We start from the raw sequence: 57,671 nt of genomic DNA, 5'->3' as shown, positions 1-57,671 counted from the left end.
TATCTCATTGCTTCCATCAGTATGTTCGTCAATCACTTATCACTGAAAAGGTACGCCTAAAGCCACGCCCAGTGCACTACAACACTTGGGAAGGGATTTACTTTGACCATGATGTTGCTGTTTTACAATCATTAGCGACTCAAGCGGCTGACATTGGCGCAGAACGATTTGTACTCGATGACGGCTGGTTTAAAGGTCGCCGTGGTGACTTTGCCGGTTTAGGTGACTGGACTGTTGATCGTGAAATTTACCCAGACGGACTGCAACCACTGATTGATCATGTTAATAACGTGGGCATGGAATTTGGTTTATGGTTTGAACCTGAAATGGTTAATCCAGACAGCGATTTATATCGCAACCACCCTGAATGGGCGCTGCAAACCCAAGGTAACGAGCAGCTACAATTTAGAAAACAGCTAGTGCTAGACATGACGAACCCAGACGTGACTGACTATCTGTTTAATGCGATTAACGATATCTTGGTTGAATACCCACAAATTCTCTACCTAAAATGGGACATGAACCGCGACCTCAATCATGCAGGTAATTTATTGGGTAAGCCGGCAGTACATCAACAAACTAAAGCCGCTTATGCTTTAATCAAGCGCCTTAAAGATAGTCATCCACACATTGAAATTGAAAGTTGTTCCTCTGGTGGTGCGCGAGTTGATTACGGGGTATTACAACACACTGATCGAGTATGGACTTCAGATTCAAATGACGCATTAGATCGACTCACCATTCAACGTGGTTGTTCGTTCTTTTTCCCAGCAGAAGTGATGGGGGCGCATGTTGGCCCGCGCGATTGCCACATTACCGGGCGACACATCAATATTGCCATGCGAGCCGCGGTCGCTTTCTTTGGCCACATGGGGATTGAAATGGATCCTCGAGAGTTAACCCATGATGAACGTGAGCAGTTACAGCAGATAATCAAACTGCACAAACAGCATCGTCAGTTAATTCACAGTGGCAAGTTGGTACGATTAAACAGCGATGGCGACTCAATCAACTTTGGTATTGTTAATACAAACCAAACCCAAGCTTTGTTTGCTTACAACAGCGTCAAAGAGACCCAACGAACTAATCCGCCAAAATATCATTTTGCAGGATTAGATGCCGACAGAGATTATCAACTATCACTAATTTGGCCGGCCGGATTTTCATTCTACTCACCGTCTGTATTAGCCATGACAGACAATCAAACCTTTAGTGGTGAAGCATTAATGACCTTTGGCATGCAGTTGCCGATTACCTTCCCACAAACGTCGTTGATTTTTGAGTTAAATGAAGTGAAATAATACTTTATCGCGCGCCTCTTTATAGCGCGCATTATTTATCCCCATTAAGCAAAAGAGCACCCTTTAGGTGCTCTTTTTATGATTGTTTCGACCGACTACAACTTCAACTCAATCAGCTCAAGTGCTTCATCTAAAATCATTGAAACAGCGGCTTTAGATAATTCAGGATTGCGCGCTTTAATCGCATTAAAAATTTCGGCATGCTTTTTCACATCCGCACCCGGCACGCCTTTTATCTTGTTGGTGTAACGAATGCTCACCCTGAGTGCGGTACCAATAAACTCGGTTAATTGCACAAAAAAACGGTTACCACTGGCGATTAGGATGCTGGTATGAAATGCAATATCAGCTTCTAACGGGTCATCTAAACCTTGTTCAGCTTCAACCATACGTTCGAGTGCCTTCTCGATAGACGCTAATTGCTCATCAGATGCGTTCATTGCTGCAAGTGCCGCCGCTTGCGGTTCTAGCGCAACCCTCACTTGAGTAAACTCTTTCAGTAAAGACAATGACGGTTTACTGCTTAAAATCCATTTTAATACGTCGGTATCAAACATATTCCAATTGCTTTCAGGCAACACCCGAATGCCTTGTTTAGGCCGAGATGAAATAAGGCCTTTTGCAGACAGCATTTTTACCGCTTCACGCGTTGAGCTACGGCTAACATCATATTCAATACACAAATCAGCTTCAGAGGGTAAACCTTCGCCAACAGGGTAAACCCCTTTTACAATGGCAATGCCCAAATCGTGAGTTAATTGATGTGTTAAATTTTGACGTGGAGAATTATTCATGCTTTTACTGTCCAATATTCAGTACATAAATCTGTTATATCATATTTAAACGCAATTACGATATAACTTTGTTTTCAGTGGTGTTAATGTTAGAAATAGACATAATAATCATCATTATTTTTCGGATTAATCATTAAATCCAACAAATACCGCTAGTTAACCATAATCATAAAAAGTAGGTTTGGAGCGTTATAAGTGAGTTTGTTAACCCAATATCAAGACTTGAAAGACAAAGTCATCTTTATTACCGGCGGCGCCAGTGGTATTGGCGCATCTATGGTCGAAGCCTTCATACATCAACAAGCTAAAGTGGCTTTTATTGATATCGATCATAAAACAGCAGCCAATCTACTTAGCAAAATGGCCAAAATTGATGCTTCATCAATTTGGTTTCGCGCTGTCGATGCCACCGATTCCGAATCATTACAACAAGCCATTAGAGATGTTGGTCAACACTTTGGCCGTTTTGACGTACTGATAAATAATGTCGCTAATGATGCGCGCCAAGATGTCGAAACTATTTCAGCCCATGATTGGCATAAGTGCATGCAAATTAATTTAGACCCTGCTTTTTTTGCATCTCAAGCTGCTTATATTTTAATGAAGCAACAGCATTCCGGTAGCATTATTAATTTCAGTTCAATCACCGCGTTATTAGGCTCACAACAAATGACTGGCTACGTGACAGCAAAAGCAGGCTTAATTGGTATGACACGCTCATTGTCGCGTGAGTTTGGAGAATCTGGTATTCGTGTCAATGCCATTTTGCCCGGTTGGGTCGCCACCGAAAAGCAACTGGCCAGCTGGCTAACAGAACAAGAAGAGCAAAAATGGACTGATGCGATGGCATTAAAACGCCGAATCACCCCTCAAGATGTTGCCAAACTCGCCCTGTTTTTAGCCTCAAACAATAGTGAATTGATCACCGGTCAGTGTATCAATATTGACGGTGGGAGAGCTTAGCTTGCTTGCTAAAAATCAACATTTTATTGCTGTCGATTGGGGCACAAGCCATTTACGTGCTTATCTATGTTTAGCCGAAGTCGGTAAACCATTAATAGTGCTTGAACAAGCCAATAATGTCGGCGTGAAGAAAATTCAAACTGATTTTGAAACCACACTAATGGACAGTATTGCGCCTTGGGCTAATCGTTTTGGAAAACTACCTATATTGATGATAGGTCAAATAGGTTCAAGCATTGGCTGGAAAGAAACCCAATATCTTGCTTGTCCTATTTCGCCCCAAGAGGTGATCTCTGCAGGGGCGCGCTTTGACAGTCAAGGTCATCAAGTCACCATATTCCCAGGATTAAGTTGCCAGCTTTATAACCAACTCCATGACTCGATGCGTGGAGAAGAATTTCATTTACTGGGCTGGCTTGCGATGGCTCCACAGCATCTAGTTGGTCGACATCTTGTATGCTTGCCTGGAACCCATACTAAATGGGTGCTCATTGAAGAAGGTAAAGTCATTTTATTCAAAACAGCGCTAACCGGTGAACTGTATGACCTATTGTCATCTAACAGCGTATTGATCCAAGAAAAAGTATCAGATTTAGAATTTGATTTTGGCGCATTTATTGACGGTGCTGATTTTATCTTGTCATCTACTAACGATAATTTTTATCACGGATTATATAGCGTCCGCAGTAAACAGCTTTTTGAGGATTTCTCAACTAAACAAGCACATGCGTATTTATCAGGACTATTGATTGGAAGTGATGTTCGCGCAGCGATGAGCGCGCAAGAGTGGCAATTAACAGAATTAGAATCAGTGGCGATTATTGGTCCACCTCACTTAAGCCAATGTTTTGTTGAAGTATTACATCACTGTAATATCAACACAACATTATGGGATGTTACAGACGCGACATTGGCAGGATTTAATGTTGTGTACCAACACGCACATCATTCGACAGATGAATAATACACTAACCCAGAGCATCGGTGAGCTTATACAGGTTATCCCATCAGAAAATGATTTGGGTGAAAATGCTTTATGGCACCCACAACAACAAGCCATTTATTGGATCGATATCATACAAGGAAAAATTCACAAATATAGTGTCGAGACTCAGCTGCACGATCAATACAGTTTACCCTATCGTATTGGCAGCTTTGCGTTTTTAGCAGAACAGCAAACATTTCAGTTAATTGTCGCCTTTGAGCAAGGTTTTGCACTGTATCATCTCGATACACATGCATTAACATGGCTTAGCCAACCTGAAGTTGCACAGAAAGGTAACCGTTTTAATGATGGCCGCACCGATCGCAGTGGACATTTTTGGGCGGGAACCATGGTTGAAACCCGTCATGATCAACATCAACAAGGCAACTTGTACCGGATAGATAACCACGGTGAATGCCATAAAACCATTGAAGATATTTTGATCTCTAATGGTTTGTGTTGGAGCCCTGACGGTAACATTATGTATCACGCAGACTCTGAAAAACATTGCATCCATCAATATCGCTATAACCCAACACACAAAACATTAACGAATAAAACCTTGTTTGCGACCACCGAAGATCATGTATTTCCTGATGGTTCAACTATTGATGCGCATGGCTTTATGTGGAATGCCCAATGGGGCGATCATAGCGTGGTACGTTATCATCCAGATGGTCATATCGTCGAAAAGTTAATCTTACCTGCTGTACAACCCTCTAGTGTCGCCATTGGTGGCCCAAATTTAGATTGGTTAATTGTGACAACATCACGCATTGAACTGACTCAACAGCAACTCGTTGATTATCCATTATCGGGTAACGTGTTTATTTATCAGTTACATCACGTTACTGGGATCGTCGACACACCTTGTCGTATCAATATCAACCAAGCATAAATCACAGCAATGGCAGATAAAACACACCCAAAAACTTTTTATCATTTTGGGTGCTAGTGTTAACACGTTAAGGTTAACTCACATCAGAAACAACTGCCGGTGCAACTTCCTGTTTACTGGCGACATAATCACTCAGTACTTGCTGTTGTTCCTCAGTAAAATGCAAACCTAGCTTAGTCCGTCGCCATAAAATATCTGCACTGCAACTGGCCCATTCATTGGCAATAACATAATCGACTTCCGCTTGATATAAACCATGACCAAAATCAATCCCCAATGCCTCGCTGCTCGCAGCATCATTTAAAATGGATTGGGTACGGGTTCCGTAAGTTCGTAATAAACGATTAATAGATCGTGTATTTATCCAAGGATATTGTTGCTGATAAATCCGGTTAAGATCGCCTAAATAAGTAAAATCACCACCAGGTAGCGTTTGAGTTGCTGTCCAAGGTTTACCCATTTGAGGATGGAAAGGTTTTAATCGATTGACTGCCGCTTCGGCCAGTTTTCGATATGTCGTAATTTTGCCGCCAAACACTGACAATAGCGGCGCCTTATCTTTAGGGGCGTCGACAATAAAGGTGTAATCACGGGTCACCGACTGCGCCGAATCTGACTCGTCATCCATTAATGGTCTCACCCCTGAGAACGTATGCACAATATCTTGTTCGCTAATGGTGCTTTTAAAATAGTGATTGGTAATGCTAATCAGATAATCAATTTCTTGCTGGTCGATACGCACATCTTTAGGGTCGCCGGTAAAATCAACATCAGTGGTACCAATCAGAGAAAAGTCATCTTCAAATGGGATCACAAACACAATCCGCTGATCGACATTTTGCAAAATATAAGCGTGTGGCTGTTGATGGATTTTAGGCACCACAATATGGCTACCTTTTACTAAACGAATTTTTTGTGGTGAAGGCTGCTTTAATACATTTGAAAATAAGCTCGACACCCAAGGTCCAGAAGCGTTAACAATACTTTTTGCATGCACCTGACGTAATGACTTGTCCCCTTGATGTTGTAAGGTGAGCTTCCAGATACCATTGTCGCGTTCGGCACTAATACAGCGGGTTTGAGTACAAATTTGTGCCCCTAGCTCTTTCGCTGCAAGGGCATTTAATACCACTAAACGAGAGTCATCGACCCAAGCATCAGAATATTCAAACCCTTGATTAATTTCAGGTTTTAATGGGCTATCTTGTGTGAAGTTAATTTTTTTAGACGCATTCAGAGTGACGCGTGATGCTAAATTGTCATATAAAAATAACCCAAGACGGATCATCCACGCTGGACGTAAATGAGACTGATGGGGAAGCCTAAATGTCAACGGAGTGATCAAATGAGGGGCTTTTTTAAGCAACACTTCACGCTCTGCTAATGCTTCTTTAACCAAACGGAACTCATAATGTTCTAAATACCGAAGTCCACCATGGATCAGTTTACTGCTATTTGATGAGGTTGCAGACGCTAAGTCATTCTGTTCACACAGCAAGACACGTAAACCACGCCCCACTGCATCGGCCGCTATTCCAACACCGTTTATGCCGCCACCAATCACGACAACATCAACAATTTCTCTATCGGCTTCCATTTACGTATCCCACCACTAAAATAAATATGATAAATAATATATATTAGCAACATCATAGAGTGACAGACGGTCAATTGACAAGCTGAATTAGAAAGATCTTGTCGAAATTGATTACATCTTGTTAAATAAAATACTTAATAGTAGTATTTATCATATAAATTAAATTTGCAGCATTTATCAACAGTACAATTGAGATAATAATATGCATTTTCTGGTTATTGCTCCAGACACATATAGATGAAAGGGATTGCCATGAGTCAGTTTGAATTTACCCACAGACGAAAAAATCCGTTAACAGGTAATTGGGTGCTAGTGTCGCCACATCGAAATAATCGTCCTTGGTTAGGTGCGACAGAAAAAAATGCCCCTTCGAATTTACCAGAGTACGATAACACATGCCCTTTATGCCCCGGCAATCATCGTGCAAACGACAGTATCAATCCTGCTTATGATAAAACCTTTGTGTTTACTAACGACTTTGGCGCGCTAACGTCACAAGTGACCGAACATTCCGCCACGCTCAATCATGACAATCCATTATTTGAAATAGAGCAGGCTACGGGTGAATGCCGAGTGATTTGTTTCTCACCTAAGCACAATAAAACCTTACCAGAATTATCCGTGGCTGAGATCAATGATGTAGTTAATACCTGGAAACTGAACTACATCGAATTATCTGCTCAGTATGCATGTGTACACATTTTTGAAAACAAAGGTGAAGTCATGGGGTGTTCACAACCTCATCCCCACGGACAAGTATGGGCCCACAATCATTTATCGACCGAAATACAATTAGAAGAAGACAACCAGCGTAACTACCAACAACATCATGGCGGCAATTTGCTCGGCGATTATGTTAAACATGAAATTGCCGACGGTGAGCGAGTTGTTTATCAAAATGACCACTGGCTTGTGGTTGTACCATTTTGGGCTGCATGGCCTTTTGAAACCTTACTCGTATGCAAAGATGATGTACGCCATTTTGGTGAGCTAACCGATGTGCAATCAACTGCTTTAGCCCAAGCGATTAAGATACTCACCACCCGATACGACAATGTGTTTAATTGTAGCTTCCCGTACTCAATGGGTTGGCACAGTGCACCAAGCAAACTTGACGACAATAGCCACTGGCGCTTACATGGCCATTTTTATCCACCACTATTACGCTCAGCCACCGTAAAAAAACACATGGTCGGCTACGAGATGCTCGCCGAAAGTCAACGCGATTTAAGCCCAGAAACAGCTGCAAAAATTTTACAAAATGCCAGCGACATCCATTACTCTCAAGGAAACAATAATGAATAACGACGCGCTACAGGCATTCTATCAGCAGCAGTTTTCATCATTACCACAAGGGGTAGTTAGTGCTCCTGGTAGGGTTAATTTAATTGGTGAATTCACCGACTACAATCAAGGTTTCGTATTACCTTGCGCACTCACTTTCCGCACTCAAGTTTTTTACCATATACGAAATGACAACACGGTTAATGTACTATCAACCATGTATCCGAATGAACAAGAAAGTTTTGACGTTAATCAACCAATTAGTGCTGGTCAGTCACAATGGGGCAACTACATCCGTGCGGTTGCATTTGTGCTTAACCGTGCTGGCCACCAGCTACAAGGTGTTGATTTATTAATTGAAAGTAATGTGCCACAAGGCAGTGGTTTGTCATCTTCGGCGGCACTAGAAGTGGCGATTGCAGGGATGTTTAATCATGTTTGCGGCCTAAATTTAACCGAAGAGCAAATCGCCTTATTCGGTCAACAAGCCGAGAATGATTTTATGGATTGCCAGTGCGGCATAATGGACCAGTTAATTTCAGCTAAAGGTCAACAAGACCAAGCGTTATTAATCGATTGCCAAAATTTACACACAAAATCGGTGACCATTCCAACAGACTTATCGATTGTTATTGTTAACTCTAACTACCCTAGAAAGTTAGTCGACAGCGAATACAACCAACGCCGTATCGACTGCGAGCAAGCCGCCAGTAAAATGGGCTTAACCACCCTGCGCGATGCTGACTTAGCGTTGTTAATGCAAACTAAGCCACAAATGAGCGCAAATGAATTCTCCCGAGCTCACCATGTGATCACCGAAAATGCCCGAGTCATTGCCGCAACCCAAGCCTTAGCCAGTAATAACATCGAACAACTGCGCATTTTAATGACCGCATCACATCAATCGTTAAAGCATGACTTTGAAGTGACCGTACCTGCCACCGATGGTTTAGTGCAAATTTGCCAACAAGCTTTAGCAGACAGAGGCGCCGTACGCATGACCGGTGGTGGATTTGGCGGCGCGATAGTGTGTTTATGCCGTAATGAAGACGTAGCCGCTATTCAGCAAGCGGTTGAGCAACACTATTTTGCGCAGTTTAATTTGCAAGCGGACATTTATGTTTGCACCGCAGGCAAAGGATTAACCGTAGAAACGTTTCCGCAGTAACTCTGTAAATGAGTCGATAACAAAAAATGATGTGGGTTGAGGACCCGCCCACATTACATAATAAAAATGACCAAGTACTACTGCCCATGCTGAAGAGCATGCATTACTGAAAAGGACAGCATTAATGATGACCAAATCACTTATTTCTATCGCGTTGTTATGTTTAGGCACCCACTCAAGCGCCATTGCCGCAAACGCAACAGACAGTGACACAAAAAATACCATTCTAGTCGCCGAACAGCTTTACCCCAACACACTGCCAAAGGAAGCGTTGCCAGAGCTAGCGCAAACAGGGCTTTATCAAGTCGGTGTTAAAACTGTTAACTTGATTCATAAAAATCAATTTAATCCCAAAACCCAAATAGCTGAAGACCGAAAACTCAACATTGAGGTGTGGTACCCAAGTAACAAAACTGCCGCGACCAAGCAAAACCAACCGGCAGTATTAAATGCCGTTTATAATGATGAAACCCGTTTAGGATTACCATTTTCACTGCAAGGCAATGCCACTCGTGACGCAGAAGTGGCCGCATTAACGGATCAGCCATTTCCACTCATCGTGTTATCCCATGGTTATACTGGCTATCGCACCATTATGTTTTACTTAGCTGAGCATCTAGCGTCACACGGATATATTGTTGCGGCACTGGATCACACCGACTCGACTAATGCTGATGTCGATATGGTTAATGCTCCGTTTAGCGGTTTTTTTAGCACATTATTAAACCGTTCGCGTGATCAACAATTTGCCCTTGATTATTTTACCGGCAGTGACAATTTTGTCAGTCGCATTATCGACACGAAACGATCAGGCTTGATTGGCTATTCAATGGGCGGCTATGGTGCGGTCAACACTGTGGGCGGCTGTTATCAATTTAACCCACAAACTGCCGCTACCTTTACCGGCAGCAAAGACCAAAATGTTATCAATGGCGCCATTACTTTACTCAACACCTGTGCTGGTGGCCAAACAGCCCCTGTAACAGTTGATCCTAAATGGAAAGCCATGATTGCTATGGCCCCCTGGGGAGGCAACCATCAACTATTTGACCCAGTAGCATTAGCAAAAATAACCGTCCCAACACTGTATGTTGCTGGCGATCTTGATGATATTTCTGGTTATAAAGGAATTCAATCGCTATACCAGCAAACTGGCGGTGAACATACCTATATGCTCACCTATCATAATGCTCGCCATAATATTGCCCCACATCCAGCACCTAAAGTGGCTTACCAAAATGAAATAGATTTAGGCCACTATTTTGAACCCGCCTGGAATACGACACAGCTTAATACCATCAATAAACACTTTGCATTAGCTATGATGGATTGCCATGTTAAAAATCAACAAGATAAGTGTTCATACCTACAATTAAGCGCTCAGTCTAATGAGCAAGATCAACAAGGCAATCCAACGACAGCCTGGAAAGGTTTTGCCCACCGCTATGCCACAGGCATGTCATGGGATATGAAATCCGCACCGCAATAAATAACCATTTTGAAATTGTTTTGATTGTTATCAGACTGTTTTTTTTTACAAGAAATGAACTATACCAAAGTGTAATAAACACAAAAAATACAGTCTGATTACTGTCTGAATAAACATTGAGCGATGACAGTAATATCTTTAAATTACAAAGACTAAATTCATTTACAATCTTAGGTTTTGGTACTATTTATTGCAATGTATATCACCATGATGTCAGTGATTAGTCTAAAAATTCATCATTAAATTACACCATACTTGTTAAGAAAAGGTTGATATTTAAGCTCAATTAATATATTTATAAGATAAATAAGCTTTAATTAAAAATAAAGATTTTATAAAAAAGCAACAACATCAACTGGGGGAAGAAAAATGTCGACAAAAGGAATCACAACTTTTGGTAAGAGGACAACGATAGCACTTGCCATTGCTGGGGCATTAGGAAGTGTTAACGGCGTCTCTGCAGCAGAAGCAGAAACTCAAGCTAATGAACAAACAATAGAAGTTATTGCTGTAAAGGGGATACGCAGCAGTTTAAAAAATTCAATGGCCGATAAGAAATCTGCTTCGGTTGTGTCGGATGGTATTTCAGCCGAAGATTTAGGTAAGTTTCCAGATTTAAACGTAGCCGAATCATTACAACGTATTACTGGTGTATCGATTGACCGAAGTGGTGGTGAAGGTCAGGCAGTAACGGTTCGTGGCTTTGGCCCACAATTCAATACAGTATTGGTTAACGGCCGTCAATTAGCGACAGATAGCGCTGGTCGTGAGTTTAATTTCGACATCTTAGCCGCTGACCAAATTACGGGTGCTAACGTCTATAAAACCAGCAGTGCCAGCATGCAAGAAGGTGGTATAGGCGGTACGGTCGACGTCACAACCGCGCGTCCGTTTGATTATTCAGGCTTCCAACTTGTCGGTTCTGTGAAAGGAATGTATGAAAGTCTTTCAGAAGAAGTTTCACCTTCTGTCTCAGGTTTGATCAGTAACACCTTCAATGATGAAACTATGGGTGTATTACTTGCCGTAAGCCATCAAGAGCGCCAAGTTCAAATTAACCAAATCAACACCGCCGGTTGGCGTGGCGGTCAAACTATTTCCAATTCACGTGATGGCGTGTTGTTTACCAATGCTTATATTCCACGTAACTGGGACCAAATCGTTGATCAACAGGACCGAACTCGTACTAACGGTAGCTTAGTATTCCAGTATGCTCCGTCTGACGACGTCAGCATTACCTTGGATGGTTTTATTTCAAAATTTGAAGTGGATTCTGAAGTTACCGATTTAGCATCATGGTTTGAGCCAGACCGCGTTGGCAATGCCACTATCGACCCAGCAACAGGCACCTTATTAACCTTTAGCCAAGATGTTGGTTTACATCAAGGCAGTGGCGACCCAGCAACTGACTTTGTGTCGCACACTCGCAACTCTCGCGACGTGACAAACAGCGGTGTCGGCTTAAATGTTAAATGGGATATTACAGACCAATTAAAAGCTAACTTTGATGTTTCAAACTCAAATGCTGAAAACGATCGTGCTGGCCGCGACCGTTTCAACGTTGTCGGTATGACCAACAGCTATGAATTTGATGGCACGGGTGGAACCCCTACCGTTATCCATGGTGGTTTTGAAAATGGCAACTTACCTGATGCCGGCCTTTCTCGTTTACATTATAACGAAAAAGGTAATCAATTTACTGACGAAGATGAAATTACTGAGTTTAAAGCTGATTTCGAATATTCACCTGATTCATTGGTGTTCACGAAAGCGAAATTTGGTGTTTACCGTCAAGAGCGTGAAAAATCCAGTTACCAGATTTTTGGTAGTCAGTGTCAATTCTGTGGTTATGGTACTCCTGCACCCAATGAAGCCATTAACTTCAGACCCTATACTCGAATAACTATTTCTCTGGTTTAATCGACACCTTCTACACCTATGATGGTGATGCTATGGTCGATTATTTAGCAGCTGAAGGTTATCCAATCACCCCAACACTGCAAAACAATCGCTATACCATTAATGAAGATGTCAGCAGCTTATACATGAACTTCACGTTTGTGTATGACGTAGGTGATATGCCATTAACGGTTGATTTAGGGGCTCGTTACTCAACGACTGATGTAGAAGTCAGTGCCGTACAGAGTTATATTTCTGACGTAGTACCTACCAGTGATGCGACATTGTTCCAAAACATATACGGTCCAGCGACAAATATTACTCAAGGCACAACTTACTCAAACTTGTTGCCAAGCGTAAACGTGAAGTTAGACCTACAAGACGACATGGTGCTACGTTTTGCCATGTATGACTCGTTAACCCGTCCAACCATGTCACAGCTATCTCCAGCGACTAACTTTAACGAGCCACGTCGTCAGAACTTAACAGCTAGCGGTGGTAATCCATCACTTGAACCGTTCCGTTCTGAAAACTGGGATATCTCTTACGAGTGGTATTACGATGACGCCAGCATCTTCAGCTTTGCATTTTTCAGTAAAGAAGTTGACGACTTTATCGTGACGTTAACGGGTGATGAAACTTACCAAATGACTGACCGAACTGGCCCAGACTTTAACTGTAGCACGGCTAACTCAGACTTATGTTCTGACCCAGTTGTTGGCACAACAGAAGAGTTAAATGGTCAGTCAGAACAGTACACTGTAACCCGCCCTCGTAACGGTGAATCAGCACGTATTACTGGTTATGAAGTTGCCTTAACTCATATCTTCGACAACGGCTTTGGTGTTACCGCCAACGCGACTGTGGTTGATAGCAATGTGACAGTAGATGCTAACAGCACTCAAAGTTTCGCACTTGAAGGTTTAGGTAATTCACAAAACTTAATCGTGTTCTATGAGCAAGATAACTTCCAAGCCCGTGTTGCATTTAACAACCGCGAAGGCTTCTTACGTCAGCTAGACAATGGTTTTAATGGTGAACCAATCAATACCGAAACGTTTGGCCAGTGGGATATTAGCGCCAGCTATGACATCACTGAACATGTATCGGTGTTTGTTGAAGGCATTAACATCACTGAAGAAGAGCTCGTTCAAACAGGTCGTTTCGCCAACCAAATTTATTCGGTTGAAGATAACGGATCGCGCTATTCTCTAGGCGTTAGAGGCAAGTTTTAAATTATAAGTAATAAAAGACAGGTGCTTAGCACCTGTCTTTTTTGTTTATGATATATAAAACACACCTTGTGATAGTGTTTAACTACGCCGGTAATTAAGCACATTTCATTGCAAATAGGATGTTAACCCAATGGCAAAAGCAGTTAAAAAAATAATCATTGTGGGTGGAGGTACAGCGGGTTGGTTAACCGCAGCTATCATTGCATCGCACCATAAAAGCCAGACAGGTAATGACTTAACAATTATTTTAGTGGAATCATCAGACATTCCCACGGTCGGTGTTGGTGAAGGTACTTGGCCAACCATGAAAAATACCTTACAACAAATAGGTTTAAGCGAAAGCGAAGTCTTTAAGGCTTGTCACGCAACGTTTAAACAAGGCGGCAAGTTTGTTAACTGGGTCCATGGAAATGGCGACTTTTACTACCATCCATTTACGGTTCCATTAGGTTATGGTCGTATCGACTTAGCACCTTATATCGACAACATCAAAGACTATGCCGAACACACCAACTTCCAACATGCTATTTGTGAGTCAGGCCTTGCTCCTCGCAGCATGGCAGAAGGCGAATATCAAGGCAGCTGCAATTATGCTTACCATCTTGATGCTGGCGCCTTTGCCGACTTATTAAAACAGCATTGTAAAGCCAAGCTAGCAGTAGAGCATGTCATCGGAACAGTAGAACAAGCCCATGTCGATAGCCAAGGTAACATCAGCCATATTTCACTTGCTGACCAAGGTTCAATTGACGGTGATTTATTTATCGATTGCAGCGGTTTTGCATCTTTATTACTGGGTAAAACACTTAATGTGCCGTTTGTTAAACTGGATCATGTGCTATTTAACGACCGCGCCATTGCAATGCAAGTGCCTTATACAGATCAGCATAGCCCAATTGCATCGCACACCATCGCCACAGCGCAGGACTCAGGTTGGATTTGGGATATTGGCTTAACACATCGCCGCGGTGTCGGTCATGTGTATTCAAGCCGTTATATGACCGACGAACAAGCTGAAGCCAATTTACGCCGTTATATTGGCCCCCAAGCCGAAGGTTTAAGCGTAAAAAAAATCAGCTATCAAAGTGGTCATCGTGAACGCTATTGGCAAAAAAATTGTGTTGCTGTTGGCATGGCAGCAGGATTTGTTGAGCCACTAGAAGCCACTGCGATTATGCTAGTCGAAATATCTGCACGCTACATTGCCGACAACCTACCGGTTAACGATACCATCATGGCATTAACGGCCAAACGGTTTAACCAACAAATGGAATATCGCTGGGGACGTATTGTTGATTTTTTAAAACTACATTACATGCTGACGAAAAGACCCGAACCCTATTGGCAAGCACATCGTCATCCCGACTCTATTCCACAGAGCTTACAAGAAGACTTAAGCATTTGGGCTTATCGAGGCCCCACCAGCAAAGACTTCAATGGCCCAAATGAGTTATTTCCAGCCGCTAGTTATCAATATGTACTTTATGGTATGGGTTTCAGCCCTGACTATTCTCAACATGCACACTTATACCAACAACAGGCCCAAGCCACTCAGATACTTAACCGTAATGTTCAGCTTACGCAGCAGATGCTCAATACATTGCCGCCTCATCGAGACTTCATTGAACAATGGTTAACTCATTCTCAACAATAGAATAAAAATATGAAAAAACTAACAGAATTAACGCCTCAACAGCACCAAAACTTACGATTAGCAAACGACAGCGCCATCCAATTTGCTCATCAACAAAACATCATGAACCTGCGGGTATCTGAAGTCAGCCAAACGGCTTGCAGTATGCCAATTGTTTATGTCCGTGATGGTAACAATGGTCAATGGGTATTAACGGCATTTACTAGCTTCGAGCAAGGTAGCAACCTATTTGTCGAACAAGGTAAGTGGACCGCGCTACACACGCCAACTAACATGCAAACCTTTCCATTTTTTTTGATGATGTCACCTGACGACCCACAACGTTACACCATTGGTATTGACGAACAACATGGGGTGTTTTCTGCCACAACAGGACAAGCCATTTTTGAAACCAACGGCAAAGCATCGCTGCATTTATCTAGAGTAAAAGCTTTGCTTGAATCTGACATTAACAATGATCTCCAGACCCAAGCATTTAATCAGCATATTAGCCAACTTGGCCTGCTACGCCCAATTAGTATTTTAATCCAGCATCAAGATGGCTCAACACCTAGTTTGTCGGGTTTATTCACTATTGATGAAGACAAACTACAAGCCCTCAGCCAAGAAGCACTCTTTGAGCTACACCAGAAAGGTTATCTTGCGCCATTACAAGCCATGCTAATGTCATTATTTCAACTCAATGCGCTGATCAAAAAGCACAATAAAACCCCAGGCTTGAACCCAATAAAAAGCATCAAATTAGAAGTCAGTAAAAATTCAGCTGCGGCATAACAATACCCAATAAAAACTTGGGAAAGGGAACAATAATGTCTGAAAATATTATTCAAATATCCGTATTTACCATTGTAACGGCAATGATTGGGTTATTAACGTACATAAAATGTCGTGGCAGCAACCGTCAACAAAGCACACAAAATAAAGAATATTTTCTCGCTGGGGGCGGCTTAAGTTGGGTGTTTGTGGCAGGGTCTATCACCCTAACAAATTTAAGTACTGATCAGCTGGTGGGCATGAACGGTAACCAAATGGCACTGCTAGCATGGTGGGAGTTCTCTGCTGTGATTGGCCTGATTATTCTGGCTAAATTATTCTTACCCGTTTATTACAAGTATAACTGTACCACCACAACTGAGTTGTTGGAAAAAAGATACAATAACAAGCATATACGAGCCGTTATTGGGTCTATATTCTTTTTAGGTAATGCTTTTATCTACATGCCAGCAGTGATTTATTCAGGCTCTCTGTTTATGCAGACCATGTTTAATGTCGACATTCCACTTATGTATATTGCTGTTGCATTTGCGACGCTAGGCGCAGTTTATGCTTTCTTCGGAGGGTTACGCGCGGTAGCCGTATCAGACACCTACTCTGGAGTATTATTACTGGGCATGGCCATTTTTGTGGTGTATCTAGCCCTAAATGCGATTAATTATGACTTATCTGATATTCCGGTAGAACGACTAACCTTCATTGGTGGTGATGATTCGCCTTTACCTTGGCACACCCTACTAACCGGAATGATTTTCATCCAAATGTTCTATTGGGGTACCAACCAAACCATTACTCAACGTGCCATGGCCGCACCCACACTAAAAGAAGCTCAAAAAGGCGTATTTGCTGCAGCAGGTATTCGTATTCTAATCGTACCGGCTATCGTGGTTATTCCTGGGATTGTGTCATACAAACTGTATGGTGATATTGGTGACGCTGCATACGGGCGAATTGTAGGTGACCTCATGCCAACGTGGTTAACGGGTGTATTTGCCGCCGCAATGGCTGCGGCAGTATTATCGACATACAACAGTTTACTAAACTCAGCGACGGCGCTGTATGTGTGTGACATTCACGAAGCCTATATTAAAAAAGACCCTAACGTGGTGCGCTTAAGCGGTTGGGTTACATTATTACTCAGTATTTTAACTCTTACATTAGTGCCTATTTATCAACAAGCCGAAAGTATCATCAACTTATTACAACAGTTAAATGGTTTACTCAGCATGCCTATTCTGTCGATATTTATTGTAGGCTTAGTGTTTAAAAATATAGATGCCAGAGCGGGGATCGGTGCGGTTATATTTGGAGTAATGCTATATGCCTCACTAACATTTGAATTTTCCCCATTCTATTCAAGCTGGCACTACATTCACTTAATGCCAGTCACATTAGCCGCCTGCATCACCTTTGCGTTAGTCTCAAACCGCTTTGTGTTTGGCAACACGATTCAATTTGCCAAAGGCGACGAGATAGAAACGGCTTAGTAGGTAACATCGATACCGGAGTGAACATTGACAAAATGTTCGCTCTTTTTTTTTACCCTAAAAATCTAAATTAATGATAATTTAGGCCTTACTAATCAAGAATGTTAGTACTGTGCCGATATGATTAGCATTAGAAAAAAATGAATATAACTTCTCTTGTCTCCGGTCTTAGTTACACTGAGATCAAAAAATGACCCGATTAAGGTATTAACCCATGTTTAACGCTTTTAATACTATCAAAGCTCGTATTCTACTAGGCTATGCAGCTATTTTATTAATGACCCTAGTGGCGGCTGTTTTACTCAATAACAGCAACCAAACCGTAAAACAAGAAGTTGGCGGGTTTGTCGATGGCACATTACCTGCGCTTAACAGCATTACACGGGTACAAAGTCTTGCCAAAGAACTGGTATTAATGGGTTATTCTTTATACGGTACAACCATCGACGTTACAGAGTTTAACCAGAATAAAGTTCAACTAGAAAAAAGTCTTAACGAGCAGTATCAACAATTAAATACCGTAACATCTACCCAATTAATGCCGCAAATTGACGCGCTTAACGCGGCGTTATCGGCACTTGAAAACACCATGAGTAAATCATCGGTAGATTGGGACAATGCCCGCAATCATTTAGGTACATTAAATGATAGTGCTAACGATCTCAAAGATCGTCTAGACATTCTCGCCGAAGAAATTTCGACTCAAGCCAACCAAAATGCAATGAACATTCAAAGCGAACTTGGCTACAATACTATGCTCATTTCTGTATTAGTTGGACTCATGTTGGTTGTTGCAGTTGGGGCCTACTTAGCAGCACAAAAACAAATAGCCACTCCTATACAGCAACTGTCAAACGACCTCACCCGCATTGCGCAAAATCGTAATTTAAAAGCCAAACTGTCTGATGAATGCATTGTTGAAATTAGTAATGTGGCCACCAGTGTTAATGGCTTAATTAACGTATTCCGTTTAGGAATGAATGAAGTACATGACGCCATCGCCAGTATTAGCCAAACCGTTGCCCAGTTAAGTAACACAACAGGTAAATCATCAGCCTCTGTGGATGAGCTTCAACACACTATTGTGAGTTTAGTAGATGTGATGTCGCAACTTGAGCAGCAAATGGAGCAAAGTGTCGAACATTCACAAAGTGCATCAGATTCTGCTCAACAGGGTGCGCAGAGCATGGTTGAAGGGCAAAAAGAAGTTAAACAAACAGCTGACAGCATTAGCGTATTAGCCCAAGACATTGAAACGACTGCCAGCATGCTACTCACACTGCAAAATTCAGGAAAACAAGTGGCTACCGTGGTAAAAACCATTGCCGATATCGCCTCACAAACTAATTTATTGTCATTGAACGCAGCTATTGAAGCGGCTAGAGCCGGTGAAACAGGAAGAGGTTTTGCGGTAGTTGCAGATGAGGTTAGAACGTTAGCCTTACGCACACATAATTCAACTGTAGAAATAAATAAAATGCTCGCCAATATCGTTGATTCAATTCAATCAGCGGTCGACAATATGGCATCCAACCAACAAAAAGCACAACACTCCGTATCATTAGCAAATCAGTTAGTAGTAACACTTGAACAGAGCCGCCAACTTATTTTGTCTCTTGCCACAGTAAGCCAAGAATCAGCCATGCTAGCACAAGCATCACAGCAGCAGGCTCATACCGTTAAGCTTAAAGTACAAGACTTTACGCTATTAGGTGAATCTGTATCTGAGGGGAATCATCAAATTAGCGAGGCAGGTAATAAGTTGAGTAATTTAGCCGATAAGCTAACCGACACAGTCGATCAGTTTGAACGCTAAAAATGGTAATTGAATAGATTATCTCGGTGGTTTTTGTTTTAACCAAATCCAAAAGCCGCTGAGAGATACCATTAGTAATGCTAGCGCGAATAAGTCCCACAGCCAAACCGTTAATGATCCAAATAAGCGACCACTATGCAGATCTAGCATTACGCGTTGCCAATGTAAGTTAGCGCTGCGCGCAAGATTAACAACCTCTTTATCCACAAATTTACTTTCACTCAGCCAAACAGGTGCTGTTAACGGCGCAATAGCTTGCCAATCGATGAGTTGCTCATCTGCTTGAAATACACCATTTTCAGTATTTAACCACACCCGGCCATCAACAATCGCTAGCGCTAACAAACCAGACGGAAGTCCGGTGCTGGCATTTTGAGTTTCTTGTAACTGACCAAGATCATTAAATAAATACAGTTGCTGTGCATCTATGGCCACCAGCATGTTACCGACATAGCTGGCACTAATTAAGGTCGCATTGGACTCTAAAATCATATGTTGGTTTTGCCACAATAGATTATCGGTAATATATAATGCAGTAGGTGCAACACCAAACTGAGCAACATGAGAAGGAGGAGCAATACCATAATAATCAAGCAACCACGACTGGGTAACCGGTGCTTGGTCTAAACCAAAATCATCACTGTGATTTATCGCTACGCCAGTCAGCACTAACAATAAGATAAATAACGCACTCGCTAATCCTAAGCGACGGTGCCAAGGACGAAGGGCTCGCAAAATCTTAAGTCTAAAACGGTTACGTCGAGATGTTTTTGTCACACTAACCTGCTTGAAATGATCCGCTAGAATTGAAACGTGGTTTATTGCACCACATGCGCATGAAGTAACAATGCAATGCGCGATAACTTAGTTAACGCTCTTACTGATAATGTTGCACCAGTAATCCCGTCTATATGCTTATCAAGCTGATGTTGGTCATCTAACTTGGCCAGCTTAAATTGGTCTGTAAAAAAATCATGACGAACCTCGTCACCGCGACTTTCACGATAAATTAGCACTTTAGTCCGCATAATTTGATGGTCTTTAATATGAATAGCCACCGTAATCGGCGATTCCTTGCCTATTTCGTCCATTATCCAAACGGTTTCATCATTGTGTAGCCAGTAACGCATACGCATTTTATTAAAACGATGGGCTAAAATAGCTTCTACGGCTTGTTTGAGATCATCATCTAACCACAACACTTTAGACTCGCCAGCATTGCCATTAAATGCTTGGCTAATAAAGGCGTCATTTGACTGATACTGTGTTGCTACAGCGCTAAATGCCGAAAAATAAACAGCTAACCCCATCATAAATAACATCAAATATGATCGTAATATTGTCTGCATATCAATCCTTAGCCAAGAACAAAAATAAGGGTGCCGACAATATACACTGTTGGCACCCAAAATTTTACCGATAATCTGTTTCATCGATGCGTGCTTTTACTGAATGCTCAGCAATTAGAACTGGTAACCAACACCTAGGTTGAAACCGTCTGAATCTGCAGCGCCACCAATGTTTTCGTAATCAGCTTTAAACACTACGTTTTCGTGTAACCAGTAGTTAACACCCACGTTGGTTTGTTTTTTCTTAGTATCGGCACTATCACCCGCATTGTTGTCCCACTCGTTATAACGAGCAAACACACCAAACTGTTCATTAATGCGGTAAGAAGGCTCAATATAGAAACCATTTTGCTTATCGCGACCTAATGCTTCAGCTTCTTTACCATCAATATCCCACTGGGCGAATAATGCCTTAACAGTGAAGTTTTCAATGCTGTAAATAGCGTGTGCTGTTAACAATGTAGCAGAAGCGCTATCAACACCAGCAGTCCCCTGAGTTAAGTCAGACTGATACTGAACCGTGGCAGCTAATTCTAAACCCGGTACTGCAGTGTATTTTACGCGGCCGGTATAAGCTAAATCTTCGCCTTTCGCTTCAGATACTTTTTGACGACCGTTACGGATTTTATAGCCTGAGCTTTCGTCCAAATACAAACCAGAAGTCACTGCAGTGTCAAAAGCTAAACCTGGAGCGGCTTTAATATTAAGGTTTAAACCACCTTCCCACCATGTTGCAGGAATAATATCTTTTTCTACCGGGTTACGCTCAACACCGTAAAATACCGTTGGTTCGTGAGTTTCGTTGATAATACCTACTGGCATTAAGAATAAACCTGCTTTAGCAGTAAGCATCTCATTAAAATCGTGCTCGATATAAGCTTGCTCTAGCTCAACTTCGCCATTTTGACTCTCACCGGCAATTGAGTGCTCAACTTCTAGTTCAGAGAAAAAACGAGTGGTGCTGTTAAACTCATGACCCACAAACAATACAAAACGGTGAAAATCGAATTCTTTTTTGTCGGTACCGGTTTGGTTATTGCTAATATTGTTATAGTGTAATTCACCATAACCACCAATAGTGGTAGCCGACTTACTTGATGCGCTCGCTTCTACTACATCTGCAGTAGTTTCTACACGCTTTTCAGTTTGCTCAAGACGCTTTTCAAGATCTTTAAGCACTTTCTGCTGCTGCTCAATAATCTGACGTAGTTCAGTCGTTTCGTCAGAAGCCATAGCTTGATTGCTAGCCAAAAGACTAAATAGTGTTGCAGCAATTAACGTTTTTTTCATATCTCATCCCGATTAGACAATGTAAACAACTACTGTGTTGTGTAAACCAATGTAAATTTTCGTGAATTATACATAACGAACATGTTAATGCAAACCATTATCATTAAGTTTGTGATACGCATGTCACATTATTAACAATCACAAATAACAGTGAAATGTCACAACAGATACAAATATTGATAAAAAGAGTTAACACTGATGACGGGCCAGAATGATGTTATAAATTGGTAGAAACGGGGTTTTATTGAAATACAAATAGAGGTGCTAATCTGGTGCCGGAGTGAGTAAAAACCAACTTTTCGCGCCGACATTATCAGTTATAGATGAGTTAATATCTGCACAGAACATTAATCCAACTGAGTTCCATCGAGTAGGTAAAAATACAATACTATAATGCTTTTAACAAAGATCTAAGTCTAACAAAACCTAACAGTTAGTTAAATACATTGCCTTTCTAACGAACTGCTATAACCTAACTAAAACCTCTTCGTTTTGTCATTTATTTGCCCTCGATAGCTGGCTGAGCGCTCAATTTTTGAGACGGCCCAATGACAGCTCTTCGCTTAAGCTACCAAACCGTTGAATTTGGTGACATAGATGTTCATCTATGCACCTTACGTAATAATCAAGAATTTTATGACCCTACAGGTGTTGCTGAAAAACTCGGAATATCCTCTGCAAGCTGGCCTATTTTTGGCATTGTATGGCCATCAAGCTTAGTGCTGGCAAACTATATGTTGGATTACAAAACCGAAGGTAAAAGAATTCTAGAAATAGGCTGTGGAATCGCATTATCAAGCTTACTCCTCAACGAAAAACATGCCGATATTACCGCAACCGACTATCACCCAGAAGTTGAGCAGTTCCTTAACCGAAATACAAAACTCAACAATGGTAAAAACATTGCTTTTGAGCAAGTAGATTGGGCCAATGACACCAGTAAGCTGGGACTTTTTGACGTCATCATTGGCAGCGATTTACTCTATGAAGATGAGCATGTGCAGTTATTGGCTTATTTTATTAAAAACCATGCCAGTAAAAAATGTGACGTCATCATTGTAGACCCCGGTAGAGGTAGAAAGAATAAACTCAGTGTAAAATTAGCTGAGTTCGGTTTCATCAGCAGCCATTTTAAACCAATACACACCGACTATTTAGCTCTACCCTTTAAAGGCTACATTCTGGTTTTTTCACGTGGTAATATCGTTACCTAATCAAGTATTATTGCCATTATCGAGTACGAGTAATCAGTGTGTTCAAATACTGGGATTCAGCAACGCTTGGTATAATTGCTACCGAATGCTTGTGGCGTTGTGTTTGACGGTTAGTAAAAGCATCACGTTAATCACTCGATCTAAAAACATCATCACAAGTCTGTAGGCATATTTGATTGTGCATCAACCACCAGCACCGTTTAATCTCGCTATAACGCAACAAAATACCTTTAATGCTGGATGGAATAAGCAATAATTACCGACTCAACCGCCAGAATCTACATTAACCACACCACACTAAGCCAACCATTTAATTATTTGTCAGGTTTTTAGGCTCAAAACAGGCTATGATCCCATTTTGTCGCCCCCTGGCTAATGCACTCAATTATTGAGGCATTACCCCAAGCCTATATTCAATTTCGATTAGGCTTATATGGCATCGTTATTAGATGCGCGATAACTCTTTTTACCCCTTTTATACTTTACATTAGGCAATACCATGGCTATCAGAATTAAACTTAAACCTGGCCGCGAGCGTTCATTAGAGCGTCGCCACCCTTGGATATTTTCCAATGGAATTCACAACGTCAATGGCGGAAAACCGCAAGCTGGTGACACTGTTGAAGTAGTGGCGCACGACGGGCATTGGCTCGGACGCGGTGCCTGGTCGCCAGAATCTCAAATCCAAGTGCGGATATGGACTTTCGACAAAGACGAAACTATCGATGCCGACTTCTTCGCCCGACGCATAAAAAGAGCCCAAGCAGGACGTGATGATTTGATCCGCGAACAAGGTCTAACGGGTTATCGCTTAATTGCCGCTGAATCGGACGGTTTACCCGGTATCACCATAGACCGTTATGCCAACGTATTGGTTTGCCAACTGTTAAGCACTGGTGCTGAAAAATGGCGCGACACTATCGTTGAGCAACTGGTTCTTCAATATCCGGACTGCGCTGTCTATGAGCGTTCAGATGTCGACTCAAGAAAGAAAGAAGGCCTGACTCCGGTTTTAGGATTACTACACGGGGAGTTACCTGCTATGCCCGTCATCATCGAAGAAAACGGTATTAAGATTGCCGTCGATGTTGTTAAAGGTCATAAAACAGGTTTCTATCTGGATCAGCGTGACAACCGTGCTATGGCGGCTCGTTTCGTCAAAGGTAAGTCAGTACTAAACTGTTTCTGTTACACCGGGACTTTTGGCTTATATGCCGCCAAAGCAGGCGCTGCGAGTATTGAAAACGTCGATGTATCAACCTTAGCCCTACAAACTGCTCGCGATAATATGGCCATTAATAACCTTAATGATGACCATGTAAGCTATAACGAAGCTGACGTATTCAAATTACTACGCCAGTACCGAGATGAAGGTAAAACCTTTGATGTTATTGTTTTAGACCCGCCTAAATTTGCCGACAATAAGTCGCAACTCGATGGCGCATGTCGCGGTTATAAAGACATCAATATGATTGCGATGCAATTACTTAATCCAGGTGGAATATTACTGACGTTCTCGTGTTCAGGCTTAATGCAGTCAGACCTATTCCAAAAAGTGGTTGCCGATGCCGCACTTGATGCTAAGCGTGAAGTGCAATTTATTGAACGCATGCACCAAGCCAGCGATCACCCAATTAGCAGCGCATTCCCTGAAGGTTATTACCTGAAAGGACTCGTCGCTCGTGTTTGGTAATAGCTAAGTTTGACCAAATCAAAAAGGGAACAGTATCTGTTCCCTTTTTGTTGGGTAAAATAGCTGTAAGCTCTACGAAGTCTTATGCCGATAATATCAGTCACACAATCAAAACGCGTTTAAGTCAACATGAGTATTAGCCGCATCACGATATCTTGATCGGTTTTATGTTGGAACACCCAACTTAGGGTTAACACCGTAATCATTTACATCATGGCTGTCTTGAGCTAAGAAAACAATCAGAACAATTAAACCAATAATTGGGATTAATAGTATTAATTGCCACCCAGAACGGCCTGTGTCATGTAACCTTCTAGCTGCAATACTAAGACTTGGAACTAATAGCGCAAGACTCACTATCGCTGAAATGGTATCTAAACCAAGTACAGCTAAGACAATATTCAGAATACCAACCCATAAAAACATCCATGATGAATATCACCATCGTTATATCTTCCTGTCAGCTTTATGCAATTAGACTTATTTTAGTAATATTGACCCCCTAAGTGCACACAACGTCATCTCACAAGTTCATTGAAACAAAATTGATCTAGTTGATTAACTACTGCGTAACTAATGCTGAACTCAAAATGGTACACACCTAAAAGGAAGATAAAATGTTAAAGAAAATATCTACGATACTGACTCTTGTAGTGGCTAGTTTAGCGTTCTCATCTGTTTCTTATGCCGAACATCATGGTATGAAAAAAGACATTGTTGATGTAGCGGTTGAAAATGGCTCGTTTACCACTCTCGTAGCTGCAGTTAAAGCGGCAGGACTTGTTGAAACGCTGAAAGGTGAAGGTCCATTTACGGTATTTGCACCAACAGATGATGCATTTGCAAAGTTGCCTGAAGGCACTGTAGAAATGCTACTAAAACCAGAGAACAAAGATAAGCTTGTCGCGGTATTAACTTATCATGTTGTAGCTGGCAAAGTGTTAGCTGCTGATGTAGTTAAGCTAGATAGCGCAACAACAGTTGAAGGACAAACAGTTACCATTGAAGTAAAAGACGGTAATGTGATGGTAAACAATGCAAAAGTTATCATGACAGATGTTAACGCTAGCAACGGTGTCATCCACGTGATTGACACAGTGCTACTACCTAAGTAATTAATCACTGTCGGGGGCATAGGATACATTCCATGCCCCCGATTCTGTTGTGCTGAACGATTTAAGCCAGCACACAATAGTAACCAATCAATGCTTTGATAATACCTTGCTTGTGACGTAGTTAACTGGCTGCCGAGACAGCTTAATAGCCATATTTAAACAATCCTCAATAGCCTTCAACGACTCCAATAGTATCTTTAATTAGCTAAACCCCATTTAAAACTGGGGCGGCGATAATCTTCGTCGGGAATAAAATGCCCCTATCGAAATAGACAGATTTAACAACCAGACTATTAATGGTCAATTATCCCATTACGCTATAATATTATTTCACCCAATAAAAACGGCTTCCTAAGAAACCGTTTTTATTGAAATTAACTGTGGAAGTTAAATAAAGTACGCAACTAAAGTTTAAACTAAATGTATGATCTTTATAATAAAGTACGATCCTGAAAATTAATAATGTTAGAAACTAAAAAGCCGTTAAAATAGTATGAGACTAGTGATATTGGAAACTGATATTTAAGCTCATTAATTAAGCAAAACCACCACGATTAATCCCAGCTAAATATACAATAAAGTCCTTGGATAACCCTTTTTCACAAACATCAATCGCAGTAATATTCCCAAATGCTGGAATTGGTTTTTCTAACCACGCAGAAATACCTTCATAGTCTCCCGCCCAAGGCAGTAGTAAAGAGAAAATATACGCTATATCTTGATCTGAAAAATAGCGGCTTAGTAATTTTTCTAATTTTTGTTGTTCGTTCATTTAATTTACTGTCCTCTTAAAGCCCAAAAATTTGTTAATAGGCTGTCTAAAAATTCACATGTCATTTGAGTCATCCGCTCGTCACTTAACCCTGACAATCTAAGTATCTGCCATCTAGGAAGTATATTTGGTCTAGTCATAATCATGACTTGAGTAATCCTTCTTATTTGATAATCAGTAATACTTTCAGAGTAACGTGCAAGATAGATTGAAGCCAAGGGCAGTTTATATAAATACTTCTCCACTGAAGTTCCAGTATCTAATTGAGAAACAAGCCATTTAATCGATAATCGAGGCCCAGAAACATCGTCAGAATGTTTGTTGATTATACGAATAAAAGCTCTAACAATTTCCATATCCCTGCTTTTCCAATCAACTCTATTGTTTACTACGGGAATAGGACGCTTGTATTTGTTATTAGTGTTAAGCAACCAATCTCTATTGTGGCGGTATAACCACATATATGTACTTTCATTGCCATTTTTCCTAGCGACTTTAGCCCCGAATTGTTTAACTTGATTTAGCCATATTTTTTGGTTTTCTCGCATTTTTGTTTTTGAGAAAGTCGTTAATTTAACTTTTTTGATATTTGATTTAACTAAAGACTTTCCTCTATCAATAACCTCAGAGAGCTTGATATCTTTTTGAATTGCATAAAGTGCGACTAGATGCTCTAAATAACTGAAGGATTTCCGATGTTTTCTGGTGATTTTATGTAACCAATCAGACTCAGTTTCATTTGGAAATAAATTCATCGAACGTAGCCATTCCTCTGACCAGACACTCTCAATTGCCTCTTTCAGTAATGGGTAATTACAATAACAACCTTTTGCGAATCCATTTTTAACAAGTAAATCTCTATACAGGTTTGTCCATTGTTCAAAACTGAGTGATTGCTGCTCTCCTCGGTTGAGCAGCCAACACACTTGCACGTCTAACCACTTAGGATTGGTTACCGATATCTGAGGTGATAATGTTTCGATTTGTTGAGCTTGTAGAGGAAAATACTCATGCCTATGTTGCATTGAATGGTAGGGTTGAATATTTACTAGGGGAGTTCCGTGTATACAGCAATGATTTATTCCAACAATTTGATGTATTCTCCTCCAGTATGGTTCACCGACTGTATTCAGTTGTTCTTCAATACAATCCCGACAAGACCTCATCACATGTAATTTAGGTATTAATGATGCGGCATAACCTGAAGCTAGGTGAACCGAGCCAAAGCTCTTAAATTGCAGATGGCTTAAACATTCTAACCTTCTATTTTCAGGTAGAAATGGACTATACAATGGGAATAAAGTGTGCCCATAAATAAGATCTATGGGCGAGGGTAAATTAAACGAATTCATGGAGGAAAAATCGTTAAGCCGAGAGGGGAAGTTTACTGAAGAAATAGCAGAGCGACTGCCAATGGAACCACTGAGTAAACGTTTAGGACTTGTTACGCAAAAGCGTACTCTGGCCCGGCTCAATATGCCATACACTAACTCATCCGGGTAGGGCGCTGGGAACCCCCTGTGTCAGGATTGTTGTCACCCCTTAAAATCATCCAATAATTAAATAGAGGGGGCGGTCAATGAGAGCTCAATGGCACGATATTCATCTGAACGTAAAGAAGCAGTTTTAAAGAAGTTATTGCCTCCCCACAATATGACCGTCATGGAAGTGGCACGTAGTGAAGGGATCGCCTACCAAACCCTGTATCATTGGCGCGATAAAGCTAAAAAAGAGGGTCGCCCAGTGCCAGGTAAAAAATTGACCAGTAATGATTGGTCGGCCGAAGCTAAGTTTGCCGTTCTCATTGAAACAGCGCCAATGTCTGAAGCTGAAGTAAGCCAATATTGCCGAGAAAATGGTTTGTTTCGAGAACAAGTTCAGCAGTGGAAACAAGATTGTTTAGGGGGCTTTACGACAAGTGAAGTTCAAGCCAAAACGATTAAGCAGCAAGCCAAATCAGACAAAGCAGAAATCAAATCCCTGCAACGAGAGCTACGCTACAAAGAGAAGGCGTTAGCAGAAACAGCGGCTTTACTGGTGCTTAGAAAAAAGCTCAATGCGCTTTGGGAGGACGACAACGAGGAGAGTTAACGCCTTTGCCTAAGCGCATAACATTGGTGAATTTAATACAAGAAGCGTATGCCCACGGTGCACGTCTTTACAAGGCTTGCGCTGAAGCAGAGCTAAGTAAGCGGACGTATCGGCGCTGGTATCGAGCAGGAAAAGTACAAGCTGATTTAAGGCCCTCGGCGGTAAGACAGGAGCCAGCCAACAAGCTTAGTGATGACGAGGAAAAGCTGATACTGGCAACCTCGAATGAGGCAAGGTTTGCGAGTCTACCTCCCTCACAAATCGTGCCGACGCTGCTTGATGAAGGGGTCTATATCGCTTCAGAGTCGAGTTTTTACCGAGTGTTAAAAGCCAATGCTCAATTAAATCGACGTGGACGAAGCCAAAGCATAACAAAAAGAAGTAAACCAGATGCTTATGTTGCAGATGAGCCGAACAAAGTGTGGTCTTGGGATATCACTTATTTAGCTTCGGTCATCAAAGGACGCTTTTATTATCTATATATGTTTGAGGATATTTATAGCCGTAAGGTTGTGGGTTATGAAGTCCATGAACGTGAATGTGGTGAGCTAGCGGCCGAGTTAATGCAACGCAATATGCTGCGTGAGCAATGCTTTAAGAAGCCACTGGTATTGCACTCAGATAATGGTGCTCCGATGAAGTCGTTAACAATGAAAGCCAAGCTTGAAGAGTTAGGCGTTACCGCGTCATTAAGCCGCCCGAGTGTCAGTAACGATAACCCTTACTCCGAGTCGCTGTTTAGAACATTAAAGTATCGGCCAGAATGGCCTAGCTCTGGCTTTAAAAGCATCACCGAAGCACGAGAATGGGTCGAAGTATTTGTGACTTGGTACAATACTAAGCATAAACACAGCAAGCTCAACTTTGTGTCACCGAGTGAGCGTCATGCGATGCAAGACAGGACTATTTTATCTAAGCGTAAGATAGTGCTAGAGGAAGCGAGGTCAAGAAATCCTAAACGCTGGCCAAACGGTATAAGGAATTGTGACGCTGTAGGTGAAGTCACACTGAACCCAGATAAGAAGTCTGAAACAGAAACAAGAAATGCAGCTTAAAATTTAAGTAAAGAGTGCCAACTACCTTGAAAAACACCGATCCTGTGCGATTACTTCTAAAACAATCTTAGCACAAAAAACAAACCGCGAAAGATAAGCTATTGATAACAAATAACAAAACTGGACATCATAACAAAGCAAAAAACAATCTGGATAAATGGGGTCTATATTATTCAAGCAGTTAGATCTTTTTTTTGAATAAAAAAAAGTGAAAATAAATGCAAAAAACTTAGTTTTGTTACTAAATTTGACTCATTATTTTTGTTTTTGCTGAAATAACGCGGGGAATATTCTTGGCTTAACGAGAGATGTTGGTGCTGCTTTATAAAAATTAGCGTGTGATTGCCATTATAAAATACTGGCTAAAATAGTGAGGGATACTTCAAAGCGCAAACGCAGTTAAAGGCTATTCCAGTGCTTTGTGGATACGAGAACGAGCTTACAACTCGATGCGATGTCAGAGCTAAGAATCATTTTTAAAACTAACTTCAATCAAACACGAAACTTACATACTAAAAGTGACTTCTTACCTTATCTCGGAACGCTTTACCAAATGTAGAGTGATCATTACGCTCATAACGGATTCTACCAGCAACAATGCATGGTGATATGTGTAACTTACTTGCAAGTTTTTGCACGCAATCAACATCTTTCACTTCGGGTAAACTCGAAGAACCTGATGGAATTAAGCTTTCCTGAGCTAATGCATCGGCCTCTTGTTCAATTTCGTCGGCGCCTTCAGCATCTAAGTTATCCAAGAACCATGTTTCATTACCATCAACATGCAACGCAATATGTGCTAACTCATGCATCAACGAAAACCAAAAGTTATCTAATTTATCGTAGCGTAATGTAAGTGCAACGACAGGGTTACCGCTAGCAGAAATGCATACCGCGCCATCTAAATAAGTTTTTGGTAAATGAGCTTCAATAATTAAATGAATGCCATGGCGATTTAAAAACTCTTTCGCTAACTTAGGCCCTTGATCAGACCATGATAACTGAGCCAACGTTTTCATCCAGTTAGCATCAACAGTACCTTTTACGTATTTAGCAGGTAGCAGCTCTTCTTGCGCCTTCTGTAAAATCCTGACTTGCCACGCCCATAAAGCATAACTATTAGTCTCTTTGTCATTTGAACGTAAATGAGCAGTGGTTCTTAATAATGCTGGTTTTAGAGAAAAACCATTGGGAACAGACGTTAAAAACAGATTGAGCTTTTCAATTGAATACTCTTTCAATTCCTTTATTGAGCCATTAAAACCTTCGAAATAACCCCGGATGCGCATTTCTGATATAGGGAAAGCATCCCAATCAACATCTTTGGAAATGGTATCTTTTTGGCAAGGCTCTTTTATCAAGACATCAGCAGATATCCCTAAACCAGGGCTTAATTTGCGGATCATCTTAAGGCTTAAACTTCGCGTGCCGTTCAGTACTTCTGTTACTTTTGACGCAGAGCCAAAATATGGAACTAAATCTTTTTTAATCAACCCCTGTTGCTCCATTCGAAACTTAATCGCTTCAATAGGGTCAGGAGACTCAATAGGAAAGGCCTCTTCTTCATACTTTTCGATCAAGAATGCAAGTAAATCCAACTCATCATTTTCTGCTGTGTCCGGAGCAGAATCGAGATCCATTAATAGCATCAAGCGAGCTAACGCTTGCTCATGATCTTGAGTTGATTTAATTAACTTAATGTGGCCCATAATACCTCCCTAAAAGCTTTGCTTATCATACTCCGAATGAGTTCCAACCCATTCAATAACAGCAATGCCATTTTGATATCTAACTTTCACAACTAATCTGTAATGGTTACCTTTCACATTAAAGATAACCTTATTATCAGCTAAGAAATCAGCGCTTCGATATCTATTCTTTATATCTTGTGGGGTTTTCCAGTCAGCAGCACTCGCTTCTGAAAACCAAGCTTCAAGTGCCTTTTTTGCATCAGCATGCTTTTGACTAAACTTTGTAAGTTTGTCTCTTCCTAAGACTTTCATTACACCTCAAAGTTCCCACCAAGGGAATTATAGTTACTACCACCAAAAAGGGAAGTTAATTATCACAATGGATACAAATTTACAGTCCAAATTCCGAGTGATAGCCTTCCCATCCAAGTTTAGTGTATTAAAGAGAGATACAAAAGATTGAGTATCTTCCTCTAATGGAGAGAATAGAATCAGTACCGCCTCAATCCGATCAGGGCATAAAAAACTGTTTTTAATAACTAAATATATTTTTAAAAACAATTCCTGAGCCTCTTAATACCATTTAAATTATTAACGCCGATAAAGATTAACTCTTATATCGTCAGTGAAAAAATCTTCTTTCCATGACGAAATAATGTTTTTTGAATCAAGCCATCTGACCAAATCCTTATTCTCGAGAGTGTTTTGTAATCTCGGCGTATTGTACCCAGTTTTAATTTCGGAAAATGGTTTAGGTAGATTGACTAAAACATTACGTACTTCGCTATCAGTCATAAGAAAGTGGTATTTGTTAAACAGTGAAATTTGTGTCGCTATGGGCGAAGAATACCTTATCAAGGATTGCATAATACTCCCATTAAGGTTTGATATCTTACCGTCGGCGTTGTCAATAATCGGGCCGATGAGAGCCGACCGTTTAGGAAGACTCTCTAGTGATTTTAAGTCCATCAACTCAACTATCCTAAGCTTATCTACAATATCAATTTGTGATCGAAGAAGCTCCTCGAGGAAGTAATCGTCGAGTGAAAAGTTGTCTGGGTCCTTAAGATATATATCGATGTTGGCAGCGACGAACAGAACCTGTAAATCACTGTAGTCAGCTAGCGCATCGAGACTCTCCTTAGTGAAGGCGATTTTTCCCTCATCGATCAGGATGCTAAGCTTGTTGGGCTCGAGTTCATTTGGTGGGTTCTTAAACGGATTAGGCAGGGCGTGAGCATATTCTCTGTAGGCTACATCAGACAGCGAACTCGAATTAACGAGGAACAGACGCAGCTTTAGTGAAGCCGAATCACTAGGCATAGGTTGTTCCAAGATAACTTTACGAACAGCATCTCGATCAAGATATCCGATTAGGCTATTTGGTTCGAACATTTTACTATCGATAAAAGTAAGACAGTTCGCCCAAGTTGGTTCGAGCGTACCTAACTGAAACAGCATCGAGTGTAACCTCTCGGGCACAACCTCTAAGGCTGGAAGTTGGGTAGTTTGCCGTGCAAGAAACACCTGAATATCATCTTGTTCAAACGTATCGCATTGAATCACCTCGAGGATAGCTGAAGTATTCTCGTTAGAATTTTCTTCAAGCTCTAAGAGTATATTTGTAAAGTAGCAGTCGAAATCACGCTCGATTCGCTTCATCAAGGTTACATTATTCGTCGAACGTATGGCCGAGAAGTTCCTCGTGCGTAATGGCTCAAGATCGCTCTCTCCCAAAATCGCTTGCCAGACATATTCTAGGTTAGCCATTGTGAGTGCGAAAAGTCCTTTTCCGAACATCATGCGTACAATTTCAGAGTGTTCTTTGATGGAGTCTAGATCTTTGACTTCAAAGTTGAGGTGTACAAGGCGTTCCGGTGTTAGTTCAGGTGAATTTACAAGAATTGAAGGAAGGTTCGCTGAAACAAATTCTGGTAGCTCGACAAAATCCTTTGCTAGTTTTTTGAGCGAGTTTTCAGACAGGTTCGCGAGCAATTGTGTGACGTGGATTATATTGTTAGGGCTGGTTATGACAGCTGGAATAAGACCATCCCATGTATTGGTTAGTCCTGAAATAAGTCCGGCAACATCGCTGCCACTGGTGTAATAAGCATCGAAAAAGTCCTCACAATTCTCAAACTTCGACGAGATGTACAGGAAAAGCTTCTGCAATTGGGCGCAGTAACTGTTCGAGTCACTCAGAAGGCTATCGACAAGCTTGACGTTCAAGACATAGCTTTGGCTGAAGTCTTCATTTCGCATAGCAGCAATAACTTCTTGTGGATTATCGATCGGAAAATCTGGGTCTGGTGTGACAAATGCCCGTATCTGGATCAGAAACTTGTTGTCATTAGGCGACAAACGCCCCGAGTGAAAGAGTGAGGTGTATTGATAGTAGGAATCGTCAATATGACCTTCTAGAAGCAGAAACCGGGCAAGCTCTCCGTTTTCCCCAAAGGTTACGAAATGATCCTGCAGGCTGTTGGGGTTAAAACGCAACAGCTCGTTGAGCTTAGTAGTGCGTAGCGTTGCAATCTTTGATCTGAGCTCACTTATTCTACGCAGGCTTTTATTCTTATTATCAGCCTCCTTACTTTCTATCTCCACTTTGCGTTGCAGGTAAGATCTCTGCGTATCTACCTCTCTTTGTAATTTAGAAGCATCGAACTGCCCTTGGTGACTATACTCGCTGCGGTAGAACAGACTTGAAGTCTCAAACAGTTTCTCGAATGCATCATGGCTGACCAATTGAGGAAGTAAGCTCCATGTCTGCTGATCATGACTAACGCGGTTAGCATTCGCTGGAAGCTTCTCAATCAGAGCCATAGCGTAGATTTGCCGCAACTCTCTAAGGTCCGAAGGTGTCTGCCGCTCCGCGATTTCAAGCTGCTCTTCAAGTCCCGTGATCTCGGTTCTATACGTCACTTCAGCAGGCTTAATAAGTTCGTCTTTTAAGTTCAATATTTTAGCGAGATTACCCTCGCCACGGTGTAGTTGTTCAAAGTCACTTGGATAAACATTTTTATAGATCAAGAGCGCAAGAAGCTTGTTGGCATCAAGCAGATTCTCTCCAGTTGTTTCCAAATTAGCCACATAAATAGCGTATTCATTAAAGATGTTTCGAATTAATCTCAGGTCGTTCAGGTAACGTGAAACCTCTCTCAGAAACTGCCGTTCAAGGCTCCCATCGAGCTCAAGTCTCCTTCCCTCATCCAATACCATGTCGATAGAATTCGATGCGTTGATGATAGGTATGACGGGAATGATGAACTCGAAGAACTTGGTTCGCTCAGTATTGACAAACATATCGTCACGCAGGGCGTAGAGGAACCTAATAGTACGTTTCACACCAGCGTTCTCGTTCACGAGATTATTAATTTCGCGCAGTGTGACGAAAATATCCGCATTATTAAATCGGTCTAAATCCTCAATGATGACAAGATCGTATTTAGTTGATTGGAAGAAATAGACGATTTCGTCTAGATGTCGGTTCAATATGGACGCCTGATCATCAGATGCTGGTTTAATCTCAACGTCCTTCAACGAAATGCTCTTGAGTGACAGACCAAAACTCGCCACATAAAAGTGATGTAGTGTCGCCCAGAGGAATGTTGCTGCGAGCAAAAATATCCCCATATGAAACCAATTGCTGAGCTCGAACGGAACAAAAAATTTACCGCTGATGATATCTTCTCGCTGACGGAACACGTACCAAAGCGCGAGGATGCCAAGCATTATGTAAAAAGACTTAAGAAATGACCAAACACCGGGCGACTGAATTCTTTTGAAGCGCGATAGAGGAAGTTTGTTTGCGTCAGCACCGTACAATATTTGCTGAAGGATGCTTCTCTCAATCTCTTGACGGCTTACCTTATCCCCCACTGAATCAGCCTCGGGAACGAAGGAAGCTAGAGATATTTGAAGCGCAGGTCGCCGATACTTCTTCAAGAAGGATTGGATGATGCTGCTCTTTCCCGAACCATAGGGTCCAGTTAGGGCAATGTTGAAGACCTTGGCATTATTCGTTGCATACAGAATCGCTTCGGAGTACACGCCAGCTTTGTCGGCTTCATCAGTTGGCGCGAGATCCACGTATTTTGATTTATTTTTATACGAATGGTCAAAGCTTTCAAGCCATGAAATAATATAACTGAGCCAATTTGAAAGTAATTTTATAAAAGACGTGGGAATTTTTATCATACAATGCCTGAACGCACTAAACCTAAAAGCGACTGATTTCTATGAACACTTTGTAGTATTACCTCATTCTGGTCAATAGTTAAACACGAGAACCAATGTTAGTATCTTATCTTATACACTTTGTGCCATTACTGGATAAAACTTTCTTAAAGCAGAAGTCCTAAGAAAGTTAGCGTGGATAAGAAAAATCACCTTGAATAGCACAATCAAACTTAATTCACTCCGACGCTAGTCATCCAAACTGACTTGATTCAATGGAATCAAAATTAAAGAGGTGAGCACATCCGCGTTTACCTCTTACTTATTACAAGGAAAAGTACAGATGGCTGAGTTGCATCTAATGTCTAAATCTGATGGCGATATCAAGACTCACGTTGTCTTTATACATGGGTTAGGTGGGCACTACGAAAACACTTGGATTTCCTCTACTCAAGATAAAGGCTTCTGGCCTAACTGGCTTAGTGAAGACGTTGATAATATTGCCATTTGGTCTATTGGATACTTAAACCCAATATCTCGTTGGGGAAGCCAAAAAGCTATGCACTTTACCGACAGAGCAAAAGATATTCTGCACAGATTAAACCAAGAGCCATTATTCAGAGATGGAGAAATAATCTTTGTTGGTCATAGCATGGGAGGGCTGATGATCAAGCAAATGTTCCACTATGCGGATAGAAGCTCAGAATTACAAAGCATTATAGGGCGTGTAAACAAAGTTTGCTTTCTTGCCACTCCACACCGTGGTTCAGACGGCGCTGACCTGATCGATTGGCTAAGAGTTATTATCTTGCCATCCGCAGCGACAGCCTCTCTACTTAAAAATGACCCTAACCTCCGCGAGTTGAATGAATGGTATAGAGCTTCTGTACGCAATCGCGATGTTGACCACCTGATACTCATGGAGAACCAGCCCTGCAAACGCCTCATAACGATAGTTACGCCGGATAGTGCAGATCCCGGCTTAAACACTGAGGCTCTCCTAGTGGATGCTGACCACCTCAGCATTACTAAACTTGCCAACAAGCAATCCCAAATCTATCGATACATAAAGGATTTCGTTACCAAAGAAAGCAAGCCACCACAATTGCAGTGGCTAGACTCCAAATACCCAAAGGGAAGCCATGGCTGGCAAGGTTATTCAAACTGGTCCAACTCCCCAAAGGGGGTTGAGGAAGCGTATATTGTTGACGAACAAGTCCGCCTTTTCGACGTTTCCTCTAGTGATAAAGAAGGCAAAACTGGTCTTGAGGCAATTCAATCACTCAGAAGTAAACTAGGGGCACCAGGTACTTCAACCCGACTTGTCGGCCTTTCTGGAGTGGGGAAAACTCGACTAGTCCAAGCTCTATTTGACGAGCGCGTGGGCGAACATCAGCTTCCCGTAGAGCAGGTGCTTTATACTGATATGGGACACGCTCCAATCCCTACTCCAAGAGCTGTGATAGAGAAGCTGGTGGCTGAAGACAAGAAGGCAATTGTCATAATCGACAACTGTCCACCTGAACTACATCGGGATTTGTCTCCAAGCTGCAAGAAGAGTATCAGCTTACTAACCATTGAGTATGACATCCGCGAAGATCAGCCGGAAGGAACTGGTGTACTCTCTTTGGAACCAGCATCCGATACCCTAGTCACCAATTTACTCAAAGCTAGGTTCACGAATTTAAGCGAACAAGACGCAAGTAAAATAGCTGATTTTTCAGGTGGTAATGCTCGAATTGCTATCGAGTTAGCATCAACAGTGGAACAATCAGAAAGCATCTCTCATCTAAAGGACGACCAGCTTTTCAAGAGACTGTTCCACCAGCGTCATCAGGAAGAGCACTCTTTGATGCAAGCTGCGCAGGCTTTATCACTTGTCTACTCATTTCAATATAAAGATGATGAGAGTCCGTACTCTAGCGAGTTAGAACTTCTCAGTTCTGTATCCAGCACTCCCACGAAAACTCTTTACGAAAGCGCTCAAGAACTAAAGCGCCGTAACCTCATTCAGCAACGAGGGATATGGATGGCAGTACTTCCACATCCTATTGCAAACAGGCTAGCAAAAGTCGCGATGCAAAATATTCCGGCTAACTTATTTGTTAGTTTCTTCAATGAGAATACGGACAGACGTATCCTTAAGTCAGTATCCCGCCGAATTAGCTATCTAGATAACTGTACCGAAGCGCAAGATGTAGTAGCGAACTGGTTAAGACAGGATGGGACTATCAGTAAACTTCTGGCTAATGACGAACAAGAACTAGCTTTAACCATTTTGACAAACTCAGCTCCAATAGCCCCTCAGGAAACGTTAGATTTCCTGATGAAACTCTCCGAGAATGACGCTAATTTCCTTACAAGAAAAAACCAAGAATTATCACAATTGGCCGAGCTACTTAGAAGCTTAGCTTATGAGCCTGAACTTTTTCTTCAAAGCACTAAGTTACTAGCTGAGATTGCCACAGCTGAAAAGAAAGATGAGAACTACAATTCCGTTAGAGATACTCTTAAGTCACTGTTTTACCTTTACTTATCAGGCACGCATGCGAGTAAAGAACAAAGATTAGAAACCATCAGCGAACTTATTGAATCCGGCGATGAATGCAAAATTGAAATCGGCTTTGAATTGCTTAACGCGTCGCTAGAGTCTTCACATTTCTCATCGCATCATAGTTTCGACTTTGGTGCTCGCTCTAGAGACTATGGGTATCACCCTTCATCAAATCAAGAATGCACCGAGTGGTGTCAATTTTTTATTGAGTACACCACGTCATTAGCGAGACGTAATGACCCGCTTTGTAAACATGCAAAGTCCACTCTAGCGGTCCATCTTAGTGAGCTATTCCATAGCAAAACCCTCTGGAAAATTTTAGAAGATGCTATAGAAGTAGTTTTATCTACTGGTGAATGGAGTGAAGGGTGGCTGCGACTAGGCTCATTTTTGCGATTCAACGCTAAGGATCTAGAACACTCTGAAAAAATCAGAATCGAAGGGATTCTAGAAAGACTGCGCCCTACCTCTCTAGATGAAAAAATACACATGTATTTGCTATCAACCCACAATGATTTTTATTTCTTGGATACCATTGGTGAAGATGGCGAAAGTGAATTCAATGGTTTGGAAATAGCAGAAGAAAAAGCAGAAAAACTAGGTAATGATTTATCTAAGTCACACCTGCAATACCTTATATCAAAACTGTGTGAAGTATTGTCTACTCAGGAAAGTTTCACCCGACGCTATGCTTTTGGCATTGGGTGTGCAAGACGCTATGCTTTTGGCATTGGGTGTGCAAAAGGTGTAGATGACCACTTACACTTCTGGGAAAAGCTTCTCGCCAGCTTATCAGAAATCCCGTTTAAAAAGCAGGAAGTCAATGTTATGTGTGGGTTTATTCGCCACCTAAGCCAAATAAATCCTGAGCTGACTAACTCGATTCTCGATAGTCTTTTGCATGATAAACGCGGAAATAAATGGTTTCCACATATACAGTTCAACGCAACTCTCGATACCAATGCTGTAACTAGGCTAATACAGGCTATTGAAATGCAACAATCGCCAATTCATTTCTACCAGTCTCTTGGGTATGGAAGAGTCCATGAAGCACTATCTGATACCGATCTTGGTGAAATACTGCGTCGAATCAACAAGCAACCTGATGGAGTAAAGGTTTCAGTTGAAATCCTGTCTATGCGATTCCACGGGTTAAGAACTGAAAGTGCGTATACTCCTTCAAATGAAATAAAAGAACTGGCACAGCAAACTCTCATCCTCTCTGATTTCTCGAAAGAAGACTTCAATGGCCATAAAGATAACGCTTTGCATAATATCGCGAAGGCGGCACTTTCAATCCCAATAAATTATGAGGCTACTCGGGCTATTCTCGAACACATGATAGAGAATAAGCCTATATTTAGTTTCCGATATAAACTTCCAAGAACACTTGAAGTAGTAGTAAATTCCAACCATAAGGCTGTTCTCGACAGCTTGCTAGATGAAGAAGGCAATTGTCAGGAACGTGCAGTCGCATTTTTTAAATGCAGCAAAACCCCATTGATATCCCTTGATCTTATTTCTGAATGGTGTGAAGTCAACCCAACCAAACGATGCCCTATCGTTGCCCAGATCATACCGCTGTATAACAAAGAAAACGAAGTGTACCAGCTGAGTAAAGAAGCTAGAATGCTTTTGGACTTAAGTTCCAGCCCCATAGATGTACTGGAAAAAATGGATATAAATAAAAGACCTAGCGTTATTTCTGGGTCGTATGCGAATGTCCTTGAGACGCGCCTCGCCATATATGCTGAACTAGAGAGTTTTGGTGATTCACAAGTTCAACAATGGGCCTGCTCAAAGAAGGCATCTCTACAAAGCAGTATTGACGCAGAAAGAAAATGGGAAGAAGAACGAGATCGAGATACAGATGAAAAGTTTGAATAGTGACGTTTCAGCAAGTATTTGAGTCAATATCAAATAATGTTAACTGTATTTATTGATGATAGTTAACACTTCGCCAAGTTCAGAATTATATTGACCATCGCTTTGATGAACATTCACTAGGATAAACTTTAGTCAAAGTGACAGAGTATACACAAGTGTTTATTCTAACCCGTTACTGGACATTTCCGTGTTAGCGGCTTTGTTAAATTATCAATACTCAAATAACTACATATATGGAGGGTCGGATAACTTGGTGTCAAATATTAATGGTGAAGATCAGTAACAGCGCTGTTCCAATCCAATCGGATAATGAGAGCTTACTTTTCTAGTGTTGATTGGTTAATGCTGTCATTGTTAAAGCAGATTGATGTAGTAAAGTGTATGGTGAAAATCAGAAGTTAAAGATTGATAACCTGATGCTGTATTAATTTAAGAGTTACTTAGATGCAGCGCATTAGCTTGAAACTAAATAAGAAATGCGCTGCTCTTCGTTTTATAGTCGGACCGCTAAGGGTTGATCGAATTCTGGGCGCCAATAGCCTGAAAATCAGTCTTTATCTTGATCGGCTTCCTTAGGGTAATAAAAAAAGCTAGTCGGATATCGTTGGAGAACTTCTTGTTGCTTTTTAATGATTAATTTTCGGTTCTCAGGTGAGTCCTCTTTGGAGCTCAGAGAGCCGCGAACTTGACGTAGTGAAGAATAAACAGCTTGAGATACCTCAGATACATCCTGTTTAATTTTGATGTCGTTTACAACATCCTTCATTACGTGAGAAATAGCGCTATACGAGCCTTGCATGCTTGATAAACGGGCGTGCTCATCTTCTAGTTTCAAGTATGGACGAACTAAACCAAGGATTACCGCAACCAAAGCTCCGAAAGCCAGTAAATATGGACCAATTACCACCCCACAGATCTCTGCAGTCCACCATTTAATGCTAGCCAATGCAGAGACACTACCAGCTAAAGCAAGGATAATATCCATGGCTAACAGCTTGCTTTTTACCGATTGAGCTCTTGCGCCATAATACTCTTTGTTGAGCTCGAGAGTTCTGAACTCGTCGTAAATGTTCTCAAATTTCGTACGATTAGCCATTACTTAAGATCTCTTTTTATTTCGTTTGGCCACGGTTCTATAGGGTCTACTTTTATAATTCTATCGACGACCGACCTATCGCGCTTAGAAGCTGCTAGAGTAGCGTCTAGAACGTTATTGTATGCTTGAAGTCGAGTAAGACAGTTCTTTGTGGAGATTGTTACAAGCTCTGATTTTGTCTGAGCATCTACCACTATTCTTACATTAGTAGCTTCTCTTAATTTAGGGTGTTCTTTAATAAGAACACTTTCAGCTCTGATATCTTGTTGTACGATGGACAGTCTATTATAGATACCATACTTCAAGACTCTTGCCGTAACTTGCTCGAGCGATAGATTACTTACTCGGGCAAGTTTTAGTAACTCTTCTCTGACGCGCCTAGATTGAAGCCCGCTGCCAAGCACTACGGTAGCATTTTTTTTGTTTTGTCCCTTTTTGCTTATCAATGTCCTTATCCTAACTATGTCAATATGTCATTAAGTTATTGTAATCCAATGAAAAGGGGTCTGCAAATATTAGTGTATAGCATTATTTTACTTTGATTGGGCTTACCAGTCTTGATTCACATTAGCTTAGTGAAGGAAAAATTCAGGTATACAAAACTTTAATGAGTAATAATTCTAAATGGTTTTAGGGCAAAAATGCTTTAACAAAGTTTAGCATCAAACAAAATATGATGATGCCCTTAATGCATAATCATTAGAATGATTTCTATTAAGAATCTGCTTAAAAACAACTCTTGGATTGTTCTTTTTTTGACCTGATATAGGATTCAATAATATATTTTGTATTATTGAATCCCATTATCAAGGAGATATATTTATGTCTAGCACTATTAGGCGACAATTAACTTGGCCGGTTCGCGACAACTAGCTTGTCCGGTTTTGGTAAGCTCTAGGCATACATAATTATTGAGAGATTTATATGCCTGGAAAAACCATAAATCAATCACAGGTTAACCTATATATGTCTTATCGTAATCAACCTAAACAGACTCAATCATCTGCAGCGGCTAAAGCAGGATTTTCATCCCGCACAGCCAGACGTATTGATTCAGGGCAGCACAACCCCCCTCCATTACCGCGTCAATACGCTACTCGAAAAGATCCGTTTAATGGTCTTTTTGAACAACATATTGTCCCACTGCTTGAAAAAGAACCCACATTACAACCCATTACATTATTTGAAAAACTCGAAGAAATCGCACCGGGGCAATTTGATCGCGCGCAACTTAGGACTTTACAACGCCGTATCAAGACATGGCGAGTCAAATACGGACCAGAAAAAGAGGTGATTTTCAGGCAACAGCATACACCTGGAGCGATGGGGATTTCCGATTACACTTGGGCTAATGAATTGAATATCACCCTCGCTGGCAGTGCATTTAAACACAAACTTTATCATTACCGCTTGGTTTTCAGTGGCTGGACTTACGTCGAAGTCATCTTGGGTGGCGAAAGCTTTGAGTCATTGTCATCCGGGCTGCAGAATGCCTTTTGGCAAAGTGGGGGTGTACCCAAAACCCACCGCACAGATAGCTTAAGCGCTGCCTTTAAAAACCACACACAAGCAGAAGTCCTCACAGAGCGCTACACCAAGTTATGTCAGCATTACGGTGTAAAAGCCACTCGAAACAATAAAGGTATAGCCCATGAAAATGGCGCAATTGAAGGCCCTAATGGGCATCTAAAGCGAAAGATAGCGCAGCAATTGCTATTGCGCGAAAGCCGTGACTTCCTGGATTTAAAGCAATACCGAGCATTCATCGATGCCATCGTCGCTAAAATAAATCGTCAATGTCACACGCGTTACATTGAGGAGTGCGCGTACTTGTCCGCCTTACCCGTCCGTCGAACGAATGACTTTTGTGAGCAGTACGTCAAAGTGACATCCAGCAGCACGATTTCCATTAAGCGTGTGACGTATTCCGTGCCATCACGGCTCATTGGCGTGACCTTACTGGCGCACATTTATGATGACCGCATCGTCCTCTTCTATGGACATGAAATCACATTAACCTTAGCGCGAATACACACGCAAGGCGCAGCACGTGGCCGCTCAATAGACTATCAGCACCTTATCCACGCATTGGCTAAGAAGCGCAATGCGTTTAAAGCATCACAACTTAGAGACGACCTTATACCTAAAGGCGATTTTTGGCAGTTATGGCAGGCACTCACCCGTGATGGTGTGACTGATACAGATTGTCATTATATGGTCGATTTACTGGTCATCGCTGCCAACTATGATTGTGAGGCTGCATTGGGCCGCTTCGTTCTCAGCGCATTTGAAGCAGGAAAAGCGGTAACGATAGATGAATGTCGACGCGTTTTCAGGCCTGATACGCTATTTACCCCCATGATTAATCGTCAACAACATAGCGTTTCAAGTTACGACGTACTGTTAGGAGGGCGCAATGGCTAACCCACTGAGCTTACCTATATTATTACAAGAGTTACGATTACCCGCGATAGCAAAAGCTTGGCCTGATATCGCGCTAAAAGCGGTGAAGGAGCAATGGGGGCCTGAGCTATTTCTCGCTCAGTTATGTGAAATAGAGGCCTCACACCGACAAGAAATACGCCTAAAGCGCTTACTGAAAGACAGCCAATTACCCATAGGGAAACAACTATCACAGTACGATTTTAGTGAAGTGACAGGGATTAGTGCCGTTCAAATCAAGCATAAAGCCAGTGAGCTCGGGTGGTTGAGGCAAGGCCACAACATACTGTTATTTGGTGCAAGCGGTCTGGGGAAAACACACCTAGCCGCCGCGTTAGGCTATGCCCTTATAGAGCAATCTGTTCGAGTTAAATTCACAACAGGAACCGCCATGGTGCAGCATCTACAGAAAGCGCGACAAGGTTTAGGACTAGAAGATGCGCTTAAAAAACTCGATAAATATGAGCTACTGATTTTGGATGACATTGGCTATGTAAAAAAGAGCGACAGTGAAAGTCAGGTTCTATTTGAACTCATCGCACATCGATATGAGCGCAATAGCTTGGTGATAACGACGAACCAGGTATTTAGTGACTGGGACAGTATCTTTGGCGACAATATGATGACGGTAGCTGTGATAGACAGGCTGGTGCATCATGCTGAAATTTACCGACTTGAAGGAGATAGTTACCGTAAAAAACAAGCTATGAAATTAAACGACAAAAGCGGCCAACTTAATTGACGCGCATAGGACAAGCTAGTTGACGTCTAACATAGCACAGACGAAAAACCAGGGGAAGGTGTTTATACATGCAAAAAGTGTGGGCAAAAAGTCATTTTAGATGATAACTCCAATACACTTCCTACTTGCCCTAAATGCGAAGCAACAAACTACACGCCTTAAAATATTGGCCTATATAAATTTATAAATGAGGTGAGCGGAATGAGCATCAAACCAGGCCCTAAGCCAAAAGCGGAATCAACAGGTAAAACAGATCAAAGACGTAGTGTCACTCCTGAGAACAAGTCTAAACACCCTAGTTTAGATACACATAAACATAAACCAGGTAAATAGTTTTACGTTACAAACGATATCGTCCTGGAGTTTAACTACCCATGACGATTGCATTAACATAACTTTTTATCTTAAAAATAAAAAGCGACCACTCAATGAGTCAGTCGCTTTTTTTAGTTTCGAACATTTCACAGTAGCGAACTTGTTTAGTTTCTAACTTTTCAGTTAGTCGCTATCTTTATGACTAGTTTCGAACTCTATTTAACTCCCACATTAACAATTAAATCAAAACCTTATTCAACTGTAACTGACTTAGCTAAATTGCGTGGTTGGTCTACATCAGTACCTTTAATTAATGCCACATGATATGACAATAACTGTAATGGAATAGTGTAAATTAACGGTGCCATGAACTGATCACAATGTGGTACCTGGATAACTTTCATGGTGTCGTCTGATTCAAACTCAGCATCAACATCGGCAAACACATACATTAGTCCGCCACGAGCACGCACTTCTTCAACGTTCGATTTAAGCTTTTCGAGTAATTCATTGTTTGGCGCAACCACGATAACTGGCATATCTGCATCAATCAAAGCTAATGGACCGTGCTTTAACTCACCAGATGCGTAAGCTTCTGCGTGAATATATGAAATCTCTTTTAGCTTTAATGCCCCTTCCATCGCGATGGGGTATTGATCACCACGGCCTAAGAATAATGCATGTTGTTTGTCGGCAAAGTCTTCTGCTAATTCTGCAATTGCATCATTTAAGCCAAGCGCTTGTTCCACTTTAGCTGGCATTGATAACAAGCTTTGAGTAATAGCCGCTTCCATGTCGCTAGACATGCCATTATGACGGCCAATAACCGTTGTTAACATTAACAAGCCAGCTAGTTGAACGGTAAAGGCTTTAGTTGATGCAACACCAATTTCTACGCCAGCCTTCATCATGTAAGCCATGTCAGATTCACGTACTAACGATGAACCAGCTGAGTTACAAATAGTTAAGGTGGCTTTGTAGCCCATTTCTTTTGCTAGGCGCATTGCCGCTAACGTATCAGCTGTTTCACCAGACTGTGAAATAGTCACTAGCAAGCTATTTGGGAACAGGTGCGATTTGCGGTAGCGGAACTCAGATGCAATTTCGACATTACATGATACGCCAGCCCAATCTTCTAACCAGTAACGCGCGGCCATACCTGCATGATAACTGGTACCGCAGGCAATAATTTGCACGTGTTTAATGTCTTTTAAAAATTCAGCAGCATTTTCACCAAAAGCTGAATCTAAAACCTTACCCCCCGCAATACGACCTTCTAGAGTATGTGCAATGGCGGTTGGTTGCTCGTAAATCTCTTTCAGCATGTAGTGACGGTATTCACCTTTGTCACCGGCATCATGAGTCACTTCCGACTCTTTCATTTCGCGCTGAACTGCGTTGCCATTAACGTCAAAAATGTTAACTTCACGGCGCGTAATTTCAGCAACGTCACCTTCTTCTAAAAAGGCAAATGAACGTGTTACAGGTAACAGTGCTAGTTGATCAGAGGCAACAAAGTTTTCACCTAAACCGTAACCAATCACTAATGGGCTTCCGCTACGGGCAACAACCATGCGTTCGCTATCACGACGGTCGATAACAACTGTACCATAGGCACCTTCAAGCTGTTTTACTGTCGCTTGCACTGCAACTAATAATGTCGCAGCTGTCTTTAGTTCATGATGAACAAGGTGACAAATAACTTCGGTGTCGGTGTCTGATGAAAATACATAACCTAAACCTTTTAACATCTGGCGCAATTTACCGTGGTTTTCAATAATACCGTTATGAACAACGGCAATATCACCTTCAGATAAATGTGGGTGTGCATTGCGTTCGCTTGGCTCACCATGAGTTGCCCAACGAGTATGGGCAATACCGGTGCCGCCGCTTAACGGTGCGGCATCAAGTGCAGACGACAACTCTTGTACTTTACCAACGCGGCGAGTACGGCTTAACTCACCTTGATGGATAACAGCAATGCCAGCTGAGTCATAACCACGGTATTCTAGACGACGTAAGCCTTCTACTAAAATTTCTGCAACATCCCTTTGCGCCACTGCGCCTACGATTCCACACATGTTTGTTGTTTCCTTTACTGTATCAGTTTAATTTTGTTTACTTAGCGTATGGCGCGAGTATGACTCTGACGCCATGCGCTGAAATAGTGTTAACGGCTTCTTGGGTGATGTTGTCGTCGGTAACTAAGACATTAACCACATCCCAAGGTAATTCTAGATTAGGGATCCGTCGGCCAATTTTAGTCGACTCTAATAACACCACGACTTCACGAGACATTTCAGCCATTACTTTACTTAAGCCGGTTAGTTCGTTAAATGTGGTGGTGCCACGATCGAGATCAATGCCGTCGGCACCGATAAAAAGTTGGTCAAAGTTATATGAACGTAATACTTGCTCTGCCACTTGGCCCTGAAAAGACTCTGAGTGAGGGTCCCAGGTGCCACCGGTCATCAATAATGTCGGCTCATTTTCAAGTTCATGAATGGCGTTTGCCAATTGCAATGAATTAGTCATCACCACCAAGCCGCGCTTGTCATTTAGCTGTTGCACAAGACCTGAAGTCGTACTGCCGCTGTCAATAATAATTCGGTTATGATCACGAATAAGCTCAGCGGCTTTAGCTGCAATAGCTTGCTTGTTTAAAGACAGTTTTTCATTGGTAATTTGAGTCATTTCTTGAGGTACAGGCACAGCCCCACCATAACGTCGTAACAATAGCCCATGAGTTTCAAGCATGGCTAAGTCTTTGCGAATAGTGACTTCTGAAGTGGCAAATAGATTTGCTAGCTCATCGACACTGACTTCGCCTTGTTCATTAACCAATTTAATAATCGAATGGCGACGTTGCTGGGTGTTACGTTTAGTCATTTAAATTAACTATCTTTCATATAAGTTTCGAAACGAAAGATATTTTAGCACCAAATGAAACTTTATCTAGATCTTATCGCTCAAAAATTGAAATAAAAGTACAAAAAAAGCCTCTGGCATATGCAGAGGCTTTTAATTGATTAATCAATACACGTTAGCTTTTAAAATATAAAACCTTCGTTAATATTAAAATTTAACTTCGGCGGCAACACTAAAGTTACGATCTTGGCCAATGGTGACCATATTATACTGACCACCTTCAATATAGTCGGTATCGAATAGATTTCTGACATTGGCACGTACACTGACGTCTTTCCCCATAACATCCATAGTATAAGCTGCGCCGATATCGAAACGGACGTAACCGTCTTTACTAATACTGTTATCGGTGTTGGCAAAACGCTCACCCACATAGATAGCACCAAAGTTTATCGCAAAGTCTTCAGTCATTTCATAGCGAGTCCAGATATTAGCCGACCATTCCGGCGCATCAACAGGTGTTTTACCTTCACGTTCATCACCCGTGTGATATTCAGCATCAAGGTACATCATTGAAGATGTCATGAACCAATCGTCACTTAACTGACCTTGAGCGCCCACTTCAAATCCACGATGTTTCTGCTCACCACCTTGGGTAGTGATATCAGTATAGGAATCTATTGGAGTCGGTAATACTTCAGATATTGTAATATTCTCAACTGTGATATCAAATACAGCCGCAGTGAGTAATAAGCTATCGTCAAACAGTTCCCATTTGGTACCCACTTCGTACTGAATACCATATTCAGGTTTTAAATCCAGTTCATCGTTAACGTCAAATTGATTATTAACAGCACCTTGTGGAGTAAAACTTTTTGAATAGTTAACGTAAATACTGCCATTTTCCATTGGCGAATAAATAGCCCCAAACTTAGGCGATACCGCATAACTGTTCTGACCCAAGCCGTCTTTCTTTTGCTCGTCATAACGTACACCAGCAAGCAACTTCCACTGTTGGTTTACAGTCATTAAATCTTGTAAATAGAAACCATAATATTTGTATTCGCTCGGATCACCTTTGCTACTTAGATGATAATCAAGATCAGGCTTAATAACTGACTGCCCAGGAATAACTGTTTGGCTTGTTCCACGCTGGATCTGTTGTTGATAGAAATAATCTAGATAGTTTGCACCTATCAATAACTGGTGTTGAATTCCGGCAAAATCAAACTCGCCAGTAAAATCGATATAAGCGGTTTTATGTTGCCAATCATCATAGCGATCAAATGGTTTAATGCTGTAACCGTTGCTAAAAGGATCAGTGGTATATTGTGGCGCAGAGTCGAAACGTTGACGATTGAATTGCTGATCGTTATAACCGGCTTTAATTTTCCAGTCGTCACTAATATGCCAAGTAAGATCTGCACCTAAATTTGAAACCGTATTATCGGTAAAGGCCCAAGGAGCATCCCAAATAGTTTTATTATTACCTATAACATTACCTTGAGAGTCTAACCAACCACCCGCATCAATACCGGCTTTATCTTGAGTGTGATCGTATTTAACAGATAGCAATACATCATCTGTTAAATCAAATTCCATATTAAGATAACCTAACCAACGATCACGATCTTGGTTTTCTTCAGTGGTTGAATATTCACGCCAATATGTTGTGTCTTGCTTCACTAACACACCACGATAACGAATACTTTGGGCATCATTTAAACTGCCTCCAGCATCAATCTGTGCACGGGTAGAACCGTAACCATCAGTGTCGACACCGACATTAAGCATAGAATCATAAGTCGGCTTTTTGGTGACCATATTCACCAAACCACCTGGACCAGATTGGCCATACAACATACTAGAAGGACCTTTCAGCACTTCAACTTGTTGTAGGGTTTCAATAGGCTGTATGTAGTGAGACCATTGCTGGTGGCCATTAATTAAATAACCATTGCCAGAATCTAATTCAAAGCCACGGATACTGAAAACCTGGCGGTTCCAGCGTGTAGTCCCTGCCGTTACACTTGAATCATTCACTAATACTTCAGCAAGGTTAGTTGCCAATTGTTCATCGGTAACAAAATCGGGGATAACATTGACTGACTGTGGGGTATCCATTAGGTCGATATCACCGCGCATAGCACCAGATGCTGTACCGACTTTATAATCGTTAAAAGTTCTACCAACAACATTAATACGTTCTATGTTTGTATCACTAGATACTTCAGCCATTACTGGCATCGTCATTAATGCTGAACCAACTGCTAAACCTATAACTGAATATTTAAATACCATTTACAACTCCTCAATGAAACCTCTACTCCAACAAACGAGAGTAATATAAATGAGAAGCGTTTCTATTTAAACTTCTTTTTTAATATTTACAATTGACTGTGATATAGATCAAAAATATATAGAAACCAATGAATTGAGATAACATACTAAAATGAATTTAAGCTTAAATTATCTCTTTTTGTGATTTTATTTGGTAAGTTTAATATTCATAGTCTTTAAGACAATAAAAAAGCGACCAATGGCCGCTTTAGAATAATCAGTATAAAAATCTACTTTTTAATTTTAATCGGCCGTTGCCAACCCGTAATATGACGCTGTTTAACGCGCGTAATCACCAGTTCATTTTCTGCTACATCTTTGGTTATGGTTGAACCAGCACCTAAAGTAGCATTTTTACCGATTGTCACAGGTGCAACAAGTTGGGTATCGCTACCGACGAATACACCATCTTCAATAGTGGTAATAAACTTATTGGCACCGTCATAGTTACAGGTAATCGTACCGGCACCTATATTAACCCCAGCACCAATTTGTGCATCGCCTAAATAGGCTAAGTGACCAGCTTTAGAACCTTTACCTAATACGCTCTTTTTAATTTCAACAAAGTTACCAATATGAGCATCTTCTTTAAGCTCTGCCCCTGGGCGTAAACGAGCAAAAGGTCCAGCACTGGCAGCTTGTCCAAGCTTAGCGCCTTCAACGATAGTATAAGGTTTAATTTCTGCATTATCGGCAATGTCGCAATCAATCAAAATCGCGCCGGCTCCAATTGTCACGTTATTACCTAAGGTGACTTTACCTTGAAAAATAACGTTAACATCAATCATCACGTCCATACCAACAGACACGTCGCCACGAATATCAATACGAGCAGGGTCGCGTAAATTAGCGCCTTCAAGCATCATTTTTTCAGCAGCTCGAGCTTGATAAGCTCGCTCTAATTGCGCAAGTTGTACGCGGTTATTAGCGCCTTCGACTTCAATAGCTGATTGTGGTTGTGAGGTGGTAATTTCAACACCATCAACATTAGCCATGGCGATAATGTCAGTCAAATAGTATTCGCCTTGAGCATTATTATTAGATAAACGATTTAACCATGCTTTTAACTGCTTACCTGGTACCGCCATAATGCCGGTGTTCACTTCGTTAATAGCTAACTGCTCAGCGTTAGCATCTTTTTGTTCAATAATTCCGACTACTTTACCCTGTTCACGAACGATACGACCATAACCGGTAGGGTTAGGTAAATTGACAGTCAAAATAGCAAGACCATTAGTAGGACGAACAGCCAATAAAGCTTCTAAGGTCGATTGTTGAATTAGCGGCACATCACCATAAAGAATTAATACCGTGTCGTCGTCGTTAATATTTGGATTAGCTTGGGCAACGGCATGGCCAGTACCTAGTTGTTCTGCTTGCAATACCCAATTTAATGCTTGCTCACCTAAAGCCGCTTGTAATTTATCTGCACCATAGCCATATACTAATTGAATAGCCGATGAGCCTAATGAATTGGCAGTATCAATAACGTGTTGCACCATACTTTTATGGGCAATGGGATGCAGCACTTTAGGCAGATCTGAGCGCATCCGAGTTCCTTTTCCTGCAGCTAAGATCACAACATTTAACGACATTGAGCATTCCTTTAATGAACAGATAGAGATTTGCAGACATTTTAGCGGAATACGAACCAAAGTGAAAATAAAGGCGCTAAGTTAGCCAGTAATAGGCAATAAAAAAGGCGACTCGTAAGAGTCGCCTTTTAAGCGTCAAATAATCAGATTATCTGGTGATATTTTTCTTGATGCATTCAACAACACGTAATTGAGCCATAGATTTGGCTAATTCGATTGCAGCAGCTTCATAATTGAAGTCAGTGCCGGCATTAGCAATTGCTTGCTCTGCACGTTCTTTGGCTTCTAAAGCAGCTTTCTCATCAATATCATCGGCACGTAATGCTACATCAGCAAGCACTGAAATTGCAGTAGGTTGTACTTCAAGTAAACCACCTGATAAATACAACACTTCTTCACTGCCATCTTGCTTGATAAAGCGCGCCATACCAGGCTTGATTTTTGTCAGTAACGCAACATGGTTAGGCATAATACCTAACTCACCTTCAGCACCATTAACTTCTAAAAAGCTAACTTGGCCATGGAAGATGCTGTTTTCGGCACTAACAATATCAAGTTGGACTGTTTTGGCTGCCATCAAGTTCTCCTTAAAGAACTAAGCTTTACGGCCTAGTTATTTCTTTTTGTTAGCTTTTTCGACAGCTTCATCGATTGAGCCAACCATGTAGAACGCTTGCTCTGGGATGTGATCGAACTCACCTTCCAAGATACCCTTGAAGCCACGAATTGTGTCTTTAAGAGAAACGTACTTACCTGGAGAACCAGTGAAGACTTCTGCTACGAAGAAAGGTTGAGATAAGAAACGCTCAATCTTACGTGCTCGGAATACCATGGTTTTGTCATCATCTGACAATTCATCCATACCCAAGATAGCAATAATGTCTTTCAGCTCTTTATAACGCTGTAATACAGTTTGTACACCGTTTGCAACATCATAATGCTCTTGGCCAACAACCTGTGGATCTAACTGACGTGAAGTCGAATCCAATGGGTCAACCGCTGGGTAAATACCCAAAGATGCAATTTGACGAGACAATACAACAGTCGCATCTAAGTGAGCGAAGGTTGTTGCTGGTGACGGATCAGTTAAGTCATCCGCAGGTACATATACTGCTTGTACAGAAGTAATCGAGCCAGACTTAGTTGAAGTGATACGTTCTTGAAGAACACCCATCTCTTCAGCTAGTGTTGGCTGATAACCTACTGCAGAAGGCATACGACCTAATAGTGCAGATACTTCAGTACCAGCTAGGGTGTAACGGTAAATGTTGTCCACGAACAACAATACGTCACGACCTTCGTCACGGAACTTTTCAGCGATACTCAGGCCAGTTAACGCTACGCGTAAACGGTTACCTGGAGGCTCGTTCATCTGACCATAAACCATGGCTACTTTGTCTAATACGCCTGAATCTTCCATCTCGTAGTAGAAGTCGTTACCCTCACGGGTACGCTCACCAACACCAGCGAAAACAGAAAGACCAGAGTGAGCTTTAGCGATGTTGTTAATCAGTTCCATCATGTTGACTGTTTTACCAACACCAGCACCACCGAACAGACCGACTTTACCACCTTTAGCGAAAGGACAAACAAGGTCGATAACCTTGATACCCGTCTCTAATAGCTCAGTTGAATTTGACTGATCTTCGTATGAAGGGGCTGCACGGTGAATAACATAACGCTCTTCTTCACCAATAGGACCCGCTTCATCGATAGGCTCACCCAATACGTTCATAATACGGCCAAGGGTTGCAACCCCTACCGGAACAGTAATTGGTGAACCTGAGTTTGCTACCTCTAGACCACGACGCAGACCATCAGAAGAACCCATAGCGATGGTACGAACAACACCACCACCTAGTTGCTGCTGAACTTCCAGCACCAAACCATTACAGGCGCCTTCACCAGTGATCTTCAGAGCGTCATATACTCGAGGTACAGAATCTTGTGGAAACTCTACGTCCACAACCGCGCCAATTACTTGGACAACAGTACCTGTGCTCATGATTAATCCTCTAAACTTGATTTCGTTACCTAAACCTAAACCGCTGCAGCGCCTGATACAATTTCCGACAGTTCTTGCGTAATCGCAGCCTGACGGGCCTTGTTATAGACGAGTTGCAAATCATCGATCATTTCGCCAGCGTTGTCTGTTGCCGCCTTCATAGCTACCATACGGGCAGCTTGTTCAGAGGCAATATTCTCAACAACACCTTGATATACTTGAGACTCTACATAACGAGTTAACAATAGATCTAAAACTTCTTTTGGATCTGGCTCGTAAATATAATCCCAAGGATAACTAGCTACTTCTTCATCTGACTTAGGTAAAGGTAGCAGCTGTTCGATCACCGGAGTCTGGGTCATTGTATTAACAAACTTGTTAAACACAATGTACAGACGATCCAATTTACCTTCGTTGTAAGCTTTTAACATGACACGTACTGTGCCAATCAAATCAACAAGTTTTGGCGCATCGCCTAAACCTGATGCATGGGCGGAAACTTCACCACCAAAGCTTTTAAAAAACTGAACAGAACGGGCACCAATTGGGCAAAACTCAACGTCTGCACCTTGTTCTTTCCATTTTTTAACGTCTGACACAACCTTTTTAAAGAGGTTGACGTTCAAACCACCACAAAGGCCACGGTCGGTTGCTACAACAATGTAACCAACCCGCTTGGCATCTCTCACCTCTAAATAGGGGTGTTTATACTCGAGAGTACCTTGCGCTACGTGACCGATCACCTTACGCATATTTTCTGCATATGGACGGCTAGCTGCCATGCGTTCTTGCGCTCTGCGCATTTTGCTGGCGGCAACCATTTCCATAGCGGAAGTGATCTTCTGAGTATTTTTAACACTCGCGATCTTGGTTTTAATCTCTTTAGCGCTGGCCATCTCTACTCTCCAATCTGGGACCTGAGGTGCCTAATGACACCCCGTGTTCATTATTACCAGGTTTGGGTTTCAATGAACTTGTCCATGCCTGCCTTTAACTCACCTTCGATATCAGCGTTATAATCGCCAGTAGCATTGATGGTGTTCATTAGGTCAGCATGTTGACTGTTCATGTATGAAAGCAGAGAGGCCTCGAAGCGACCGATTTCATTTAAAGCAACACCTTTAAGGTAGCCTTTTTCAGCTGCGAAAATAGACACAGACTGGGCAGCAACGCTCATAGGAGCATATTGCTTTTGCTTCATTAATTCGGTTACACGCTCACCATGCTCAAGTTGAGCACGAGTTGCATCATCTAAATCAGACGCAAACTGTGAGAACGCAGCAAGCTCTCGATACTGTGCAAGTGCAGTACGAATACCGCCAGACAGTTTCTTGATGATTTTAGTCTGCGCAGCACCACCAACACGAGAAACTGAAATACCTGGGTTAACTGCTGGACGTAGTCCAGAGTTAAACAAATCAGTCTCAAGGAAGATTTGACCATCTGTAATAGAAATTACGTTAGTCGGTACGAACGCTGATACATCACCAGCTTGGGTTTCAATAATAGGCAAAGCGGTTAACGAACCGGTTTTACCTGTTACTGCACCTTTAGTGAACTTTTCTACATAATTCACGTTTACGCGTGAAGCACGCTCTAATAAACGAGAGTGTAGATAAAAAACATCACCTGGGTATGCTTCACGTCCTGGTGGACGCTTTAATAGTAGTGAAATTTGACGATAAGCAACTGCTTGCTTAGACAAATCATCATATACGATTAAAGAATCTTCACCGCGGTCACGGAAGTATTCACCCATAGAACAACCAGAATATGGCGCTAAATATTGTAGTGCGGCAGCTTCAGAAGCTGAGGCAACAACAACAATAGTGTTAGCTAATGCACCATGTTCTTCAAGCTTGCGTACTACGTTAGCGATGGTAGAAGCTTTCTGACCAATAGCTACATAGACACACTTAATGCCTGACTCTTTCTGGTTGATAATTGCATCGATTGCCATCGCTGTTTTACCAGTCTGACGGTCACCAATAATCAATTCACGTTGACCACGACCAATAGGGATCATGGCATCAACGGCTTTATAACCAGTTTGAATTGGTTGTGATACTGACTTACGTTCAATAACACCTGGGGCAATCACTTCAACAGGAGAGAAACCATCGTTGTCGATAGGTCCTTTTCCGTCAATAGGCTCACCTAGAGTGTTAACAACGCGGCCAAGTAGACCACGACCCACCGGTACTTCAAGAATACGACCAGTGGTTCTTACTTTATCGCCTTCTGCTAAATTAGCATAAGGCCCCATTACTACGGCGCCGACAGAATCACGTTCTAAATTCAACGCGATTGCAAAACAGCCACCAGGCAGTTCGATCATTTCACCTTGCATTACATCGGCTAGGCCGTTAATGCGAATGATGCCGTCACTTACTGCAACGATTGTACCTTCGTTGCGAGCTTCACTAACGACGTCGAACTGCTGGATCCGCTGCTTAATCAGATCGCTGATTTCAGTGGAATTCAGTTGCATGCTCAAACTCCCAATTACGACTGCAGCTTTTCAGACAAACGCGATAACTTACCGCTTACCGAGCCATCAATGACTAGGTCGCCTGATTTAATAATTACACCGCCAATAAGCGATGCGTCGATGCTGCAATTCAGCTTAACTTTGCGTGCGAGACGTTTCTCTAAAGAAACACTAATTTGCTGCTGTTGCTCAGAGCTTAGCTCAGTAGCAGAAACCACATCGGCTTCAACTTCTTTTGCCCACTCATTACGGTATTCAGCAAAAAGTAGCGATACTGTTGACAGTATCCCTAAACGACCGTTTTCAGCCATTACCTTTATCAGGTTTTGACCTTGCTCATTGACTTGCTCACCGCATACTTTTATAAAAAGTGAGGCAAGTTGTGTACTCGCGAGAGTACCATTAAGCAGTGGCTTTATTGATTCGTTTTCACTTACCAATGAAGCGAAAGTTAACATTTCTGTCCAACTTTCTACTGCTTTATGCTCAACAGCAAAATCAAAAGCTGCCTTTGCGTAAGGGCGAGCGATGGTGCTTAATTCAGCCATAACTCAACTCCCTTAATCAAATTTCAGCAACAAGTTTATTAACTATGTCACTGTGGGCTTCTGGATCTATCACGCGTTCAAGAATTTTCTCTGCACCAGCGATAGCTAGTAGAGCAACTTGCTTACGCAAATCATCTTTCACGCGATTACGTTCGTTTTCAATTTCTGCTTGACCCTGGGCGATAATTTTAGCTCGCTCAGTTTGCGCTTCAACTTTAGCTTCTTCAACGATTTGAGCCTTACGCTTATTAGCTTGCTCAATAATTTCGTTGGCAGTTACTTTTGCTTCTTTTAGTTGCTCAGTAGCTTTAATTTGTGCTAACTCTAGATCTTTTGCTGCACGGCCGGCATCAGCCAGACCATCAGCAATTTTCTTCTGGCGTTCTTCGATGGCATTCATCAACGGAGGCCATACAAACTTCATGCAAAACCACACGAAGAGAATAAAGGCAACCGTCTGACCGAATAGGGTAGCGTTGAAATTCACAACAGCCTCCTAGTTAGATTAAAGACAGAAGCGTTAGTTAAAGCATTGCACCCAATGGGTTAGTAAATAGCATAAATAGCGCAATACCTACACCAATCATAGTTACGGCATCTAGAAGACCCGCTACGATGAACATTTTAACTTGTAACATAGGCGCCATTTCTGGCTGACGAGCTGCACCTTCTAAAAACTTTCCACCTAAAAGGCCGAAACCAATAGCTGTTCCTAATGCACCCATACCAATGAGTAGAGCAACAGCAATTGCCGTCATTCCTAATACAGTTTCCATATCTATCTCCAATATTCTAAATCGTTGTTATTAATGATTTAGGTCAAAAAAATTTTCGGTTACCCTTAGTGATCTTCATGCGCCATGCTTAAATAAACAATGGTCAACATCATGAAAATAAATGCTTGTAAAGTAATAACTAAAATATGGAAAATTAACCAACCTAGTTGTAATCCTACACCTAGAGCAGATAACGCCACGTTAGAACCGTACATCAAT

Annotated in this window: 43 protein-coding genes and 2 pseudogenes (2 of these 45 cut by a window edge); 20 read left to right on the top strand and 25 right to left on the bottom strand. The window is 41.6% G+C overall.

The genetic code is table 11. The features are described from left to right. A protein-coding gene (locus HNW13_RS22370) for an alpha-galactosidase (RefSeq protein WP_192116424.1) crosses the window boundary here: on the top strand, positions 1 to 1,301 show its 3' portion. 832 nt of this gene lie to the left of the window's left edge; only the last 1,301 of its 2,133 coding nucleotides appear in the window; its start codon lies beyond the left edge, outside the window; the stop codon is at positions 1,299 to 1,301. Between the two features lie 95 nt (positions 1,302 to 1,396). Here HNW13_RS22370 and HNW13_RS22365 read toward each other — a convergent pair whose 3' ends face one another. Then, complete coding sequence (locus HNW13_RS22365) at positions 1,397 to 2,095, bottom strand: FadR/GntR family transcriptional regulator (RefSeq protein ID WP_101087323.1); 699 nt, start codon at positions 2,093 to 2,095, stop codon at positions 1,397 to 1,399. Between the two features lie 195 nt (positions 2,096 to 2,290). Between HNW13_RS22365 and HNW13_RS22360 the strand changes: the two genes are divergently transcribed. The 3 genes from HNW13_RS22360 to HNW13_RS22350 are packed head-to-tail and all read left to right on the top strand — an operon-like array spanning position 2,291 to position 4,941. Continuing rightward, on the top strand, positions 2,291 to 3,058 hold the full coding sequence (locus HNW13_RS22360) for an SDR family oxidoreductase (protein WP_254439841.1): 768 nt from the start codon (positions 2,291 to 2,293) through the stop codon (positions 3,056 to 3,058). A gap of 1 nt (position 3,059) precedes the next feature. Next, positions 3,060 to 4,022, top strand: a complete 963-nt coding sequence (locus HNW13_RS22355; RefSeq protein WP_101087324.1) for a 2-dehydro-3-deoxygalactonokinase — start codon at positions 3,060 to 3,062, stop codon at positions 4,020 to 4,022. Continuing rightward, positions 4,015 to 4,941: an SMP-30/gluconolactonase/LRE family protein gene (locus HNW13_RS22350; protein ID WP_192116425.1), complete on the top strand. Its 927-nt coding sequence runs from the start codon at positions 4,015 to 4,017 to the stop codon at positions 4,939 to 4,941. Before HNW13_RS22355 ends, HNW13_RS22350 begins: the two co-directional genes overlap by 8 nt. A gap of 73 nt (positions 4,942 to 5,014) precedes the next feature. Here HNW13_RS22350 and glpD read toward each other — a convergent pair whose 3' ends face one another. Continuing rightward, positions 5,015 to 6,538 carry a glycerol-3-phosphate dehydrogenase gene (gene glpD / locus HNW13_RS22345; protein WP_192116426.1) on the bottom strand — a complete coding sequence of 508 codons (1,524 nt, stop codon included), beginning with the start codon at positions 6,536 to 6,538 and terminating at the stop codon, positions 5,015 to 5,017. 252 nt (positions 6,539 to 6,790) lie between these two features. Here glpD and HNW13_RS22340 point away from each other — a divergent pair, with 252 nt between their 5' ends. The 8 genes and pseudogenes from HNW13_RS22340 to HNW13_RS22305 all read left to right on the top strand — a co-directional run bounded on the left by HNW13_RS22340 (position 6,791) and on the right by HNW13_RS22305 (position 19,344). Beyond that, a complete protein-coding gene (locus tag HNW13_RS22340) occupies positions 6,791 to 7,843 on the top strand; it encodes a UDP-glucose--hexose-1-phosphate uridylyltransferase (protein ID WP_192116427.1) in 1,053 nt (350 codons plus the stop codon). Next, positions 7,836 to 8,990 carry a galactokinase gene (gene galK / locus HNW13_RS22335; protein ID WP_192116428.1) on the top strand — a complete coding sequence of 385 codons (1,155 nt, stop codon included), beginning with the start codon at positions 7,836 to 7,838 and terminating at the stop codon, positions 8,988 to 8,990. The genes HNW13_RS22340 and galK overlap by 8 nt, the downstream gene beginning before the upstream one ends. 124 nt (positions 8,991 to 9,114) lie before the next feature. Next, entirely contained in the window at positions 9,115 to 10,479 is a 1,365-nt protein-coding gene (locus tag HNW13_RS22330; RefSeq protein WP_192116429.1) for an acetylhydrolase, read from the top strand. 369 nt (positions 10,480 to 10,848) lie between these two features. Further along, positions 10,849 to 13,613, top strand: a pseudogene (locus HNW13_RS23750) (TonB-dependent receptor). 130 nt (positions 13,614 to 13,743) lie between these two features. Continuing rightward, positions 13,744 to 15,267, top strand: a complete 1,524-nt coding sequence (locus HNW13_RS22320) for a tryptophan halogenase family protein (protein ID WP_192116430.1) — start codon at positions 13,744 to 13,746, stop codon at positions 15,265 to 15,267. Positions 15,268 to 15,276: 9 nt separating this feature from the next. After that, positions 15,277 to 16,041 carry a SapC family protein gene (locus HNW13_RS22315; RefSeq protein WP_101087332.1) on the top strand — a complete coding sequence of 255 codons (765 nt, stop codon included), beginning with the start codon at positions 15,277 to 15,279 and terminating at the stop codon, positions 16,039 to 16,041. A gap of 35 nt (positions 16,042 to 16,076) precedes the next feature. Further along, positions 16,077 to 17,528, top strand: coding sequence for an SLC5 family protein (locus tag HNW13_RS22310; protein WP_162024232.1), 1,452 nt, complete (start codon positions 16,077 to 16,079; stop codon positions 17,526 to 17,528). Between the two features lie 214 nt (positions 17,529 to 17,742). After that, positions 17,743 to 19,344, top strand: coding sequence for a methyl-accepting chemotaxis protein (locus HNW13_RS22305; RefSeq protein WP_192116431.1), 1,602 nt, complete (start codon positions 17,743 to 17,745; stop codon positions 19,342 to 19,344). Between the two features lie 18 nt (positions 19,345 to 19,362). Here the strand turns inward: HNW13_RS22305 and HNW13_RS22300 are convergent, their stop codons facing one another. From HNW13_RS22300 to HNW13_RS22290, 3 genes are all read right to left on the bottom strand, one after another. After that, complete coding sequence (locus HNW13_RS22300) at positions 19,363 to 20,151, bottom strand: PepSY-associated TM helix domain-containing protein (protein WP_254439947.1); 789 nt, start codon at positions 20,149 to 20,151, stop codon at positions 19,363 to 19,365. Positions 20,152 to 20,162: 11 nt separating this feature from the next. Continuing rightward, the gene (locus HNW13_RS22295; protein ID WP_192116432.1) at positions 20,163 to 20,693 is read right to left on the bottom strand and encodes an FMN-binding protein; all 531 of its coding nucleotides are present in this window, start codon (positions 20,691 to 20,693) and stop codon (positions 20,163 to 20,165) included. A 114-nt stretch (positions 20,694 to 20,807) separates the two neighbouring features. Beyond that, the gene (locus HNW13_RS22290) at positions 20,808 to 21,983 is read right to left on the bottom strand and encodes a porin (RefSeq protein ID WP_101087337.1); all 1,176 of its coding nucleotides are present in this window, start codon (positions 21,981 to 21,983) and stop codon (positions 20,808 to 20,810) included. Positions 21,984 to 22,531: 548 nt separating this feature from the next. Here HNW13_RS22290 and HNW13_RS22285 point away from each other — a divergent pair. Beyond that, positions 22,532 to 23,197 carry a methyltransferase domain-containing protein gene (locus tag HNW13_RS22285; RefSeq protein WP_101087338.1) on the top strand — a complete coding sequence of 222 codons (666 nt, stop codon included), beginning with the start codon at positions 22,532 to 22,534 and terminating at the stop codon, positions 23,195 to 23,197. A 499-nt stretch (positions 23,198 to 23,696) separates the two neighbouring features. Continuing rightward, a complete protein-coding gene (locus tag HNW13_RS22280; protein WP_192116433.1) occupies positions 23,697 to 24,890 on the top strand; it encodes a class I SAM-dependent methyltransferase in 1,194 nt (397 codons plus the stop codon). Positions 24,891 to 25,055: 165 nt separating this feature from the next. Here the strand turns inward: HNW13_RS22280 and HNW13_RS22275 are convergent, their stop codons facing one another. Next, complete coding sequence (locus HNW13_RS22275; protein ID WP_192116434.1) at positions 25,056 to 25,316, bottom strand: DUF805 domain-containing protein; 261 nt, start codon at positions 25,314 to 25,316, stop codon at positions 25,056 to 25,058. 191 nt (positions 25,317 to 25,507) lie between these two features. Here HNW13_RS22275 and HNW13_RS22270 point away from each other — a divergent pair, with 191 nt between their 5' ends. Continuing rightward, positions 25,508 to 26,005, top strand: a complete 498-nt coding sequence (locus HNW13_RS22270; RefSeq protein WP_162024236.1) for a fasciclin domain-containing protein — start codon at positions 25,508 to 25,510, stop codon at positions 26,003 to 26,005. Positions 26,006 to 26,540: 535 nt separating this feature from the next. Here the strand turns inward: HNW13_RS22270 and HNW13_RS22265 are convergent. From HNW13_RS22265 to HNW13_RS23705, 3 genes and pseudogenes are all read right to left on the bottom strand, one after another. After that, the gene (locus HNW13_RS22265; protein ID WP_192116435.1) at positions 26,541 to 26,777 is read right to left on the bottom strand and encodes an antitoxin Xre/MbcA/ParS toxin-binding domain-containing protein; all 237 of its coding nucleotides are present in this window, start codon (positions 26,775 to 26,777) and stop codon (positions 26,541 to 26,543) included. A gap of 5 nt (positions 26,778 to 26,782) precedes the next feature. After that, positions 26,783 to 27,802: a TnsD family Tn7-like transposition protein gene (locus HNW13_RS22260; protein WP_279575220.1), complete on the bottom strand. Its 1,020-nt coding sequence runs from the start codon at positions 27,800 to 27,802 to the stop codon at positions 26,783 to 26,785. A 36-nt stretch (positions 27,803 to 27,838) separates the two neighbouring features. Next, positions 27,839 to 28,279 (bottom strand): annotated as a pseudogene (locus HNW13_RS23705) (TniQ family protein); the annotation flags it as partial. A gap of 88 nt (positions 28,280 to 28,367) precedes the next feature. Here HNW13_RS23705 and HNW13_RS22255 point away from each other — a divergent pair. Continuing rightward, positions 28,368 to 29,923, top strand: a protein-coding gene (locus HNW13_RS22255; protein ID WP_192114312.1) for an IS3 family transposase whose coding sequence is annotated in 2 segments (ribosomal slippage) — positions 28,368 to 28,821 and positions 28,821 to 29,923 — 1,557 coding nt in all. Because the reading frame shifts where the segments join, the coding sequence is not laid out codon by codon here. Positions 29,924 to 30,435: 512 nt separating this feature from the next. Here the strand turns inward: HNW13_RS22255 and HNW13_RS22250 are convergent. The 3 genes from HNW13_RS22250 to HNW13_RS22240 form a co-directional block, all read right to left on the bottom strand. Further along, positions 30,436 to 31,632 carry an ImmA/IrrE family metallo-endopeptidase gene (locus HNW13_RS22250; RefSeq protein ID WP_192116437.1) on the bottom strand — a complete coding sequence of 399 codons (1,197 nt, stop codon included), beginning with the start codon at positions 31,630 to 31,632 and terminating at the stop codon, positions 30,436 to 30,438. A gap of 9 nt (positions 31,633 to 31,641) precedes the next feature. Beyond that, positions 31,642 to 31,926 (bottom strand): type II toxin-antitoxin system HigB family toxin, encoded by a 285-nt coding sequence (locus HNW13_RS22245; RefSeq protein ID WP_102036380.1) that lies wholly within the window; start codon positions 31,924 to 31,926, stop codon positions 31,642 to 31,644. Positions 31,927 to 32,205: 279 nt separating this feature from the next. Then, a complete protein-coding gene (locus HNW13_RS22240) occupies positions 32,206 to 35,814 on the bottom strand; it encodes an ATP-binding protein (RefSeq protein WP_192116438.1) in 3,609 nt (1,202 codons plus the stop codon). 322 nt (positions 35,815 to 36,136) lie between these two features. On the opposite strand from HNW13_RS22240, the gene HNW13_RS22235 reads away from it, so the two are divergent. After that, positions 36,137 to 40,234: an alpha/beta fold hydrolase gene (locus tag HNW13_RS22235; protein ID WP_192116439.1), complete on the top strand. Its 4,098-nt coding sequence runs from the start codon at positions 36,137 to 36,139 to the stop codon at positions 40,232 to 40,234. A 547-nt stretch (positions 40,235 to 40,781) separates the two neighbouring features. Here the strand turns inward: HNW13_RS22235 and HNW13_RS22230 are convergent. Next, entirely contained in the window at positions 40,782 to 41,330 is a 549-nt protein-coding gene (locus HNW13_RS22230; RefSeq protein WP_192116440.1) for a hypothetical protein, read from the bottom strand. Positions 41,331 to 42,254: 924 nt separating this feature from the next. Here HNW13_RS22230 and istA point away from each other — a divergent pair. From istA to HNW13_RS23700, 3 genes are all read left to right on the top strand, one after another. Beyond that, entirely contained in the window at positions 42,255 to 43,754 is a 1,500-nt protein-coding gene (gene istA / locus HNW13_RS22225; protein WP_192114609.1) for an IS21 family transposase, read from the top strand. After that, positions 43,747 to 44,514: an IS21-like element helper ATPase IstB gene (gene istB / locus HNW13_RS22220; protein WP_192114610.1), complete on the top strand. Its 768-nt coding sequence runs from the start codon at positions 43,747 to 43,749 to the stop codon at positions 44,512 to 44,514. Before istA ends, istB begins: the two co-directional genes overlap by 8 nt. A 201-nt stretch (positions 44,515 to 44,715) precedes the next feature. Beyond that, positions 44,716 to 44,847: a hypothetical protein gene (locus HNW13_RS23700; protein ID WP_257984938.1), complete on the top strand. Its 132-nt coding sequence runs from the start codon at positions 44,716 to 44,718 to the stop codon at positions 44,845 to 44,847. A gap of 233 nt (positions 44,848 to 45,080) precedes the next feature. Here HNW13_RS23700 and glmS read toward each other — a convergent pair whose 3' ends face one another. The 12 genes from glmS to atpB form a co-directional block, all read right to left on the bottom strand. Next, the gene (gene glmS, locus HNW13_RS22210) at positions 45,081 to 46,910 is read right to left on the bottom strand and encodes a glutamine--fructose-6-phosphate transaminase (isomerizing) (RefSeq protein WP_101087342.1); all 1,830 of its coding nucleotides are present in this window, start codon (positions 46,908 to 46,910) and stop codon (positions 45,081 to 45,083) included. A 37-nt stretch (positions 46,911 to 46,947) separates the two neighbouring features. Then, on the bottom strand, positions 46,948 to 47,718 hold the full coding sequence (locus HNW13_RS22205; RefSeq protein WP_192116441.1) for a DeoR family transcriptional regulator: 771 nt from the start codon (positions 47,716 to 47,718) through the stop codon (positions 46,948 to 46,950). Positions 47,719 to 47,904: 186 nt separating this feature from the next. After that, positions 47,905 to 49,998: a TonB-dependent receptor gene (locus tag HNW13_RS22200; protein WP_192116442.1), complete on the bottom strand. Its 2,094-nt coding sequence runs from the start codon at positions 49,996 to 49,998 to the stop codon at positions 47,905 to 47,907. Between the two features lie 269 nt (positions 49,999 to 50,267). Continuing rightward, on the bottom strand, positions 50,268 to 51,632 hold the full coding sequence (gene glmU / locus HNW13_RS22195; protein WP_011639448.1) for a bifunctional UDP-N-acetylglucosamine diphosphorylase/glucosamine-1-phosphate N-acetyltransferase GlmU: 1,365 nt from the start codon (positions 51,630 to 51,632) through the stop codon (positions 50,268 to 50,270). Between the two features lie 148 nt (positions 51,633 to 51,780). Then, the gene (locus HNW13_RS22190) at positions 51,781 to 52,209 is read right to left on the bottom strand and encodes a F0F1 ATP synthase subunit epsilon (protein WP_101087345.1); all 429 of its coding nucleotides are present in this window, start codon (positions 52,207 to 52,209) and stop codon (positions 51,781 to 51,783) included. 36 nt (positions 52,210 to 52,245) lie between these two features. After that, positions 52,246 to 53,637: a F0F1 ATP synthase subunit beta gene (atpD, locus tag HNW13_RS22185; RefSeq protein ID WP_101087346.1), complete on the bottom strand. Its 1,392-nt coding sequence runs from the start codon at positions 53,635 to 53,637 to the stop codon at positions 52,246 to 52,248. A gap of 35 nt (positions 53,638 to 53,672) precedes the next feature. After that, the gene (gene atpG, locus HNW13_RS22180; protein ID WP_101087347.1) at positions 53,673 to 54,533 is read right to left on the bottom strand and encodes a F0F1 ATP synthase subunit gamma; all 861 of its coding nucleotides are present in this window, start codon (positions 54,531 to 54,533) and stop codon (positions 53,673 to 53,675) included. Positions 54,534 to 54,586: 53 nt separating this feature from the next. Beyond that, positions 54,587 to 56,128: a F0F1 ATP synthase subunit alpha gene (atpA, locus tag HNW13_RS22175; RefSeq protein ID WP_101087348.1), complete on the bottom strand. Its 1,542-nt coding sequence runs from the start codon at positions 56,126 to 56,128 to the stop codon at positions 54,587 to 54,589. Between the two features lie 14 nt (positions 56,129 to 56,142). Continuing rightward, positions 56,143 to 56,676, bottom strand: coding sequence for a F0F1 ATP synthase subunit delta (gene atpH, locus HNW13_RS22170; protein WP_101087349.1), 534 nt, complete (start codon positions 56,674 to 56,676; stop codon positions 56,143 to 56,145). Positions 56,677 to 56,692: 16 nt separating this feature from the next. Beyond that, complete coding sequence (atpF, locus tag HNW13_RS22165; protein ID WP_101087350.1) at positions 56,693 to 57,163, bottom strand: F0F1 ATP synthase subunit B; 471 nt, start codon at positions 57,161 to 57,163, stop codon at positions 56,693 to 56,695. Between the two features lie 37 nt (positions 57,164 to 57,200). After that, entirely contained in the window at positions 57,201 to 57,452 is a 252-nt protein-coding gene (atpE, locus tag HNW13_RS22160) for a F0F1 ATP synthase subunit C (protein ID WP_011639455.1), read from the bottom strand. 65 nt (positions 57,453 to 57,517) lie between these two features. Further along, positions 57,518 to 57,671: the 3' portion of a F0F1 ATP synthase subunit A gene (gene atpB, locus HNW13_RS22155; RefSeq protein WP_101087351.1), read on the bottom strand. 641 nt of this gene lie beyond the right edge of the window; only the last 154 of its 795 coding nucleotides appear in the window; the start codon falls outside the window, past its right edge; its stop codon occupies positions 57,518 to 57,520.

This window comes from Shewanella sp. BF02_Schw, assembly GCF_014596695.2.
Lineage (GTDB): Bacteria > Pseudomonadota > Gammaproteobacteria > Enterobacterales > Shewanellaceae > Shewanella.
The sequence above is the reverse complement of the archived record's forward strand: the minus strand, read 5'-3'. Positions and strand labels throughout refer to the sequence as shown.

Excerpts from the sequence above, each read along its gene's own strand:
- HNW13_RS22290 (WP_101087337.1), bottom strand. The coding sequence starts at position 21,983 with ATGAAAAAAACGTTAATTGCTGCAACACTATTTAGTCTTTTGGCTAGC.
- glmU (WP_011639448.1), bottom strand. The coding sequence starts at position 51,632 with ATGTCGTTAAATGTTGTGATCTTAGCTGCAGGAAAAGGAACTCGGATG.
- HNW13_RS22240 (WP_192116438.1), bottom strand. The coding sequence starts at position 35,814 with ATGATAAAAATTCCCACGTCTTTTATAAAATTACTTTCAAATTGGCTC.
- HNW13_RS22320 (WP_192116430.1), top strand. The coding sequence starts at position 13,744 with ATGGCAAAAGCAGTTAAAAAAATAATCATTGTGGGTGGAGGTACAGCG.
- atpE (WP_011639455.1), bottom strand. The coding sequence starts at position 57,452 with ATGGAAACTGTATTAGGAATGACGGCAATTGCTGTTGCTCTACTCATT.
- glmS (WP_101087342.1), bottom strand. The coding sequence starts at position 46,910 with ATGTGTGGAATCGTAGGCGCAGTGGCGCAAAGGGATGTTGCAGAAATT.
- HNW13_RS22350 (WP_192116425.1), top strand. The coding sequence starts at position 4,015 with ATGAATAATACACTAACCCAGAGCATCGGTGAGCTTATACAGGTTATC.
- HNW13_RS22330 (WP_192116429.1), top strand. The coding sequence starts at position 9,115 with ATGATGACCAAATCACTTATTTCTATCGCGTTGTTATGTTTAGGCACC.
- istA (WP_192114609.1), top strand. The coding sequence starts at position 42,255 with ATGCCTGGAAAAACCATAAATCAATCACAGGTTAACCTATATATGTCT.
- HNW13_RS22270 (WP_162024236.1), top strand. The coding sequence starts at position 25,508 with ATGTTAAAGAAAATATCTACGATACTGACTCTTGTAGTGGCTAGTTTA.
- HNW13_RS22280 (WP_192116433.1), top strand. The coding sequence starts at position 23,697 with ATGGCTATCAGAATTAAACTTAAACCTGGCCGCGAGCGTTCATTAGAG.
- glpD (WP_192116426.1), bottom strand. The coding sequence starts at position 6,538 with ATGGAAGCCGATAGAGAAATTGTTGATGTTGTCGTGATTGGTGGCGGC.
- HNW13_RS22235 (WP_192116439.1), top strand. The coding sequence starts at position 36,137 with ATGGCTGAGTTGCATCTAATGTCTAAATCTGATGGCGATATCAAGACT.
- HNW13_RS22305 (WP_192116431.1), top strand. The coding sequence starts at position 17,743 with ATGTTTAACGCTTTTAATACTATCAAAGCTCGTATTCTACTAGGCTAT.
- HNW13_RS22200 (WP_192116442.1), bottom strand. The coding sequence starts at position 49,998 with ATGGTATTTAAATATTCAGTTATAGGTTTAGCAGTTGGTTCAGCATTA.
- galK (WP_192116428.1), top strand. The coding sequence starts at position 7,836 with ATGAATAACGACGCGCTACAGGCATTCTATCAGCAGCAGTTTTCATCA.
- HNW13_RS22260 (WP_279575220.1), bottom strand. The coding sequence starts at position 27,802 with ATGCAACATAGGCATGAGTATTTTCCTCTACAAGCTCAACAAATCGAA.
- HNW13_RS22310 (WP_162024232.1), top strand. The coding sequence starts at position 16,077 with ATGTCTGAAAATATTATTCAAATATCCGTATTTACCATTGTAACGGCA.
- HNW13_RS22250 (WP_192116437.1), bottom strand. The coding sequence starts at position 31,632 with ATGGGCCACATTAAGTTAATTAAATCAACTCAAGATCATGAGCAAGCG.
- HNW13_RS22315 (WP_101087332.1), top strand. The coding sequence starts at position 15,277 with ATGAAAAAACTAACAGAATTAACGCCTCAACAGCACCAAAACTTACGA.
- HNW13_RS22205 (WP_192116441.1), bottom strand. The coding sequence starts at position 47,718 with ATGACTAAACGTAACACCCAGCAACGTCGCCATTCGATTATTAAATTG.
- atpH (WP_101087349.1), bottom strand. The coding sequence starts at position 56,676 with ATGGCTGAATTAAGCACCATCGCTCGCCCTTACGCAAAGGCAGCTTTT.
- istB (WP_192114610.1), top strand. The coding sequence starts at position 43,747 with ATGGCTAACCCACTGAGCTTACCTATATTATTACAAGAGTTACGATTA.
- atpG (WP_101087347.1), bottom strand. The coding sequence starts at position 54,533 with ATGGCCAGCGCTAAAGAGATTAAAACCAAGATCGCGAGTGTTAAAAAT.
- HNW13_RS22275 (WP_192116434.1), bottom strand. The coding sequence starts at position 25,316 with ATGTTTTTATGGGTTGGTATTCTGAATATTGTCTTAGCTGTACTTGGT.
- HNW13_RS22265 (WP_192116435.1), bottom strand. The coding sequence starts at position 26,777 with ATGAACGAACAACAAAAATTAGAAAAATTACTAAGCCGCTATTTTTCA.
- HNW13_RS23700 (WP_257984938.1), top strand. The coding sequence starts at position 44,716 with ATGAGCATCAAACCAGGCCCTAAGCCAAAAGCGGAATCAACAGGTAAA.
- atpA (WP_101087348.1), bottom strand. The coding sequence starts at position 56,128 with ATGCAACTGAATTCCACTGAAATCAGCGATCTGATTAAGCAGCGGATC.
- HNW13_RS22285 (WP_101087338.1), top strand. The coding sequence starts at position 22,532 with ATGACAGCTCTTCGCTTAAGCTACCAAACCGTTGAATTTGGTGACATA.
- atpD (WP_101087346.1), bottom strand. The coding sequence starts at position 53,637 with ATGAGCACAGGTACTGTTGTCCAAGTAATTGGCGCGGTTGTGGACGTA.
- HNW13_RS22365 (WP_101087323.1), bottom strand. The coding sequence starts at position 2,095 with ATGAATAATTCTCCACGTCAAAATTTAACACATCAATTAACTCACGAT.
- HNW13_RS22295 (WP_192116432.1), bottom strand. The coding sequence starts at position 20,693 with ATGCAGACAATATTACGATCATATTTGATGTTATTTATGATGGGGTTA.
- HNW13_RS22245 (WP_102036380.1), bottom strand. The coding sequence starts at position 31,926 with ATGAAAGTCTTAGGAAGAGACAAACTTACAAAGTTTAGTCAAAAGCAT.
- HNW13_RS22230 (WP_192116440.1), bottom strand. The coding sequence starts at position 41,330 with ATGGCTAATCGTACGAAATTTGAGAACATTTACGACGAGTTCAGAACT.
- HNW13_RS22190 (WP_101087345.1), bottom strand. The coding sequence starts at position 52,209 with ATGGCAGCCAAAACAGTCCAACTTGATATTGTTAGTGCCGAAAACAGC.
- HNW13_RS22340 (WP_192116427.1), top strand. The coding sequence starts at position 6,791 with ATGAGTCAGTTTGAATTTACCCACAGACGAAAAAATCCGTTAACAGGT.